Here is a 57,671-nt window from a genome sequence, read left to right as displayed (position 1 = left end):
GTACGTGCTGACGGAGGAGGACAACGGCGCCCTGCTGCGCATCGAGCCCGCCCGCGCCATCACCGAGGCGCCCGGCACCGTCGTGCCGGCGGTGCGGTTGACCGATGCGCGCGTGCCGCCGCTGGCGGAAGCGGACCGGACCGCCGAGCAGCGCGCGAGCGTCGAGAAACACTCGGCCGACGGACACTCCGCCAACGTCGTGCGCACGCTGGCCCGGGTGCCCGCCCTGGCCGACCGCGTGCTGCCGTTCACCAACTACATCGCCAACGAATCGACGCTGTCGCCGCGCCACCGCGCCATCCTCATCCTGCGCACCGCGTGGCTCACCCAGAGCGCCAACATCTGGGCGGCAGAGGCGAGCCGCGCGGCCGAGGCGGGCCTGACCGCGGCTGAGGTCATGCTCGTGGCCCAGGGTCCGGGCGACGACTGGGACCCGTTCGAGGCGATCCTCATCGGCTTCGCGGACCAGTTGTTCCGCCACGCGGCGGTCACCGACCGGACGTGGGAGGCGCTGGCGGAGCAGTTCGACACCCACAACCTGATCGACGCGGTAATGACCGTGGGCTGGACCACCACCAACGCGATCCTCTTCAACTCGCTCGGCATCCAGCCGGACGACGGCGTCCCGGCCGAGGCCCTGATGCCGGTGGACGACGTCGGCTATCGCGTGGTGGTCCCGGACCAGGAGCCGCCGCTGACGACGCCGCGCGTCGAGCCGGTCGAAGGCGACGGCCTGCGGGTCTCGCGAACGTTCCTGCAGCACCCGACGATGGTGGAGGCGCGCAACCTGAACCCGCGCTACGTGCTCGATCCGGAGCGGTCGCGACTGACGCCGCACGACCGCGAGCTGCTCATCCTGCGCATGGGCTGGAACTCCGGCGCGGTCTACGAGTGGGCCAAGCACGTCGGCAGCGTCGGCCGGGCCCGCGACCACGGCCTGAATCCGGTCTGGATCGCGCAGGGCCGCGATCAGTCGGGCTGGGGCGCCAACGAGCTCGCCCTCATCGACGCCGCCAACGAGATGTTCCGCGACTCGATGATCGCCGACGAGACCTGGGCGGACCTGTCGTCGCGCTACGACACGCACCAGATGATGAGCATCACCCTGAGCGCGGCGCGCTACCGGATGGTGTCGATGGCGCTCAACGCACTTGACGTGCAACCGCTTCCGGACGACGAACGGTTCCCGGTCCTGGAGGGATACTAGAAACGGCAGGCTCGCCACGACGGCAACTACGGAGCGGAAACCTGCTGCGCTGGACGCGCGTGCAGGGAGACTTTCCAGGGGGCCTTCCGGCCCCCCTCGGTACGCCGACGCGCGGCGAGAATGCGCTGAACAAGGAGTGCGGGAGGGTAGGTCTCCGTTTCAAGCAGATAACCCTCGCGCTTCGGCTCAGCGCGCCCTTCGGCTCGCGGCAACGACGACCCTGGCAGGTCTCACTCGGTACGGGGACCGAGAACCCGCCCTCTCACGCGGCAACGCCTCCGACGAACTCTCGAATCACGTTCGGTGCGGCGGTGTCGAACCCGACCACGTCCAGCATGCCGGCATCCTCGGGATCGGCGATGCTGCATTCGGTGGCCGTCATCCCCACCACCACCAGCCTGGCCGGAATGCCGGTCCTGCGCCGGTACTGGCGCAGGGCCTCGCTCGGGTGCATCCGCCCCGCCCACGTCTCGTTGTCGGTAAGCACGATGAAGACGTCGGCCTCGATTCCCCGTTCCAGGGCATCCAGCATCGGCAGTGCGCAGTCCGTACCGCCGAACGGCAAGTCGGTGGTCGCCTCGACCGCCTCGCGGAGCGTGCTGGAACCCGTAATCGGCAACGCCTGCATGGCGGTCCGGTGCGCCCATCCACCGCTGGAAGGACCTCCACCGCCGGCCGCCGAAAAACCCTTGATGACGTGCCGATCGGCGTGTCGGGCGATGACCATCGCCATGGCCGCGGCGGCCTCCCGCGCCGTCAGGTTCGACAGCCCGGCAACGTGCGACCAGCCCATCGATCCGGACACGTCGACCGCGAGATAGACGCGCCCGGCCATCGGCTCCAGGTGATCGAACGCCAGTACGCAGGCCTGCTCCAGCGCCTCCGCGACTGCGGGCGTCGGCGTCCACGTACTCGACCCGCGCTCCGAACGGCCCTGGCCATAGGTACGCGAGGCGACCAGCAAAGCCAGGGGATGCACGCGGGCCGCGCGCAGCGCCTCCGGATCGGTCAATCGCGCCGTCACCGCACGCGTTGCGTCCGCCAGCGGCCGCAGGGCGTCGAGCCGCGTCATCACCGGCAGGTTCCGCACGAGCGCGGTCATCGGCAGATTGGGGAGCAGCGCCTCCCAGACGGCCTTCTGCGCCAGATGTTCGGTCGGCACCATCTCGCGCGACAGCCACGCGTGTTCCTTCAACAGCCCGGCGGTTTCCGAGACGGTCTCCGCCCGCTGTAGCCGCTGAAATGCGTCCACCAGCGGCAACTGCTTCGGATCGACCTGCGTCGTGTCCGGATGTGTGACCCACCTCATGAGATCGTTCAGCCGCTGCCCGGAGGCGCACTTCGGGTGGGTCAGTCGCAACACGTCACGATGGCTCCAACCGTCGCGCTGACGATACTTGAGCACCTGGCGGGTCAGCCGGTCCAGTTCCTGATCCGTATACCAGCGCCCGACGGCGCGCTTGATCGACCGTCCCCAACCGCGCATGTCGTTCACGAAGGAGACGAAGTGCAGCAGGTGCGTCCCGATGCGAGCGACCCGGGGCAGCGCCTCGCCGGCAGCCCGACGGTCCTTCGGATCGCCGAAGCTCGCCGCCATCGCCAGCGCGAACAGCGCCGGGTCGTTCGACGGGGCCCGACCCCGGACGCTGATCTCCACGATGGTCTCCACCGTGCGTGACCCGTCCGCTTCCAGGCAACGGCGTACGACAGCGGCGTTCCCCAGGGTAAGCGTGCGCGCGTCGGTGTAGTAGGTGCCGCCTTCGGTTCCGAGGATCAGGAACCGTTCGAGGCGGATCCAGTCCGTGACGGGGAAGACGTAACCGCCCGCCGCGTTGCGGACCATCCCGGTCTCGCGGCCCGCGATCGGCTCCGACTGGGGCGCGGGGGCGCCGTGGATGTTCTTGAGAACCCGCATGTCAGTGTGTCCATTCGCGTCATGGCGCACTGAACAAGGGGCTGCGGAAGGGGGGGTTGCGTTGGAAGCAGATAACCCTGCCGCTTCGGCTCAGCGCGAAACGCCTCGAGCAAGGGATCGCAAGAGGGAAAACCCGGCGCTCTCGTCCTGGATTGAGCTGTCCGCCGCCTGAGCGACGGAGTGGGACTCGAACCCACAACCTCCGTGGTCCCTGATAACCCTCGATGCTCCGGCTCGAAGCAGAATCATTATAGCGCAAAACTTTGCATCTGCCAAGAATTTCGCCCTCGACGCGTGCGAGCGCCCCTGCCGCCCTGTGCTTCGCCGGGCGGTAGTCGCCGGACGGGGTGAGACGGGGTAAACTGCCCCACTCGGCACGACTGGCCGAAGGAGGCACCATGTTCACTCACGCTCTGCGACCCGGCGTCGTCCCGGTTCTCGTGGCGCTGCTGATCGGTGCGGCCGCCGTCACCGTCGACTCCCAGACGCGCCCCGCAATGACCACCGAGGCAGAGTTCCTGCACGCGATGGAAGAGCTCTCGAACTGGGGCCGCTGGGGTCCCGACGACGGGCTGGGCGCCGCCAACCTCATCACGCCGGACAAGCGGAAGGCCGCCGCCGCGCTGGTGACCGAGGGCCGCAGCGTATCGCTGGCCCACGACATCATCCAGGCGCCGACGCTCGAGGGCCAGTGGTATCTCGACCGGCAGGTGGTCAACGTCAGCGAGACCGGCGCCTCCGACCGCTACCAGTACACCGGCACCTACCACGGCGTCATCCACAGCCACCTCGATTCGGTCGCCTGCCACGTGATGTTCGACGGCAAGGGCTACAACGGGGTGACGGTCGAGCAGGTCAGGGCGGCGGAGGGTTGCCCGCAGGGAAGCATCCACGCGCTGCGGGAAGGCATCTTCACGCGCGGCATCCTGTTCGATGCGACGCTGCTGCCTGGGAAGGACTCCGGAGAGGGATGGGTGGAACCGGGCACGGCGATTCGCGCGGCGGATCTCGAAGAGCTCGAGCGCATCCAGGGCGTGCGGGTCGAGCCGGGGGACGTCATCCTGCTGCACACCGGCCGGTGGAAGCGGCGGGCGACGCTCGGGCCCTGGAACCCGTCCGAGGAGGGCGTGGCCGGCTACCATGCCGACGTGGCGTACTACCTGAAGGAACGGGGCGTCTCCTTCATCGGCCACGACATGTGGAACGACGCGTTTCCGCACGAGTTCTCCGACGACGTCCGATTGCCGATCCACCGGCTGGCCCTCGTCGCGCTCGGCGTCGGCATCTTCGACAACCTCGACTTCGACGACCTCGCGGCGACGGCGCGCGAGCTGGGCCGCTACGAGTTCCTCTTCGTGGCCGCACCGCTCCGCATCGAGAAGGGCATGGGATCGCCGCTCAACCCTATCGCCACCTTCTAGGCAAGACGATGAAAAGACAGGCGCGAACGCTTCCGACGCTCATCCTCGCCGCACTTCTGGGCATCGCGCTGGCGGCCCCGGCCACGGGCCAGTGGCACAGCGGCGGAAGGCCGCTCCCCGACGAGTCCTGGCGCAAGCTGCAGAACGGCTTCGGCGCCATGCTGGTGCTGTCGAACCGCCCGGACGAGTTCCTCGAGGCCTGGGTGCAGCGCACCCCCGGGGTCTCCATCAGCACGACCCGCATCGGCCGGCGCGGACAGCCGCTCGCGCCGTTCATCTTCTTCATCGGCTGCGCCGAGAACCGCGTCGGCCTGTGCGACACGGCGTTCGACCTGGAGGTGATCCGCCCGGACGGCACCTCGCTCTTCCAGGCCCCCGGCCTGGAGCTGTGGCGGGCCAAGCCCGCGCCGGTGGCCGGCACCATCGGCCTGTCCGTCGGCTACGCGGGAATCGATCTCACCGACGCCGATGCGCTCGGCCGCTACTTGGTGCGCGCCGAGGTGCGCGACGCGAACGCCGGCACGGCGATCACGCTGGAGCAGACCTTCCAGGTCTTCGGCGAGGTGTCCACGATCATCGGCGACGGCGAGCCGGGCCTGTCGGACATGCAGGTCAACAACCCCTACGGGGTGGTGATCGGACCCGACGGCGCGCTCTACTTCTGCGACCTCGACAACCAGATGATCCGGCGCCTGAACCTGGCGACGGGGAGGACGACGACGATTGCCGGCAACGGCGAGCGGGGTTACGGCGGCGACGGCGGGCAGGCGACGGACGCCATGCTGAACATGCCGCACGAGATCCAGTTCGATGCGCGGGGAGACCTCTACATCGTCGAGCGCGACAACCACGCGGTCCGCAAGGTCGACATGCAGACGGGAATCATCTCCACGGTGGCCGGCACCGGCGAGGCCGGGTTCTCCGGCGACGGCGGGCCGGCGGCCGAGGCGCAGCTCCGCGCCCCGCACAGCATCGTCTTCGCGCCGGACGGGCGCCTGCTGATCTGCGACATCGGCAATCACCGGATGCGGCGCGTAGACCTCGAGACCGGACTCATCGAGACCTTCGCCGGCACCGGCGAGCGCGAGCCGACGCCCGACGGCGCGCCGCTGGCGGGAACGCCGCTGAATGGACCGCGCGCGATGGCGCTGGATCCGGACGGCAACCTCTATCTCGCGTTGCGGGAGGGAAACGCCATCTACCGCATCGACCTCGCGAACGAGACCATCCACCACGTGGCGGGCACCGGCGAGCAGGGCTACACCGGCGACGGCGGCCCGGCCCGCGAGGCGACCCTGGCCGGTCCTAAGGGGCTCGCCTACGCTGCCGACGGCACGCTCTACGTCGCCGACACGGAGAACCACGTGATCCGGCGCATCAACGTCGCGACCGGCATCATCACGACGGCCCTCGGGACCGGCGAGCGGGGCGACGGGCCGGAGCCCGAGCCGCGGCGCTGCAGGATGAACCGGCCGCACGGGATCTGGGTGGACGAGGCCGGCGCACTCTACGTAGGAGACAGCGAGGCGCACCGTATCCGCGTTCTCAGGTAGGGTTCGGGCCGCGTCGAAGGCCGACCAGGCCGCAACGGAACCGGCGTCTGCGGACTCGCCGGATCCGGGACCCGGCGGATCCGGGACCCGCCGGAAATCCGCGGTCACACGTCGGAAGCTGCGCCCGCCCGCGGCACCGGCCAGTGATTCCTCACTCGTCGCGCCTCCTGCGCGCCGGGCCACGGCGGCATCGTCGCGATGACGAAGTGGAGGTCCTCGTCGCCCGTATTGCGGAACTGGAAATGCGTCCCGCACTCGATGGTCAGCGCCACGCCGGCCTCGACGTCGACCACCGACTCGGCTCCGTCCTGATTGCGCCAGACCTGACCCGCCCCGGCCAGGAAGTACCACGCCTCGTCGACCGTGGCGTGAACGACCGCGCTGGAAGCCGCGCCCTTCGGCAGCGTGCAATGCACCATGCTGCCGCGCGCGACGGTGACCAGCTCGCGAATCCGCGAGCCGTCGGGCGCAACAACCGCTCCGGAGGCCGCGAGCCGCCTCGTCTGCATCACGCCCCTTCCGGCGGAATCACATGGAGCGCCGCGGGTCCGCCGGAAATCAGCGTTGCCGGCACGGCTTCGTCCAGCGTGGCGAACCGGACGCCATGCCGCAAGGCAACGGCGAGCAGGTAGAGATCCGCCAGTTGCTTCGGAGTGACGCCGCGGAGGTCTCCGAATGTCGGCGCGTGCGCCACGGTGAGGTCGGCAGGCAAGAACCGATGAGAGGGAAAAGCAAGGAGGTAGCGGAGCTCGACCAGTGCCTCGCCCGGCGAACCGGGACCGCCGGGATATCTGGGATGACCATAGATGCGAAGGAAACCGTTCTCGGTCAACGGACAGGTACACAGAGCGGCGGCGGCATGTGCGTTTTCCCAACGACGGCAACGCGCATGATGTTCGTGGCGAGAGTCCGCCCGTGCGATCAGCACGTTGACGTCCAGCAGGAAGTCCACGCTCAAACGCCCTCGAGCTCACGCAGCCGGTTCACCAGCTCGTCCGTGACGACCGTGGTGTCCCCGGGGGCTCGCTTGAGCACCGGCCAGCCCCGCTCATCGACCTCGAACCGCTGCCGGCGTGGGAGTGTCTCGGCGTTCGAGGCCTGACGAACGAGCGACTCGGCGAGAGAATTCACCAGGAGCGCGCGCAAAGTCGTGCCCTCCTCGGCGGCCCGGATCTTCGCTTGACGATAGAGCGCGTCGGGGATGTCGACGGTTGTCTTCACGGAAAACTGGTTCCCCGTATTTCCATAATGATATCATGCAGTACCTGCACGAGCGGCAGGCAATCCCGTCCCATCACCGGCCTCCCCCGCCGCCGGCTGCCAACCATCACCCCACCGTGCCTTGCGCGCGGCCCGGTACCGTTCACCCTCGCGGCGGGTCACCAGTTCCTGCCGCAACCCTTCGGATGTGCAGAGGCGCAGCGATACCCGGCGGGCTTGGGCGACCGGACGGCGCAGCACCCGCGCCGCGCACCGGTCGGCGGCTCCTCGGGTCACCACCACGTAGGCGTACTTCTCGTCTTCGTAGCCCAGCGATCCGCCCTTGAGGCGGCGCTGAACGCTCGATCTGTCGACACGCGCGGCGAAGTGGCACCAGTCGTCCGACGCCAGCGGGCACGCGCCGGCGTGAGGGCAGGGCGCCGCAACGTTGCCGCTCTGGTCGATCAAGCGCGCCCGCGCCCGAATCACACGGGCGGCGCCCGCCGGCGTACCCGGCTCGACGATGACGAGCGCCGCGGCGGTGACGTTCCACGCCGCGTCGACGAGCTCGTCCCCGGCCGACACCGGCAACTCACCGAGCACGTAGCCGACGAGCACGAGATCGTGCGCACCGAGCTCACGCGCCCGTGCGACGTCACGCAGCAACCACGTCGACTCGACCCGTGCATCGAAGTGCCCCGCCTTCAGCAGCCGTCGACCCAACTGCGCCATGTCCGCGTCGACCTCGACATGCGTGGCACGGGACAGCTCCGGGAAGAACCGCTCAGCCGCCCAGAGCCCGGGCGCCGGCCCTGCACCGAGCTCCAACAGGCTCTCTGCCCGCACGTGTGGAGCCCGGCCGCGCAACTCGCCCAGAACCGCGCGGGTCGCCTCGAACGTCGACGGCAGTCTCGCCGCCAGGTACGCCAGCCGGTCGTGCGCCGTCCGGATCGACCCGGAGCCGCGCGACGGGCCCGCGCGATAGGCGGCGGAGAGCTGATCCGACGCGCGGCGCAACTCGGCGAACGACACGCCGTCCAGCAGTCCATCGATCGCCGTGCGCAGATCGAGCGCGTTCGACTCGTTCGCAGCGGGCACCGTGAGACACTATACGTGCCTGCTCGCACCCGAGCGGAAGGATGGACGCCACGACTTGCCCGAGACCGATCCCGCGAACACCGCCAGGCCGCGGACGCAACGGCCCCGCGGCGCCGACGACCTGGCCATTCTCTTGCCCGGCGGCGGCGCCCGCGGCGCCTACCAGGTCGGCTTCCTGCGCTGGGTATCGAGAAACATCCCCGACGCCCACTTTCCCATCGTGACCGGCGTGTCGGCCGGCGCCATCAACGCCGCGTTCCTCGCGTCGTACCGCGGCGCCCAGACGGAGGCGGTGGACCGGCTGTTCGACCTCTGGAGCAACCTGACCGCCGAACGCGTCTTCCGCACCGACGGCCCCTCGCTCGGCGGTCTGGTCGTCCGGTGGGGCCTGCGCCTGATCGCGGGCGGCGCCCGGCTGGCGCCGGCCGTTCAGGGCCTGGTCGATACGTCGCCCTTGCGCCGGACGCTGGCGGACGTCTTCGAGTCGCGCGACGGAAACATCGCCGGCATCGCCGAGAACATCGCGGAGGGGCGCCTGTGGGCGCTCGCCCTGCTGACCAGCCACTACGGGACCGGACAATCGGTCGTATGGACGCAGGGTCGAGATCTGCGCGAATGGGCGCGGCCCGACAGACGCAGCCGGAACACCGCGCTGACGCTCGACCACGTGCTCGCCTCGTCGGCACTCCCTCTTTTCTTCCCCGCCGTGCACCTGACGGACGGCTGGCACGGCGACGGCGGCATCCGCCTGACGGCGCCCTTCTCGCCGGCCCTGCACCTCGGCGCGAATCGGATCCTCGCCGTGTCGACGCGTTTCGGGGCGAGCGGGACCATCGACGATGCGAACACGCGGCGCCACCCTCCCCCGATGCAGATCGCCGGGCAGCTTCTCGATGCCGTCTTCCTCGACGACCTCGACCGCGATGCGCTGGAGCTGGAGCGAATCAACCGGCTCCTCCGCGAAGTGGCGCCCGAAAAGCGGCGCGGGATGCGACCGATCGAGCTCCTCGTCATCCGCCCGTCGGTGGACATCTCTCGCCTTGCGGCCGAGTACGAGGCGCAACTGCCCCGCGCTTTTCGCCACCTGGTCCGAGGACTCGGATCACGGGAGGTCAAGTCGCCCGACTTGCTGAGCCTGCTGGCCTTCGAGCCCGCCTACCTGACCCGCCTGATGGAACTGGGCGAGAGCGACGCGGCGGCGAACGCCGACCGGATACGCGTTCTGCTGCGGAGCAGGCCGCGTCCGCGCGGGAAGGCCTGACCAACCGGGCGCCGCCTCCGGTCCTACGGCCCTCTCCGGCCCCGGACCGGCCCGACCTGACCCTCGAATAGCGTATTCACTCGACATCGATCCGGACGCTGTCGCCGAGCTGCAGGTCGTCCAGAATCTGCCGCAGGTCCGCCAGAAGTGGATCGGCACCAGCGCCGTCCGCGGTCAACTCGAACGTGACGCCCACCTTCAGATCCTGGCCCGAGCGGAGCTTCGGCAGAAGCCTCGTTCCCAGCCGGTTCCAGATCTCCGGCGGGATGTCTCCATGAATACGAAAGGACTTCTGCGCCGATGGCGCGGGCGGCTCCGGAGGCTGCGGATCGACCACAACATCCGGCCCCGGCCCAGGACCGGTTGAACCGCCGACCGAATCATCCGAGACGTCCTCGCCGTCCGCGGGCGTCTGGGTGTCGGGTGCTGTCGGTGCCTTCAACTGCTCGGCCAAGGCTCGGGTCAGCAGGTACACGTCCGACTCGAACATGACGTCCTCGGGCGCGACGGTCTCCCCAAACGACACGCGCTCGAATCGGCCGTCCGCTCCCCTTCCGGAGCCGAGCCCGAAGTCGCCCTTGCCGACGAACTCCACGATCTTCCGGCACAGCACGGCGTCGGGATCGACGAGGCGCGTCAGCGAACCGTCGAGGAAACTCTGGCGCAGGCTGACCAGCGGCCAGGCCCCGCTCTCCTTCAAGGCCGGCGGCCAGTTGCGTTCCAGGTACGCGGCGCCGACCGATTCGTTGAGCAGCGCGCTCGACTTGAGCGCGGAGATCACCCGCCCGCATAAGCTCTCGCTGCTGCTGGAATGCCCGGCGCCGAGGTCGATACTCGCCAGTCCGTCCGGCGCCGAGGCGTCGGCGAGCACCACGAAGCGGTAGTCACCCCACACCTCCTCACGAGCCGCGTCACCGGCTTCCCGCACCTTGGTGCGGATATCCGCGAGCTCGGTGCTGTCGAGCTCGCTTCCCAGGGTGCCCGCCGAGATCTCGCTGGCGACACGCTTCCAGGCAAGCCACTGCTCCACCTTGTCCCGCAGTTCTCGGCCCGGCTTCTTGACGGCCCAAACCAGCGCGCCCGGATACAGCCTGGGCGAGGCACCGCGGGCTCGGGTCCACTGGGCGATCCGCTTGCGCACGTCTTCGCCCGCCGCGCCGGTCCACTCCACATCGGGATCCGCCACCACGAGCGTCAGCTTCGGCGTGTCCGGAATCGACGCGGCGTCGGCCGGGAAGCAGACCCGCGGAAGGGTCGCCCCCCGGTCGAAATCGTCCTTGACCAGCTTGCGGATGGCCGGCTGAATCTCGCCTTCCTCGTCCAGCGACGCGCGCCGGTCGTTCACCACCTTCTTGATGGTCGGCCGGTAGCTGATCCGATAGCCGTCCGTTCCGACCCGCCGCAGGAAGTAGGAGCGTTCCTCGAGCGCCATCGCCGCGGTGTCGACCGAGGTCGTGTCGATCGACGGCTCCCCGAGCGCGAAGCGCAGTTCCGGCAGATGCGCGACCCGCTCGACCTGGCCGCCCGACGACTCGAACAGCATCGTCGTTCCCACGCGGCGGTGGATGTCACGGACGGGGCCTTTGCTGTCGGCATCCAGCGCCCGCGCGTGCGCCTGTACGCCAGCGATGTCGGCGTCGATGGCGGTCGACAAACGCGATTCGCCGAGCTGTCCGAGCACGACGCTGGCGAAGTCGGAAATGTCGAGAGGCGCAGATCCCAGGGTGATCAATGGCTCCGTGCGGGCTTTGGTGAAGCCGTCCCGGTGCGCCCAGGAGATCCACTGCGCCAGCATCGCCAGCGTGCCGCGCGTCTGCTGGAACTGCGGCAGCGCGCTCCACTTGCGCTGGAACACCGACAACGTGGCCGGATGGAACGGATAACAGGCCTCGAAGCGCACCCGCAGATGCTCGCGCGCCTTCGCCTCGGTGGCGGCGCTGTCCACCAGGGTCCACTGCGGCGGCAGACGCTCGCGCCGCTCGAAGCACCAGTCGGCATAGACCCTGGACACCTTCTTGCGGAACCGCTCCTCGCCGATAGCGTCGAACAGCCGCCGCCGGACGACCTCGCTCACCTCCGTCTCGTCGTTCGCCAACAGGTCCTTGGCGACGCGCCGGACGACCTTCGTGATCTTGTCTTGCCACGCCATATCGAAATCGGACATCTCGACCTGGCTGCGCGGCAGGCTGATGACCGCGGCCCCGTGCGTGGTCCCTGTCATCGCGACTGTCAGGTTCTGGATGAAGGCATGGAACGGATCGGCCATCTGCCGGTAGCGATTGACGAAGTTGAGCACCTCGTCGAACAGCACCAGCGCGGGCGCGCCCGCCGCGGCGAACACACGTCCGAGCGCCTCGGTGCCCGGTGGGGTCGTCGCTGCGCTCGCGCCGAGCAACTCGACACCGCGCTCACCGGCGAGTTGACGGGCGACGTCGATCCATGGCGCCTCTCGTCCCTCCCGCGGATCCCACGCGTTGCCGACGAAGACCGCCACCCGGGCCTCGGGAGCGGCGGACAGCCCCGCGTCGTGCAGGAGATCCGTGACCCCTTCCAGGCCGTCCATGGACTGGCCTGCCGTCACGAGGTGATACAGCGCGGTCAGTGTGTGGGTCTTGCCCCCGCCGAACTGCGTCACCAGCGTCATCACCGGCGACGTATTCGCCGTCTTCCCCGCCAGACGCCGCAGCACCATTCCTGCGTGCTCGCGCAATGCGCGCGTGAAGCAGGTGCGGGCGAAGAACGCCTCGGGATCGCGGTAGTCGGCCGGGGCCGTGCCGCCGACGACCTGCTCGAGGGCGATGGCGAACTCGTCCGGATTGAACGAACGGCCTTCGCGGACCTCTTCGCGCGGAAGCGCGACCTTGTACCAGGGATCAAGCGCCATTACGTGCCTGTCTCCTCACGCGCTCCTCGACCGGCTCGCCAAGCCGCGCCGCACGGAGCAGTTCCCACAACCCTCTGGGCGTCACGATCCGTAAACCCGCCGCCGGCCGCGCATCGAGCAGATCCCTGTCGCCAGTCACAAGAACGTCCACCGCCCCGACGATCGCAGCCGCGGCTATCCATCGATCGGCCGGATCGGTATCGGGCCATGTCGCTGGCGCGACCGGCGTCACGATGTCCGCCTGATCACGAACGAATCCGACGACCTCGCGGACACGCGTGGCCGGCAGGCGGAGCTTCTCCCGGAGAATCCGTTCGAGTTCTTCGACAATCGTCTCGCCGACGACCAGCCGGTGCTCGGCGAGCACGAGTTGCAGAATGTCCAGGCAGAATCCGCGGGTCGCGAAGGCGGCGACCAGGACGTCGGTGTCGAGCAGGATCCTCACGAAACTTCGTCGAAGACATCCTCGTCGGTCAACCAGCCCTGCGCCTCGGCGAACGGCGCCACGCGGCGCCGCAGCTCTTCGAGTCGTGCGATCGCGAGTTGCCGGCGCACGGCTTCGCGCACGAATGCGCTCTTGCCGGTACCGGTTCGCGCCGCCATATCCCGCAGTTCCGCGGCCAGCTTTTGGTCGATGCGGATCGTCAAGGTCGCCATGTGCTACAAAGTACTACGATTGGTGAGCCCGATTTCAGCCTCCGTCCATTGAAAGGACGAGCGGACCTCGCGGACCCTTCCCCAAACGCGCGGTGGACGCGTATGGGTCTTGCTGAGCTGACGCGGCGGGCTGACGAAGACCATCCGCAGACTGGTAACGGAGCGGCGTCAAACCGGCTCATTGGGCGCCCCCCACTCCTTCTCGACGCCGAATCTCGCGGAAACGTCCACGAAGATCGCCCACGAAAGCTCTCAATGACGAGTCCCTTCTGCCGGCCCGGTAGAGATTCATCGCCTCCACCAGCTCAGCCGCGAACTCGATCCCGCTGAGCGTCGCCGGCTGCTGCCCGCGGCGAACCGCGTCCGCCAGAATCCGCTTGTAGTGTTCCCGCTCGCACTTCTCGGGACCGACCACCGGCTGATAGCCGACCACGTTGTGGAACGAATCAGGATCCGCCAGAAACCAGCGCTCGACGTGCGGGTTCGGGCAACCCGTGACAACCCGGTCCAGAAGCGCCGGCCTCGTCACCCTCCGGATCTCCTCCCTCTTCTTACGAGGCGTGGCGCAGTTGCCGTCGATGACGACGACCACCAGATCCGGTGTGCGCTTCGTGAGCGCCCCCTTCTCGACCAACACCTGATACGTCCCGAACTCCTCCAACGCGCGCGGGTGACCGCCACGCGCCGACCGAGCCTGGAGGCTCAACGCGACATCTTCTTCTCGGGCGATCCGGTCGACCAGCGCCCCGACGAACACCTCATGAGCGAGGTCCTCGACGAAGAGATCCACAGCGAGGGAATCACTCATCGATCAGGCCTCGCAGCAGCAGGTTCTCGAACAGACCGTCCTCGGCATTGCTCGTGAGTGCTGCCGCGATTTCGCTGTCCTTGAACAACGGCCCGGTTGGGTCGAAAGGGTCGATGCTCGTGGCCTGCCCGACACGACGAACGTTGAAGAGACCGACGTCTCCCTGCAGGGAGGACGCGTGCTTCAGCACGGCGTCGCAGAACAGCGGCGAGTGGGTCGTCACGATGACCTGACGCCCCCCGTCCGATGCCAACGAGATCAGGAGGCGGGCAATGAGATCGAGCCGCCGCGGGTGGACGCCGTTCTCCGGCTCTTCGAACGCGACCAGAGAGCCTCCCCACGGATTCACGGCGATGGCGCACAAGGCGAGCACGCGAAGGGTGCCCTCGGAAACGATGCGAGTCGAGTACTCCACGCCCCCCTGACGAATCAGAATGTCCAGCGTGCCGCGGCGCTCGTCCAGATACACGGCCAGCGACTCGACGCTGGGAACGATGGAGCGCAGCGTGCGGGAGACTGCCTCGAAGCGCTTCGGCTCCTCGGCTCGCAACTTGTACAGGAAGGGTCCGATGTATTCCCCGTGAACACCGACATCGAAGACATCGGCCGGGGCCCGCGGGGCGCGCATCGCTAGGCCCGGATCGAGATAGTGCGTGCACCACTCGCCCAGTTCCAGGCGAACAGCTTCCAGCCAGCGGTACTCGTCGCCCGCAAGACTCCGGTCGGAGAGGATCGCGTGATTCATGCCGAGCGGCTCCTGGCGCGGGTGCGCCGGCTTCCCCTTGCGCCGCACGCGGAGACTCGATTCGACCCGCTCGATCGCCGGCGTTCCCTTCGGATTGCGGTTCTTCCCTAGGAGGGCGAGGTATTCGTCGGCCACGCTGAGACGACCTGACCGCAACTCGATGCTCGGCTCGACGCGATACCTGTACAGCTCGGCCTCCACCGCGAGATCGGCTTCCAGCGAGAACCGGGCGGTCTGTTGCTTCAGCAGGGCCGGCAGACCTCCTGCCGGGAACGAGAACGCCTCGAAGGCGTGGCCCCGTACCGGCAGCGGCCGATCCAACACGTCGGAGAGCGTGCGCACGTTGCCGATCCAGGACAGTGCTGCGATGGCATCCAGCAGGTTGCTTTTTCCAGCGGCGTTCGGTCCGAAGAGCACCGCCAGGGACGGAAACTCCACGCTCACGTCCATGAGCGACTTGAAGTTGCGGACCGTCAGCTTCTTCAGCATCGCCTGCTACCTCTGGCATGCCATGCAACTCCTCGTCGGCTGCGTGGACTCGCTCAGCGTCGCACGGATCTTCTCATACGAGCTGCGACAACAGGGTCCGAGCCGGGACCACGAGCGGCGGACCGGGCGCGGCGAAGCAGTCCGCGTCCAAGTAGTCGGCATCTACCACGACGTGGAACGCGAACGGCGCCCCGACCTAGCGCTGAAAGTGTGCGAGCGCCGGACCCGGGCTAGTTTCGCGGTGCTTGACCTTGGCGAGAAACCACGGCTCACCGTCGCGCGCGACCACGAAAGCCACCTCCCGCCTGTCCTTGTCGCGCAGGTACCCCAGCTCGAACCGGCCGAGCCCCATGTCGTTCCAGCCGTCCACCGCCTTGAGCAGATGACACGCGACGAACGTCTCCGATCGAGCGCCGGCGTCCTCGATGTCGGCCCAGTCCCGCAGGTAACCGCTTCGGCTCCTTGCGCAGCGATCGCGAGACGTTGCGGTACCAGGGCCGGACCAGGAAGCCGAGATGGAAGTCGCACAGCGGCGACCCAGCGACGGACGGTGTCGACCGCGACCCGCGTCTCCCGCGCGAGCGTGCTGTACACGAGTTGGCGGCCCGACCGGTGCGACAACAAGCGAACCAGTACCTCCTGTTGGTCGATCTGCTGCACCCGCGTCAGGTCGCGGACGTCCACCCGGACCAGTTGCCGGAGGCGCAACGACCGCCGCGCCGCCTGAAGCGGGCGGCCCGCTTGCGGAACGGTTCCGGGTAGCCGCCGTGCGTCCAGAGCGCATCGAGCTCGGTCGAATCGATCGACCGAGGAGAACGAACGATCCGTTCCGGATCCGGAAGATCACGGCACAACGTCTCCGCAACCGAGAACAGATGGCATCCGATACGCGAAGTACCGCCCCATCAGGCTGTCGCCGCCGCGGCGGTAGACGTCCAGACGGCTGCTCCCGGTGACGATGATGCGCAGCCGATCCACGTACGTATCGTACAGCCCCTTCAGGAACGGCTTCCAGCGCGGAAACTTGTGCAGCTCGTCGAAGAGGAACAACGGCCTCGTTGCGGACAACCGGGTCGCGCCCAAGCGGGCCGCGAGCCGGGCCGGCCCCGCGAGAACGAGCTCCCCCCGGTCGTCGAGGTTGTCCCAGTTGCAGTACGCGTCCGCGTGACGCCGGCACGTGGTGGTCTTGCCGACCTGCCGCGGCCCGCTGACGAAGACCATCTGCCGGTTGATCGCGAAGTGGTCGGCCAGCAGCGCATCGTATACGCGATCCTGTGCCTGCATGCCGACCATTATCTATAACGTCGTATTCTGGTCGCCACTGTTCTGCGGCAGCCCGTCTTCTGGTCGACCTCTGTCGGATCACTCGTCGATCAGACCCCGCAGCAGCAGGTTCTCGAACAGGTCGTCCTCCGTCCGAGCGTGCCGCGGCGCTCGTCGAGTTGAACGGCCAGCGATTCCACGCTCGGGACGATAGTCCGGAGCGTGCGGGAGGCGGCCGCGAAGCGTTTCGGCTCGTCGGCCCGCTCGGCCCGCAGCTTGTACAGGAAGGGTCCGATGCTCTCTCCATGCAGACCGCATCGAAAAAACGTCGGCCGGGGGCCGTGACGCGCGCATCTCCAGGCCTGAACCGAGAAAATGCGTGCAACAGTCGCCGAGTTCGTCGCGCACGGCTTCCAGCCAGCGTTATTCGTCGCCGGCGAGACTGCGATCCGACAGGATTGCGTGATTCATGCCGACCGGCTCCTGTCGCGGATGCGCCGGCCTCCCCTTGCGTCGCACGTGGAGTTTGGAATCGACGCGTTCGATGGCCGGGATCCCCTTCGGATTGCCCGTACGCCCTACGAGTGCGAGGTACTCGTCAGCCCCGCTGAGCCGTCCCGACCCGAGCTCGATCCTCGGTTCCACGCGACACGGCACCGCTCCTACCCAACGGAGAGGTCGACTTCCAGAAAGAACCGCGCGTCCGGTTGATTCAGAAGCGTCGGCAGACCGCCGGCCGGAAACGAGAACGCCTCGAACGCGTGGCCCCGCACGGGCATCTAACTCGACAGCGACTTCATGGGGCTATCCTGCAAGAACTCCCTGCAAGGAGCTCCCTCTTCTTTCGCGTGAAGGCGCCGCTACGACGCGTGGAATACACCCTTCCAGGCGGATGATTGACCAGATGCCTGTTCTTGAAGTCACGCTGCAGCTTCTTGTCGTTCGAGTACAGTAACCGAGCTCCGCCGACCACGGCCAGAGCGACGACATGTTCATCGTTCGATTGGCATGCCTCCCGCTCGACCAATCGAGTCGTCTCCTCCTCCACCGTGCCGTCGCCCAAGCGTGTCGCCAGTCCTGCGAGCACTGCCTCTCGCCACCAGAACCAGAAGTTCTCGTTCCGTGCAAGCTCTCTGAGCAATCTGCCGCCGCCGATCAGACGCCCACCCCCGACACTGATCCACCTGAAGAACGCCTCGCCCGCTGGCGACCGCCTGTCTCCAAACACCTCGTGCACGACGCTGTTGTCCAGAATGGCGCACATCGTCAGAGCCCCAGTGACCGTCGCGTCTCGTTCATGAAGAAACGCCGATAACTCGGCGGCGCGTCCAGAATGTTACCTTGCCGATCTAGACGGAGCGAGTGGATCCTGACATCCAGATCGCTACGCTCGAAGAAGAGGATCGACACATCCTCGGGCTTCAACCTTGGCCTACCATCACGCACGTCCATGCGCACCCGGTCGAGCAGGTGATCGCTATGCGTCTCGACCACCACCTGCCGGTGCTCTTCGGCGATCCTGCAGAAGAGGCTTCCGAGGGCGGCCTGGGCGCTAGGATGAAGATGCACCTCTGGCTGCTGCAGGAGGAATATGGGTGTTTCGTTGTCCCGGAACAGCTCGGTAACAACTGGCAGTACCTGACTGACGCCGTAGCCGACGTCGATCAGGTTGCGCATCGGCCCCTTGGCTCGTCTTCCGAATTTCCGTACGTGCATCTGAAATGGTTCGCTCCCTCTCTTTCCCAAGGGCCTGACCGAGATCTCGTCGAACAGCCCCGCATCGTGTCCAAACTCCTCAAGCGCGTTCTTTAGTGCCGCCCACGACTTCTTGTCCTCGAAGAACGCCGTGGAAAGATACATTGGAACGTTTTCTCCTTCAGGCTCCCTCGAAGGCCGCGAGGGATCATACGTCCGGCGCGGCTTGGAGCGAACAGGCGCGCTAGCGAAGGGCCGTTGCTCCGTAAGAAAAAAACCGTGGAGGCCAGAGCCAAGAACGAGCCGATTGATTCGTCCTCGGTCCTGTTCGGAGATCGATGGAGAGTCAGCCAACGGCTGGATGTCGGTATTTCCATGAGGCGCTGTTGTCAGGTACCATGACAACGATGTCACGATCTGAAAATCGGCAGGAATGCCCGCCTCGACGTCAGCCGGCACCTTCCGGCGCCATTCGCCGTTCGCTGTTCCGAAGTGAATCCACCGGGACGAGTCCTTGTTGAGACGCTCCTCGATCCATACATCCTCGCAAGCAAGCCGCCACTTGGACGGAATCGGAATGGTCCCTCTTCTCGAAAACGTCACATCGAAGTGATGTAGCCGGCCGGCGGCGTCTTTTTCTCGATCCTGTCCGGAACTCGCAAGGGGAGTCACATCAAACCCCGCCTCGAAACTCACGGCCCGGCCGGTTTTCCCCTTGCGATAATGGGCCATCTCGTCGAAGCTGCCAAGGTCGTAAGGAGGTTCCTTGAAGCCAGGAACGGCACGCCGATGCGCAACGTCCCATAGCGCCCGGATAAGAGCCATGAACGACGTCTTGCCCGTGCTGTTCTCACCTACGAGTAGGGTAAGTGGGGCGAGCCGTGCGGCCTGGGCCTCCCGAAAGCAACGGAAGTTCTTCAACCGAATCTGTTCCATGGCATTACCTCGAGTCACAGTGGCGTCTATTTCGGAACCGCCAGGAGCATCGCGTCGAGCAGGCGCTTCTCCTCGCTGCCACGCGGATACAGCGCGGAAAGGGCGTTCGACAAGCGCAGGAAGTCGGGGCCGCGCTCCTGCTCCGCCTGTACAAGCGCCCGCAACGCGTTGGTGCGCCCGCCGGCTTGGAGCAACATCCCCGTGTGGACCCGGTCGAGCGTCGTCGTGCCGGTACGTTCGTCCGACACGTTGTCGGCATCGCCGTACCGCGGTCGCCGCTCTCTGACGGCGGACCCGATTCTCTCCTGTCGGTCCGGAAACAGCACGCCCTGTAGCGCGTCGGTTCCGGTTGCCTCCTCCTGTTCCAGCCACGCCGCGACGTCCTGCGCCCCGCGCTCGCCGAAAAGCTGCTTCGCCCGCTCAGCCACAGGCAGCAGGCGAACCACACCCTTCTTCGTCTCGATGGTGCGTTTCTCCCACTTCGGGAGATCGATGCCCAGCGGCTGGGCGAAGCGTCGCACGACGTCGAAGACCAGAGAGAAACCCTTCGCCTTGTCGGCGGACCCGCCGTGTTCTGATTCGTCCTCGGCGTCGCCCGGCGCACCGTCGTCATCAGCGGAGTCTTGGGTCCCTTCGTCGGTGGTCGCCTGGAGCGTCCAGAGGAAGAGGGCCGTCAGTCTCGCGTCCTCTTCAAGCGCGCCGGCAAGGCCGTTGCGGGCCTTCGCTTCCGCTGCGCCGAGGACGTTCTCTAGCGCCGTGCGGCCGACGACCTCCCAGACCTTTTCCAGGTACTCCGGCAGCGTCACCTCACTTCCATCCGCGGTCTCGACTCGTGAATAGCGGCTGAAAATCTCCAGTGCCGGTCCGATACAGGCGAATACGAGGTCCGCACCTCGAACACCCTCGTCCTGCAAACGCTCCATCCATTCCCCGACTCGCCGGGGCAGCTCGCGCAGAACTTCCGCCCAGTCACCAGTCCTCGCGTCTTCTGGACGCGGTCGACAGATCAAGTGGATGCTTGTGGCGAGGGCAGCGGAGTCGCGCGCGCGCAGCCTTGAGCCCATCTCCGTGGCTATGGGCCACGATCCGGTGATGGTCCAGCCACCTCGAATCATGCCGGAGAGAAGCGCCTCCCAGCCCTCGGTGGTCTTGTGCGCGAAGACGATGGAGCCTACGCCGTCTTCGCGAAGCAAGCGGCGGCCCTCCGCGAACACGCGGGCCATCGTCTCCTCGAACCACATGCGGTCCTTCGGTCTTCCGTGGACTTCCTTAGTTTCGTCCTGCACTGCCTCGGCTGTCTTCGGCGACAGCGGGTTGCCGGCATCAAACGGATCGCGCAGCAACGGCTGGTCGGGCAGGGCGCGCCGGAGCCAGACGAGGAAGAAGTCCGAGAGATCGGAGTAAGGAATAGCGTCGTAGTAGGGCGGATCGGTAAACCAGACCCCGGCGGTTTCGTCGGGGAGAGGGTGGTTGGTGGCGTCGGCGGCCTGAGTCGAGGTTGCGGCATACTCTGCTTGACCGTTCTCCGCCATCGCTGAAACTGTCCTGACGAGGACGCCCAGTCTGTCACCGAAGCTACCGGTGGAATCACTCAGCGGAACGGCCTCGCCGAAGTCCCATGCCATAGGAAGGGCATGTCTTGTGAACAAGTGTTCGACTTTCTCTTGATCCGCTTGGGGTCGCCACGTGGCCAGCGAAACGTTTCTGTCTGCAACGCCGCTTAGCGACAGTCCGATACACCGCTTTAGGCGCTCGTCATCGGGAATGGAGTCGCACAAACGGGCATGAAGGAACAGTGCCATCTTCTGTCGCGCCGTGAACAGATCCCCCCATCGGAGCATGCCGTAGCGCTGAACGCGAAAGCCGAGCGTGCCTATGGAGGGAAGCGGTTCATCAGGAACCGGGCAAAGACCGCGCCTGTTGCGTTCCCACTCGTCGAGGACCCCGGCCACTCGTGACTGCGCCTTGCCTACTGCCTCGTAGTCCCGCTCGGTCGGCAGTCGGTACTGGCGTCCCGTTTCGTCCTGTTTCAGCGTGACCACGGCAACCAGAAACGCGCCGCCCGTGCGGCGACCCTGCTCGTCTAAGATGACGTCCGCTCCGCCCCGTCGTGCCGCGAGTTGCGCCCGAACGCGCTCCGGCGGCTTCACCGCGCCGCAACACACACAGGTGGCCTTCGCACGCGCCACGGTGCCCGCGCCCACATCCTTGTCCGCACGCGGCTCGAAGATCTCGAACTCGACCCGCGGCAACTCGTCCTCAGCGCGCACGACGTGGGGTCGCAACGCCCGCTTGCGCCGGCCCTTCTTGCACAACCAGAACGACCGCATCAAGGGGATCTCGGCTCCGCAATTCGGCGCCTCGCACCGCACCGTCCGCGCCCAAAGATAGGCTATCGGTGTCGCACCGTCCGGGTCCGCCGGATAAAGGTCGGCCAGTTCCTTTTCCGCCGCGGCCTTGATCTCGCCACCGACACGACGCAACTCATCGGCCAGCTTCGGCCCGTGGCGCGGGATGTCCTCCAGCATGACCTTGAGGATCAGACACGCCACGGGGTTCAGGTCGCTCGCGAACGCCTCGCAGCCGAGCCGGAGCGCCTCCAGCGGAATCGACCCGCCGCCCGCGAACGGATCCACCACCAACGGGGCCTCCTCCCCGTGCGCCGTCCGCACAAGGTTGCGCCCCACTTGCAGGTAGGTCGGATGCGCCGCCATGTCCCAGTTGGCGAACGTTCCGATGAACCACAGAAGCGCCCTCCGCAGCTCCACGTCGTTCGCGGGCGGCTGCCGCACAGCGCTCAGAATCTCCCTCGCCTTCCACTTGAACTCCTCCGGGCAACGGGAATCACACGGGTCCGGCAACAACAGGGCCAATAGCACGGCCCGGCTCGACGCGAGTGGTCGGCGCGCCCACCACAAGTGCAGCGTCGAGGGATGCCCGTGCCGGATGGACTTCTCCCGCGCCGCGTGCTTCGACACCACGGAGATCGGGAAGTCCACCTCCGCGAGGCGCTTGCACTCGCGCGGGATCACGCCGTCTTCCCCCAGTGGCGCCCGACGTACTGGACGGCCTCTTTGACGGGAAGCGGCCGGGTCAGATTGCCGACGCGCAGATAGAGGATTGCTTCGTTCTTGTACTCCACGTAGATCGCATGGTCGCTCGGCTCCACCGTAACCTGGCAGATATCCTGCCCGTCGATCTCGTGGAAGTTCACGGTCAAGAACGACGATGATGCAGCCTCGCCGAGATCGCGGGCGAGGACGTTCTGCAGGTGGAGTTCGAACCCGTCGCGATCCTGCTTATTGAGCGTTGCATAGTCCGCCGCGAGTCCGACGAGTGCACCGCCGTCGTCGACGCCGATGAGGAGCGTGCCGCCCGCCGCGTTCAGGAATCCGGCGAGCGTCTTGACCACCACCCCTTCGAGCGCCTTGTTGACCCGCTCCTCACGATGGTCCCAGCGCAGGCTCGACTTGAACTCCAGCGTCTCACTTTCGCCGACGGCGATCAGCGCGCGCACGTGTTGCTCGGGGTCCGCCTCCTTCTCCGGGAGCCACCCGGCGATGAACTCGTTCATCGCCTCGGCCAGCAGACGCCGGCGGGCCGCCAGGAAATCGAGGAAGCGCTCGGGCTGCCAGAGTGCGCGGTCCATCGGCACCGACTGCGCTCGCAAGGCGCTTGGCTGATGCTCGTCGACCTCCGGGAGATACTCTGCGGGCGACATCCCCTGGTACTCCTTCGGGGCCCGCTGCCCGAGAATGGCCCGGTTGGCCACGGCGTTGATCCGTGTCGTATCGTCGAATCCGGCCTTTTCGAGCACCCGTCTGGGGAAGATGTGGTGTCGCTCTTCGCCCAGGTTCTTGCCGGTCACCGAGTCGTAGATGCGCAAGCCCGTGAACCAGTCCCGAGCGTCTCGATGCCGCGCCACGATCCGGCTCAGGCGCGCGACCGATGAGTCGATGCGGGCGCGCTCCAGGTCCCCTTCCTGCAGGGTGACTCGCCCGCGCTCACGGAGAATCGCCGCTTCCAACTCGTGCGTCGGGTCCAGGTCGCGCCCAGACACCAGCGCCACGTCCTGCTGGAGCTTGGTATCGGTCGAACCCGAATAACGGGCCCATAGCCCGGCGAGGAAGATCCAGCGGAGGAAGCGCCGCCGGATCGCGTCGCTCGGAAACTGGCCGCCCTGGCGCGCCAGGTAGATGGTGGCTGGAATCAGCACGAAATTGGTCGGCAGGTCGTCGAGACCACCGATGAACGCCTCCTGGCGCAGGACACTCACCAAATGCTCGAACGCCGGTTGCATCTTCTCCCAGGCGTCCTGCAACGTCGGCGCAGGAGTCTTCAGAAAGGACCCTTCCAACAGCACCGAGCCGGTCGCGGCGGCCGCCAGACAGCGCACGAGGAAATTCAGGTCGACAGCGAAGCCGCGCTCCGCCATCTTGCCGCTGAAAGTGCGCAACTCTGCCCGGGCCTCCGGCCAAAGGCTGCAAACGTACGCCAGGGCGAGGTCGGCCCTCGTGAGAGGCGTCCCTCTGCTGTTGACCCGGTTGAAGATGTCGACAACCTGCTCGACGCTGTAGTGGTCGCCCGACACCTGATCGACGGTGTAGGTATAGTCGCGGACGCTATTCAAGCGACCCAGCCGAGCTAAGTTCTGCTGGATGACTCTGCGCCGCTCCTCGTCGATCTGTTCCAACCGTTCGAGCAGAGCGGTCAGTCCCTCCTGCAGGAACTCGTGGACGCCGATCCACGCCGGGTTGTTCTCCATGCGCGACTTCTGCCAGAAGCGGAACTCCTCGGTCTGCATGTTGAAGTGCAGATCGAAGAACAGCGACTCACCCTCGTAGAACCGCGGCGCCTCGCCCTTGAACAGCACGTAGAGCGTCGTCAGGCGCTGTTGTCCGTCGAGCAACAACAACGAATGCCCGTCGCGCGCCGCCTCGCCGCCGCGAACCAGCGACGGCTTGTACGTGCGCCAGATCAGCAGATGGCCAGTCGGATGCTTGCGGTAGAGCGACTGCATCAGCCCGCGCACCTGATCGCGGTTCCAGACGTAGCCGCGCTGGAACTCGGGCAGCAGGATCTCGTCGCGGCTGATCTGATTCAGCAGGTCCTGGATCGACTTCACCTCGTGCATCGCACCCTCTCGTGTCAGGCGTCCTCGCTACTCAGCCGTTGCAGACACGCGACAGCGCGCCGCAGGCTGTCCGCACGTAGGACGGCCACGTCCGGCCGCCAGCGGTCGGTAGCGTACTCGATCAGCCGCGACGCGTAGGCCGATCCCTCGGTCCGGCCGCTCCCCTGGCGCGGGACCATGTCCCGGCGAACATCGCGGCGACGCGACAGACGCGCCAGGTTGACCATGGTCTGTTTGGGATGGTCCAACCCCTCGGGGTCCGCGGTCACCCTGCTCCGCGCGACCCCGATGAAGGCCGCCAGCCGCTCCGCGTCCGCCATGAGCCACGCCTCGATCGCTCGTACGACGACTCGAAAGCACATCCGCGGAGCGGGCTGCCGCAACCACGCGTCACGTACTGACGGTGCGCATTCTCCTTCCGTGTCGAGGTCGACGAGCACGACCCACGGAGCGTGATGCGCGGCGTTGTTGTAGCCGCGGATCCGGTCTCTGAGAAACGGCTTGCCGTTCTTGCCGTAGACCGTGCCGGGATGCCCTCCGACGTGACGGATGAGCCGGTCAACGACCGCTTCGTCGAGGCTTCCCTCAACCGCCGCAGAGACGGTCACCGCGGCCGACACCGTCACGCGTCTCCGAACAGCGCGAGCTGGGCGGCGTTCTTCGGTCGCGTCTTCGGTATGGCGATTTCGGCAAGAGACAGGCCCCCTTCCAGCAGCTTGCGCACTTCCTGGTTCGAGCTGGCCGGTACCACTTCGGTACCTTCGGCACTCGTCACCAGCAGCATCGCCTCGTCGAGGCCGATGCCCTCATCACGCAGCAGGTCTGGAGAGTGCGTGCTCACGAACACCTGCCGGCCGCTTCGGCGCTGCACGCGGGCCAGCATCTGCGGCAGCACGCGTACGATTTCGGGATGGAGCGACAGCTCCGGCTCTTCGAGCAGCAACGGACCTCCCTTGTCCATCGCCGCCCAGAGCAAACCCATCAGACGGAGGGTCCCGTCGGAGAACTGCTCCTCGCTCTGCCACGCCCCCCGCGCTCGCCAGTGCTGGTACTTGCCCCGCAGATGCGGCGTGCCGCGCGCGTCGCGCCACAGATCGATCTGCTCGAGTTGCGGCACCGCCACCCGCAGGGCACGCTGTATGCGACCGAGCCGGGCAGTCCGCGTGCGTTCCTGCGTCTTGGCGACCTGCTCCAGAAAATCACCGCCGAAAGGATCGTTGGGGCGACCGACTGACCGATCGGGCTCGCGGACCAACTGCGGCACCAGGTGCAGGTAGCGGATGGAGCTGAAGAACGCAACCAGTTCCCGAAACCGTTGATTGACGTTGACCTGCTCCAGGTAGGTCTGGGTGAGCCGCTCCGGATCTGCGGAATCCTGCTTGTTCGGTCTCTTGACCAGCGCCTTTCCGTCACGACTCACGCGCTCCGTTCGGATGCGCGGGCGCCGCTGCTTGTCCTGGTGAAACGCAATCTCGTACTCCCAGGCGACACCGCCGCCCTCTTCTTCGAGGTGAACCGTCATCTCCACGTCTGGGTACTGACGAGCCGCCAGGCAACGAATGCCGCTGACTCCGCCGCGCCGAGGGTGGAGAACAGCTTCACGGAACCCGCTGCCGGAGAGGGCGATATCCCGGAGAAACCGGAAGGCATCCAGGAAGTTGGACTTCCCCGACGCGTTCGCTCCCACGAGAAACAGGCGGTCCTGAAGGGCAACGTCCACGCGCAGGAAGTTCTTCCAGTTGCGCAGCCGCAGACGCCGGAACCGCAGATCCCTGCTCATCAACTCTCCTGGACGCCCTATGTCTCCGCTCCGTACTCCGGCCGGTCGTCGCGCACCCGCATCGGCCGCGTCATGGCGTCGACCTTCAGATAGTAATGCTGCACCTTCGTCACCTCGTGCCACGGGAACCGGGCCGGGTTCTCGATCGGTTCCTGGAGCACCGGTGTCTCGCTGCAGTTGGTGACGACGTACAGCCAGTAGCAGTCCGGCCGGTCCTCGGCGACGCGGCGTTCGTTGGGAGTCAGCAGTATCGTGCCGGTCGCGGCCGCGAGACCTTTGACCTCGATCAGCCGGAGGTCGCCGGACGCCGGGTCGAGGCTCGTGACGTCGTAGCCGAGGTTCTTCGCGCTCACGTCCTCGACGTGCCGCCCCCGGCCCCGCTCGTGGTCCATGACAACCCGCATCGCCGTCGCCTCGGTCTCCGGTCCGGGCTGGTGACGCGTCACCTCGGCGGCGCCGCGGTCCGGATGCGGCAGAACCAGCAAGCTGGTCATCCGCTCGACTCCCTGCAGCGAGAGCGCTTGCTGCTGTTGGAGTTCCTGACGCCGCCGTTCGCGGCGCGCCAGCAGCTCCGCGTGCCGCACCTCGGCCATGGCGAGTCGCCCTTCTGCGCCCTGGCGACCCTCGTCCACGTCGTCGGCAGCCCGCCCGATCTCCTCGTCGGTCCGCTGCAGAAGCTCCGTGAGCGAGAGCTCGACGTGATCCGCAACGCGCTCGACCTCGGCCAGACGCTCGGCGCGCGTGGCATCGAGGAACGGTACGAGGACGTGCTCCTGGAGCCAGGACACCGGCTCCGGCCGGTGCGCGATCGCCGGCAACGTGTCCGGGACGGGAGCCGGGCTCAGGTCGCCGAGCACACCCGGCTCGCACCGGCACGGCTCGTTGTCACCGGCCAGTTCCACCGCGAAGACCCGTTCATGCACGACGTGGCCGAGTCCGTCGACCACCCGTGCCCGGTAGAAGTCGATCCGCGTCGGCGCGTTGTGTGCGAGCGAATAGAAGGTGGCGCCGCACGCCAGCGGCTCGAGCGCCTGCTCGCGCGCATGGCGGCGCACGGCCTCGAAAAGTGGGTGGCCCGGCGTGACCCATTCGAGCGCGTTCTTCTGGGCGGTGTCGCGATCCGTGCTGCAACGCGGATAACGCATCGCCAGCTCCGGCAGCCTCCAGTCGGGTTCGCGCTCGTAGCGGCGCAGCGATGCCGGCGTGCGCCCCGGCACGAACGTGTGCGCCAACCCACCGATGAAATCGAGCTTCAGCGGCGCCAGCGGCGCGGCGTCCCGCAGAAAGCGTGCGATGGTCTCCGGCACGACCCGGCGCTCGCGGGCGCGGGCGCGCCGCTCGACCAGCATCTCCAGGTTCAGGTTCTTCGTCGCCAGTCCCTCCAGGGCGTTCTGGCAGATGTTGCGGAAGCGGCCCTCGTCGACGTCCCGCAACAGCCGCTCTTCCAGATCCTCGCCACCGAGCCGGCCGGCGTAGTAGTCGCGCAGGACGCGCTCCACATAGGCTGCGGGTAACACCTCGCCGACGACGTTGAACACTGCGTCGTCGTCGAGCGCGTCGCGGATCTCCTGCAGCTTGTCGAGCAGGCGCTGGAGAACATGCCCCTCGATGGTGTTCGTGGCGACGAAGTTGAAGATCAGACAGTCCTTCTCCTGGCCGTAGCGGTGGATGCGCCCCATGCGCTGTTCCAGGCGGTTCGGATTCCACGGGATGTCGTAGTTGAAGAGGATGTTGCAGACCTGCAGGTTGATCCCCTCGCCCGCGGCCTCGGTCGCCACCAGCACCTGGACCGCACCCTCGCGGAACTGCTGCTCGGCGTGGAGCCTGGTCCCTGCCTCGTCCCGCGCGCCCGGCTTCATGCCGCCGTGGATCGTCGCCACCTTGAAGCCCCAGGCTTCGAGCTTCTCGACGAGGTAGTCGAGGGTGTCCTTGAACTCCGTGAAGAGGACCAACCGCTGATCCGGGCGGTCGAAGAACCCCTGGCCGCGCAGAAGGTCTTCGAACTTGGCCAGCTTCGCCTCGACGCCCGCCTGCTCGACGTTCTCTGCCTTGACGGCCAGCGCTCTCAGCTCCGCGATCTCCTGGCGCACCATCTGGGCATTTCCGGCCAGCGTGATCGCGTCGAGCAACCGCTCCAATCGTTCACGGTCGCGCTCCTCCATCTCGTCGAGCTCGTCCATGCTCGGCAGGTCCGGCGGCGCGGTGCGCACGAGATCCTCGGCCTGCGCGAGCCCGCGCTCCAGACGGTCGGCACGGTTTCCGAGGCTGCGCCGCATGGCCCGCGTGCTCGACGCCAGGCGCCGCTGGTAGAGCGCCATCAGGAAGCCCACGGCGCGGGCGCGCGGATCGTTGCCCTCTGCCGCTGCCCGGATACTCTGCCGCTTCACGAACTCCGTCACCTCCCGGTACAGCTCGAACTCCGAGCCGTCGATCTTGAAGTCGACGGTGCTCGGAATACGCTTCGTGAAGATCTTGCGCGCCGCCCACTCCCCGTTCTCGTCCCGCTGCGGAAAGTAGACCATCGCCTCCTTCGTGCGCCGCAAGTAGAACGGCGCGCGCCCAGCGTCCATCGCCTGCCGGATTGAACGCACGTCGGCGTAGGCGTCGCGGTCGAGGAGTTGCAGAAAGAGCGAGAAGTTCTCGGGATCCCCCTTGTGCGGCGTCGCGGTCAGCAGCAGGATGTGGTCGGACGAATCCCGCAGCAGCTCGCCCAACTTGTAGCGCTGGCTCTTGTGCGACTCGTCGCGCGCCGACATCCGGTGCGCCTCGTCCACGACGACCAGATCCCAGTGCACCTGCCGCAAGCCCGGCAGGATCTCCTCGCGCTTGGCAAGATCCAGCGACGTCACCACCTTCGGCTGCTGCATCCACTGGTTCACGCCGAACTGCGCGCGCAACTCGCTTCCCTTCAGCACCACGAACGTCTCGTCGAACTTCTCCTGCAACTCGCGCTGCCACTGGAAGGCGAGGTTCGACGGCGCGACGACCAGGATCCGCTCCGCGAGACCGCGCAACTGGAGTTCGCGGATCAGCAGCCCGGCCATGATCGTCTTCCCGGCGCCGGCATCGTCGGCCAGCAGGAACCGCACGCGCGCCAGCTTCAGCAGGTGGTCGTAGACCGCTTCCAACTGGTGCGGCAGCGGATCCACGCGGGAGACCGACAACCCGAAGTAGGGATCGAACTCCCAAGCAATCCCGAGCGCGTGCGCCTGCAGGCCCAACCGCAGCAGCGCGCCGTCTCCGTCGTACCGGAAACCGCTGTCAAGAACTGTCAGTCCCACCAGCTCGGCCGTCCCGAGGGAGACCTTCCGGAATCGTTCCGACCGCGTGCCGACCAGGCCGAGCGTCCAACTCCCCGGCCCCGTCTCGGCGACGGTCTCCACGCGCATCGGCTCGTTGAAGAGCGGGCCGGTCAGGATCTGTCCTTCCGTCGGCGTCGTCGGGGTGTTCATCGGTGACGATGGTGCACCGCGGTCGGCATGCGACCGCCGGCTACCCGAGAGCGTACGCGAAGCCGCGCCATCCGGTCGACTCGCCGGCGTCCTCCTGCCGCCGGCCCGGCAGGCATCGGGTCCGAAAACGGCCAGTACGCACTGCGTCCCGGCGCTATAGTCCGAAGCGTGCTGGACGCCGACGTCTGCGAGCGCGCCCGCCTGTCGCGCGACGCGCGCTTCGACGGCCGCTTCTTCATCGGCGTCGTGACAACCGGCATCTACTGCCGGCCGGTCTGCCCGGTCCAGCCGCCGAGGGGCGCCAACGTCCGCTTCTACGACTCCGCGGCCGCCGCGGATCGCGCAGGCTTTCGCCCCTGCCTGCGGTGCCGGCCCGAGACGGCGCCGGGCACGCCGGCATGGAACGGATCCCCGGCCATGGTGCGGCGGGCGCTACGCCTGATCGACGACGGGGCCCTCGACGTTGCCGGCGCCGACGAACTGTCCCAGCGACTCGGCGTCAGCGCACGGCATCTGCGCCGACTCTTCGACCGCCACGTCGGCGCGTCGCCGGTACAGGTCGCTTCGACGTGCCGCCTCCACCGGGCAAAGCGGCTGATCGACGCCACCGACCTGCCGTTCACCGCGGTCGCGCAGGTCGCCGGATTCGGAAGCGTCCGCCGCTTCAACGACGTGCTGCACCGGGTATACGGCCGCACGCCGCGCGAGCTGCGCCGTCGACGCCGGCCGGCGCCGGCGGGCCTCGGTCAACTCGATGAAGCGCTGCGCCTGCGCTTGAACTACCGCGCTCCGTACGACGCCACGGCACTGCTGGAGTTTCTGGCGCCGCGCGCGGTGCCCGGCGTGGAGGTCGTCGATATCCCCCGGAGAACCTACCGGCGCACGTTTCGCCTGGCGGGAGAAAAGCCCCGAAACGGCGGGCGGCGCCAATCGCGGTCGGAAAGGAACGTCGCTGCCGGCATCGTGCGCGTCGAGGCGGGTGGCGACGGGTACCTGGATGTGGAGATCGATCCTCCGAACGCCCGCGTGCTGCTGGACGTGGCAGGCCGGCTGCGGCGCCTTTTCGACCTGGACGCCGATCCCCTGTCGTTCGGCCCGCATCTGTCCGGCGCGCACGGCCTGTCCGCCCGGATGGATGCGCTGCCCGGCATTCGCATTCCCGGCGCCTGGGACGGCTTCGAGCTGGCGGTGCGCGCGATCCTGGGCCAGCAGGTAACGGTGAAGGGCGCGACGACGCTGGCCGGAAGGCTGGTCGACAAGCTGGGAGAAGCGCTCCCGGACCACCTGAGCGGATCGGGCCTCGCGCGGACCTTTCCATCGCCGGGCGCGGTCGCAGCATTCGACCTGCGCACCATCGGGGTACCCGCCGCCCGCGCCGCGGCCCTGCGCGCCCTGGCCGAGTCCGTGGCGACCGGCACGCTGAATCTCGGCCCGGCCGCCGACCCGGACACGACTCGCGGACGACTGACCGCCATCCCGGGCGTCGGTCCCTGGACCGCGGAGTACGTCGCCATGCGAGCACTACACGATCCCGACGCTTTCCCCGCCGGCGATCTGGGCCTGCGCAAGGCCGTCTCGAGCGGCGCCCCGGTCAACTCCCGGGAACTCCGGACGATGGCGGAGGCGTGGCGCCCGTGGCGCGCCTATGCCGCCATGCTGCTCTGGCAGGACGGCGCTGCGCAACAACCGGGGTAGAAGGAGGTAGAGATGCCCAGGTCGTACCATGACTTCGACACGCCCATCGGTACTCTGCGGCTGGTTGGCGACGAGCGACACCTCGAACGCGTCGACCTGCCGAACACGGCGGTTCGTCAACCGGATGCGGGATGGCGCGAGAAACGCAGTGCGCTGCCCGCCGCGCTGCACGCGGCGAAGCGCCAGTTGGTGGAGTACTTCGACGGGACCCGCCGCGATTTCGACCTGCCGCTCGCTCCCGACGGCACCGCGTTCCAGTGCCAGGTATGGGAGGAGCTCCGCCGAATCTCGTACGGCAAGACCATCTCCTATGGCGAGCTGGCTCGCCGCATCGGCAAGCCGACCGCGTCACGCGCGGTGGGCGCGGCGAACGGCAGGAACCCGCTCGCCATCGTCGTGCCCTGCCACCGTGTCGTCGGCGCCGACGGCACGCTCACCGGCTACGGCGGCGGCCTGTCGGTCAAGCAAGCGCTCCTCTCCCTTGAACGCCGCGTAGCCGGCAAGGCTGTGCTTCTGCAGTACTGAGAGATGGCCGATGAGAGGGTCGCTGATGCGAGTCTACCGCTGGAGCTTGGGGTACTCCTCGCATGCCTCTCGTAGCGAAGGCGGAGCACCTTCGTCGAGCCTCTGCACCTCGTGACACATCCTGAACAGGGCGTCCGCCTGAGCGACGCAGTCTCCCTCGCGCTTCAGCTTCCGGTACTTCGTGTCCTCATCGACCGTCATTCCGCCGAGAAACGCCAGCCACGTCTCGATGTTCCTCCGCGGCACAATCACGAGAACCGGCTCATTGTCGTCTCTTCTCCGAGTCTCCTTCTCGTCGCACGCCGCGTCCAACTGCGCACGTCGAACCGCTGTCGAATGGGTGTCCGCGTCCGTTACAACTATCAGGTAGACGCCCTGCCTTCTGCGAATTGCTCGCAGTTCCGTCGGATAGCGTTCGCGAACCCATTGCTCGCCCGACTGGCGACCGCCGGGAAGGGGGAGCGTACGGATGTCCCGGCCGCGGAAGTTGCGGTGCCTCAGGAACCGGCGCACGAACGCATCCGTCTGCAAGTCCTCGCAGAGGAGTGTGATGCTGACTCCGCTCACTCTCGGTCCCAGCCTCGTGCGACTGTCTCCGACAGCGAGATGCCATCGCCCGTTGTTTGCGGCTCGTTGCCGACCCGCACCGGGCCGTTCCCGTCCCGGTAGAACCACCTGCCCTTCGCGCCGGCCATGTAATCTATCGTTACGGGATGATGAGAGGCTACCACTGCCTGATCAAGCACACTTCCACAACGCCCAACGACCTCGGCGAGCCATGGTTGAACCTCTCGAAGGGCGAGATAGTTGTCCGGTTCGTCGAGGAACAGTGACACGCGGCGGTTCGTCGACAAGAAGACGAGACAATACAACGCGATGAGCATCCGTTGACCGTCGGAAAGCTGACCGAAACCGTAGCGGTCCACCCCGCGTTCGTCAGTCGGTCTACGAAACGCCACCTTGAGCGCACGGGTATTCTCTCCCGATTCGGCCAAGTCCATGGATTCGAATCCTGGAAGTGCCTCGCCAAGCGCGCCAAATAAGCCTGCAATGGCACCCATGTTCTCCTGCGCGGCGTATCTGTACCAGGCCACGAAGTTCTGCATCAATGGTTCGAGATACTCGTCCTCGCTCGTCGTCTCGGACCTGAAGAGTGGCGGACACGGTCCCGCAATGACAAGACCTGCCATCACCTGCCTGAAGTCATTCAGTCTCCGGGTGCTTGAGCTCGTCCTCACGAGGCCGACGCCGGATCCTCCCAATTCGACAGGAAACGAAGGTGTCTGGGCGCCGTCGTCGTCGTACAGTCGCAGGGTGCCTTCCTGAAACACCAGGATTGGTCTGCCGTTGTGCTCAAGTATCTCCTCGCTAAGCTGCATCCCGCTGCGATCGCCGGCAGGCTGGATGCACAGGGCGTAGCGGTAGGCGCTCCCGGCGATTTGCAAGTCGAGCTCGAAACGCTGCTCGCTACGCTTCTGTAGCAGAGAGAGGTCGCCTACCTGGAAAGCCTCGCGGGTTCTGACTCCCCGCGCAACGAGATCCCGGATTCGGCGCAGGACATCCAGGACCGAGGTCTTCCCGCTACCGTTGGGCCCAAGAAGAATGTTCGTCTCGTCGAGCTTCAACTCGAAGTTGACCAGGCACCGGAAATTGTCGACATAGAGTCTCGTCACCATGGCGGCGGCCCCGAAAAGAAAGCCGGCGACACCACTGGCGCCGCCGGCGTCACTCTACATGATCCCGACGATCCGATTCAGACCTGCCCGCGCTAGGGCAGGCTGAGCGCGACCCACTGGCCGGGCACCTCGCGGCCCCCGATCGGCACGACGATGTACTGCTTGCCCTCGTGCAGGTAGGTCATCGGAACGCCGGTCGTCCCCGCCTCGAGCTCCATCTCCCAGACGACGTCGCCGGTCGCCTTGTCGTAGGCGCGGAACCAGGGCTCGCCGTAGTTGGTCACGATGTTGAGCGGCATCCCGTCCATAACGCGGCCGCCCGCCCGGATGCCGACGTCCGACCCCTCGCCGATGAAGAGCAGCGTCTTCGTCAGCAGCGGCCCCGGGCGGCCCGGGGATCCGAGACGGCCGAGGTTCAGGTGGGCGATGGCCGGGTGGTCGGTCGGCCCGTGGCCGTTCGGCACCATCCACACCTCTTCGCCGGTGTTCATGTCGAAGGCGGTGATGCGCCCGTAGGGCGGCTTGAACAGCGGCAGCCCGCGGGGCCCGCCGATCCACTGCCGCGTGCCCTTGATGTAGGCCAGATTGGTGCGGTCGGGGTTGCCCTCGAGGATGTCGGCGACGAACGGCGAGGTGATCGACGGAATGTAGAGGTAGTTCGTCTCCGGATCGAACGCGGCGCCCTGAACGTCCGCGCCGCCCTGCGAACCGGGAAGCTGGATGGTCCCCTGGTTGTCGTTGGGCCCGGCGCCGCGCACCGACGGCGGCGTGAACATCGGGCCGATGGTGTAGCGCTCGACGATCTCCAGCGCCTCTTCGCGCAGCTCCGGCGTGAAGTCGATCAGGTTCTCGACGGTCGCGCCCTGGCGATCGAACGCCGGCGGCTTCGTCGGAAACGGCTGCGTCGGGGAGGTGACCTCGCCCGGCGTGTTCGACTGCGGCACGGGACGCTCCTCGATCGGCCAGATCGGTTCGCCGGTCACGCGGTCGAACGCGAAGGCGAACGCCTGCTTCGTTATCTGGATCACGGCCTTGACGTCGCGCCCGTCGACAGTGAGGTCGGCCAGGATCGGTGCGGCCGGGATGTCGTAGTCCCACAGGCCGTGGTGCACGAGCTGGTAGTGCCAGACGCGCTCGCCCGTCTCGACGTCGACACAGACGATCGACTGCGAGAACAGGTTGTCGCCCGGCCGGTGCCCGCCGTACATGTCGTTGGTCGCCGAGGAGGTCGGCATGTAGACGTATCCGAGCTCTTCGTCGGCCGCGAAGAGCGACCAGACCGGCGCGTGGCCGCTGTACTCCCACGAGCCGTCGCCCCAGGTCTGGGTCCCGTACTCGCCCGCCTGCGGGATGGTGTGGAAGACCCACTTCAAATCGCCGGTGCGGACATCGAACGCGCGCACGTCGCCGCGGATGTCCTCCTTCGTGAAGAACGTGTCGCCCATCGACTGGCCCATCACGACCGTGTCGCGGACGACGGTCGGCGCGCCGCCCCAGCGGTAGCGCGCCCCCTCGGCCAGGCCGGTCTTCAAATCGACCCGTCCGTTGTCGCCGAAGTCGCGATACGGCTCGCCGGTCGCCGGGTCGAGCGCGTACAGCCACTCGCCACGGTGGGCGATGATGCGCCGCTGGGTCCCGTCGGTCCAGAAGGCGATGCCGCGGTGGCCCGCTCCTCGGAAGCCCGCCGGCCCCTCCTCGAAGGGCTGCTGCACCCAGATCGTCTCGCCGGTCGCCGGATCCCAGGCCTCGACCAGGCCGACCGCGTTCGGCGCGTAGGCGACGCCGTCGACCATCAGCGGCGTCGAGCGGTTGGCGTTGTTGTAGCCGAGATTCGGAACCACGTCGAGGATCGACTGGTCGACCGTCGGGCGCGTCCAGGCGATCTGCAACTGATCCACGTTGCCGGCACCGATCTGGTCCAGCGGCGAGTACTTCGTTGCGCCGTTGTCGGCGGCGTAGGCGCGCCACTGCCCGTCGACCGCCCCCTGCTGGGCGAGCGCGGACGTGACGGCGCAGGACAGGACGAGAACGAACGCACAGGCCACGGCGCCGACAGAAACATTGCGATCGCGCATCATCGTTTCCTCCAATTGCAGAGCGGTCAGATGCGAATTATAGGTCGCTGCGCGCATCGTCCGCATCGAGCGCCCGCCCGCGGCGCGAACCGCTGTCCGGCGTCGTCCGCGCCAGGTTCTCCGGTTGCGTCACGGACTCAGCCCGCGGCCGGCGGACGGCCGCCCGGAATCCGCTTGACGATGGCGCTGTAGTTCATGAGAACCCGGTCGCCGGTAGAGATCTGCCCGCGCACGAAAGTCAGCGAGCGCGTCCGGCGCACCACCTCGCCGGCCGCCTCGATCAACTGGCCCGGCTCGCTCGCGGCCACGAATTCGCAGTTGCAGGACACCGTGACGCATTTTTCCCCCGGCTGATCCCAGACCGCGGTCAGGCACAGCGCGAAGTCGGCGAAGGTCATCAGCATGCCGCCGTGCAGCGTGCCGCTGGTGTTGGCGTGCCGGCCGTCCGCCTGGAATGCGAACGAGATCCGGTTTCCCTCGATCTTGTAGCCCAGGGGCCCGACGTGGTCCTCGAAGGGATCCTCGTAGGCGTAGGGCTCGTAGCCGGGGGGCAGCGCGGGACTCACCGTCGAGTGCGACTCCATGCCCGGAATGGTATCGAAGTCGGCGGACGTGGTGCAGCCTCGCCCCTGTCAGGCGCACGGCTTCCGACAGTCGACATGACGACGAGATCGGCGAGCGCCGTCACCGTGCAAGCGCGGCGATGCGGGTCGGCTCGGCAAGCCAGTGATGCGGCAACGCCTGCGCCAGCGCCTCGCGCGGGAACGGCCCCCAGAGGGCGGCCGCGGTCTGCACCCCGGCGGCACGCCCGGCCTCGATATCGTGGGGCGAATCGCCGATGAAGATCGCGTCGGCCGGATCGGCCGAGAGTCGGCCCAATGCCGCCAGCACCGGCGCGGGGTGCGGCTTGTGCTCCCGCACGTCGTCGGCGCCGATCAGTACGCCGAAGAACTCCTCCAGCCCGCAGCGCGCCAGACCGCGGCGGGCCAGCGCGTGCGTCTTGCTGGTGACGACGGCCAGTTGCGCGCCCGCGCCGCGGAGTGCGCCGAGCGCACCCTCTATGCCCGCGTAGGACTTCAGGAGCCGATCGTGATGCGCGTCGGTATAGGCGCGGTAGGTATCGACCATTCGCGAGGCATGCTCGTCGTCCCGCGCGAACTTGCGAAGCTGCGGCCGGAGCGGCGTGCCGAAGCCGGCCCGCCAGGCCGTGTCGTCCGGCACGGCCCCCAGGTGCGTCCGCATCGTGTGGCGGAACGACGCCATGATGAGCGGGATCGAATCGATGAGCGTCCCGTCGAGGTCGAAGAGGAAGGTACGAAAGTGTCGCGCGGCGGCCACGGCGGATTATAGCGCCGCGATTGGAGCGGTTCGGGGAAGCCCGATCCGATTGGCCGCCCGGCGGACCCGGACCACCTCAGAAGCCGAGCCCGGCGCCGGCGTGGATCCGCACCGAGCCGCGGAAATCGTGCCCGGCGTCGAGGTGCAGGCTGCCGAAAGGTACGGTCAGGAAGACGCCGGCGCCGGCCCCCTTCACGAACCGCTGGTCGCTCAGGGACCGCCCGGCGTCGTACACGGCGGCCGTGTCGTAGAAGAAGCGCACCCCGGCGTTCCCCATGGAAATCGGCGAGCCCAGCGGCAACCGGAGCTCGATCGAGGCCGCCGCGAGGCGATCTCCCACCTTTGCGCCCACCCGCCACCCGCGCAGGTTGCCGCCGCCGCCCAGCAGGGCCTTCTCGTAGGGCGGCAATGCCGCGGAGGCCCCCTCGAACAGGAAGCGCGCAGCCAGAACCGCCTGTCCTCCCACCCCCTTGAACGCCTGCGCGTCGATGCGCGGCCGGATGACGGCGCCCGATCGTCCCGCGATTCCCATCCGCTCGACCGCGGCGCGCAGCTTCACGTCGTCGCGCGGGAACGCGCCGGCCGAGACGCCGTCGAAATCCAGACCGACGGTCAGCCGCGTGAGCCGGTCGGCCGGACCGACGAACCCGACATCTTCCCACGCCGCCTCCGCGCCCGCGCGCAGTCCGTTCCCCAGATCGCGATCGAAGCCGACCCAGGCCCGCGTCCGCCGATCCTCGACCCCGAAGTACGGATGCGTCCGGCGTCCGTGCGACCCGCCGGCCCGCACGCGGTCGGACCCGCGGGACAGCGGTCTCTCCACCTCCATCGTCACGCGCTTGTCGCCTCCCCAGGTCGCCGGCACCGACACCCGGCTCCCTTCCCCCAACACATCCACGAGGCTGAAACGCGCGCCGTAGGAGACCCCGTACCCTTCGTCGTAGCGCAGGACGGGCAACCACATCGACTGCCCGGCAAGGCGGGCGAGCGATCGCACCACCGGGTTCCGAATCGATGCCCGCGGCCGCTCCCGCACCACGATGATCAGCGCGATGCGGTCCGTCGCGGTGAGCGAGCGGTATCGCTTGCGCACCTCGACCTCCTGGAAGCGCCCGCTGGCTTCGAGGCGCTCGGTGATGGCATCGACGGCGACCTGGTCGACGACGTCCCCGACCGCGACACCGGCGAGCGCCAGCACCTCGGCGTCCGGCATGGTGTGGTTGCCATGGATCCGGAGATCGACGACCGTCTCCGGCGGCGGCGCCTGAGCAAGAAGGCCGGGTGGGAGAGGCGTGAGAATGGGCGCAAGAGCGACCGCCGCTGTGAGGAACGCGCCGGGCATGCGGTTCGGACAGCGACGTCGAGTCATCGCGGCACGCCCGGTTCGACCGTTCGCACGCGACCACCCGTCTCCGCTTCGCGGTAGTTCGCGTACGTGCGCGTGGCCGTCGCCTCGTACGTCCCCGTCGCCAGCGACAACGCGGCCCGCATGTCGATGCGCGCCGGCAGCCAGACTCCCGGAAAGGGCTGGCGCATCGTCATCGACGCGGTCAGATCGTCCAGGCGGAACAGCCAGCGCCCCGGCAGAAAATCGAAGCCGAGGTTGTCGAAGGTGTAGCGCACGATCTGGTATTGCTCCGGCTCTATCCAGAGGGTGACGAGGCTGGTCTTCTCCATCGCCGCCGCCTCGCGATCGCCGCCGCCAACCGAAACCGATCTCCTCTCCGAACCCTGGGCTTCGGAGTTGGCGTCGCGTGCCCGCTCCCCGTCTCCGTCGGGCTCGCCCTCGTCGGGCCTGGTGAAGAGCCGCTCCGGGTAGTACTCGATGCGCAGGACCTCGTGCCCGTCCAGCGTTTCGCGACCGACCAGGTAGTAGTTGCCGGGTTCGAAATCGAAGTCCAGGAAGTACGCGTCGGAGACGAAGCGGGGCTCGATATTGCTCCACACGGGGTCCCCGGACCCCGGCGCCCGAATCTCGTCCCCTCCCGCCGCCGCACCGGCCAACGCCGACAGCGCGGCGCGGCGCTCGGCGAGGGCGGCGGCGCGGACCCTGGCCACCTCGGGATCCGCGTGCGCTTCGGCCGGCGTCGTGTCCACCGCCGCCAGCGGCAGCTCGAACCGCACGGCCAGGTCGAACAGCTCGAGAAACCCGGCGAACTCCTGCTCCGTCGCGGATGGCGCGGCCGGTGCGATCGACGCGACGGCACGGCCCAACACACCCGCCACCTCGTCGGGGAGCAGGCGGCCGGTCTCCAGCATCGCGAACCCGTCGCGCGTCCGCTGCACGGCGCGTTCGAACCCTACCGCCGATACGCCTCCCGCCGCCTCGAGAATCCGGGCGGCGGCCGCCGTGATCGCGGCGTGGTCGTCGCCCCACGTCCGAGCCTGCTCCGTGATGCCGTCGAGCAACAGCTCGTCGTCGATGCGGGCGCCCCACAGGCGCTCGATGGCCAGCTCCACGTTGTCGCGCGTCGACCGTTGCGAAACACGCGTCGGCGACCCGCGCTCTTCCCGGCGCCGCACGCGGCGCCGCTGCTCCCGCTCGAGCCATCGCGCCTCGTAATCGCGCCGGCGCGAATCGTCTATCGTCACGCCGTCGACGCGGACCGGACTCCGCACGAAGAAACCGTCGCGCTCGTACCAGGTGTACTCGCCGCGGAAACCCCACAGGACCGCGCCTCCCGGTCCCGAGAGCCGAAACTGCGACCGCTCGTCGAGCACGTACTGCAGCCGGACTGCCGCGTTCCGCTCGCGCTGCTCCAGCACGCGCTCCATGAAGCGGTCGAGCTCGTTGTCGTCGTCCTGCGCGCCAAGCGCCGTCGGATCGGCCGCTAGCACGACAAGGATGGCCAGGGCGTGCCACGTGGTCCTGCGGAGCCGCTGCATCACGTAGCCTCCGAACCCTCGCTCATCATTCGCCGAACGTCCACGCAAGTTGCGCCATCGGGAACACCGGCATCCTCGTTCCGGGTTCTGGGGAAGCAAGACGCGTACCGGGCGATGGTCGCGGCGCGCCGCACCGGAGCACCGACGGGATGACGCGTACCGAACATGCCGTGTCCTCCGCCGGTCACCGGATGTCCACCGGCGGTGACACGCAACGAAGCTCCGCTGTGCCTCCGGCGGCGGAGCGCGATCGGTCCGCCATCTTCCCGCATCCCTGTTTTGGCGCGACTCCAAGGCATGACGATACTCCACGGCCCGCTGTTCCCGGTGGCTCGATGATGACTTCCGCTCACCCTGGGATATCCTGATCGGGAGCGACACCGTTGCCTCTGCCAATCACTCAGGTCGATGCCTTCACCAGCGAGCCGTTCAAGGGCAACCCGGCGGCAGTCTGCTTGCTGCCCCGCCCGACCGACGCTTCCTGGATGCAGCGCGTTGCGCGCGAGATGAACCTGTCGGAGACCGCTTTCCTGGTGCGCCGCGACGATGGCGGATTCGACCTTCGCTGGTTCACGCCGGCAGTCGAGGTCGACCTGTGCGGCCACGCGACCCTGGCGAGCGCCCACGTGCTGTGGGAAGAAAACCACCTTGCCCCGGACACGCCGGCCGTCTTCCACACCCGGTCCGGCCGCTTGTCGGCGGTCCTGCGCGGCGGTTGGATCGAGATGGACTTCCCGGCGGAACCGGACGAGCCGGCGGCCATTCCGGACGGTCTGGCCGATGCTCTCGGGACCGAGCCGACCTACGTCGGGCGCAACCGCTTCGACTACCTCGTCCAGGTCGACGCAGAGGCGACGGTGCGCCGTCTGGCCCCGGACTTCAGGCGCCTCCGGGAGATCGACGCCCGCGGCGTCATCGTGACGGCGCGGGCCGAGACGGACCGCTTCGATTTCGTGTCGCGCTACTTCGCCCCGCACGCCGGCATCGACGAGGATCCAGTGACCGGGTCGACCCACTGTTGCCTGGGCCCCTACTGGCAACGCCGGCTCGGCCGGAATACGTTCACGGCGTGGCAGGCCTCCGAGCGCGGTGGTCTCGTCCGGGTCCGCGTGCACGACGAACGGGTCGCGCTGTCCGGTCAGGCGGTGACCGTCCTGCGCGGCGAGCTGCTGGCCGGACACGAGGCCTGACGTCAAGGATTCGCCGCGTCCGCGGGTTCGACGACACCGCCACCGTGCCGGGGTCCGATTACGCCTGCCGTCACCCATCGGGTAAGCTGACTCTCATGCAGGGAAGCGGACTCGCCCGCAAGCGGGCATTCCGCGCCGTCCTCAACATGTGCACTGTCCGTCATCCCCGGCTGGCGCGAAGGAGAGGGCGATGAACGGCGCCGGCACCGCGGCCCGGCGCGACAAGTCCGAAGCGCCCGCGCGAGCCACCTACCAGGACGTGCTCGACGCCCCCGCGCATCGAGTGGCCGAAATCGTCGATGGGACCCTGCACACCCAACCGCGGCCCGCCATGCCGCATGCGCTTGCGAGCTCCCGTCTGGGCGGCGAGCTCACGGGACCCTTCGACAGGGGCCGCGGCGGTCCGGGCGGGTGGTGGATCATCGACGAGCCCGAGCTGCATTTTGGCGAGGACGTCCTGGTGCCGGACCTGGCAGGGTGGCGCCGGAAGCGGATGCCCGACTATCCCGACGCGGCCTACGTCGCCTTGGCCCCGGATTGGGTGTGCGAAGTGCTCTCCGCTTCGACGCGCAAACTCGACCTGCATGGCAAGCGTCCGATCTATGCCCGCGAAGGAGTGGGACACCTATGGCTCGTGGACCCGGCGGACCGCACCCTAGAGGCGTTCGAGATGCGTGAAGGGCACTGGGTGCTGATCGCGACGGCCAAGGACGCCGATCCGGTGTGCATCCGCCCCTTCGATGCGATCACCTTCAGCCTCGGCGACCTGTGGCCCTGAGAGGACGCCAGTGCCGCGACAGTCGCCACGGAGCACTGCCGGTGCCCTGCCGAACGTCAGCACGCTCCGCAACATGTACGTCGCCGGGGCGCGCCCGTCTCTATGTCGCAGGCCGCTCCTGCGCCAAGGCCCTCAGAAATCGACGTACGCCATCGAACGCCTCGTGGTCGAAGTCCCAGTAGTCCTTCTGCGCCGCCACGCCCACCGATACGTGCGGGTCCTGTCTGGTCGCCAGCCAGGCGTGCGCTCTCGACTTGTCGCGCCGGTGAATGGGACTGCCTGACTCTTCGGCACATTGCAGAAAGACATCGACGCAACGCTCCATCTCGGTACCGGCGAAGGTCCTGCACAGCAGCGTCTCGAGCATTCCATTCTCTCCGTCGCCAGGCAATATCAACGCGCTTACAGAAGGTCCCGCACCGGCACGTTGCTTTGGACGATCCGGCACCGGGAATTCCACGCCTGACCACGTCCGGACGACCCGATTGGCATTCCTCAACGAGGTCTGGATGCTCTGGAATGCAGCTACAGCCGACTCGTCCGCGTCACGAACGATGCCGATGCTCTTCACCGTTCGAAAACCGGTGGCCCCTGCAAGCGTATCGAGAGACTCCCGTAGTCGATCCTTGCCGTCGAGGACCTGAAGCTGAACGTCGGCGATCTGCAAGTGCTCGAGGAGCGCCTCGAAGAAATTCCGCTCGTCCCTGCCTTCCACGAGGAGCTGAATCTCCCGTTCGATACGCTCGGTCGCCATGGTCAGCGGATTTCCATGTTGTGGCGAATCACCCCGCTGATCGCAGACGGACTCAACGTCACGCAGCGGTTCTCGCCATCGATGACTTCGAGGCGATGCAGTCGAAAGCCCTCCGATCCGAGAGCCTCGTGTGCTGCTTCGATGCACTCGAAACTGTGCGTCGTCCCGAATACCTGTACGTTGAACTGCTCTGCAGCCTTCGCGACCACGCGCCATACGTCCGGCAGCACGGAGTGGTGCAGTCCGTTCTCGATTTCATCGACAAGCACCACGCCGCCCGGCGTGGACGCGATCACCAGAAAGATACGGGCGACATGCGTCATGCCCGCTCCCAGGATCGACAACGGCACGAGTTCCCGCAACCCAATGTCGACCCAGATCATGGGTTCGCCACTGGACGAATTGTCCTCGATGCCCTGCAACCTGGAATCGACGACGCGGAGGGCGTCCACGAGCAGATCTCCGCGCTTCTGCTTTCTCAAATGGCCCAGCAGCATGGCGTCGGCGTACGGGTGCCCGCTTCCCGGCAGGAGCATTCTTCGGGGAAATGGAACGTACGGGTCCTGTCGAACGACGGTCACCTTTCTTCCCGCCTCCCGTGCCTCACTTTCGATCGCGCCGGCTACCGGATCGACGTACCTGAATCGGAGTGAACGTCCGCCGGAAGAGGTCGCCGCCAATGCGCCGTCGTGCTTGCCGGGAAAGACCTCCGTCGAGATCGGTCTCTCCCATGTGATTCTCTGCTCGATGTGCCCGACGACCGAGTGGTCGCCGGAAATCACGAGTGCCCTGCCCGTGTCTAGATCGGAGAACAGCGGCTTCCAGAACGTCTCCGACCTCCGAACTTCGTCCGCATCGATGCCACGGAGCAGGTCGGGGTTGACCGCCATGTGCCCGTCAGCCGCTCCGCCGAGCAGAAAAACCGCCTCCAGCAGAGTGGTCTTGCCCGCGTTGTTTCGGCCGGCAACGAGATTGATCCGGCCCAGTTCGTCGATCCGAAGCTCACCGAAGCCGCGGAGATTACGTACGTGCAGTCGTTCCAGCATGCCGGTCGCCCTCTGCTGATGCTAGCGCATGCGGGAACCGAACCCGATCCGGCCGCGGTCCCACCTTCACGAGAGCGCCGGCACCGACACGAGGCCGATCATGTAGAGCACGTAGAGCATCAGCAGGCCGATGCCCGCCGCGCGCCGCACGACACCGTTCTTCAGGACCACGCCGACGATGGTCAGGAAGAAGATGCCGAGCCAGGGGAAGCCGTACCACTGGCTGAAGCGATCGAGGACCAGCGGCTGGATCGTCCCGGACAGGCCGACGATGAGGAGCAGGTTCAGCACGTTCGCCCCGATGATGTTCCCCAGCGACAGGTCCGGCACCCCCTTGCGCGCCGCGGTCACGCCGGTCACCAGCTCCGGCAGCGACGTTCCGATGGCGATGACCGAGAAGCCGATGATGGACGACGGCACACCCAGCGCGCGCGCTAACCCTTGGCCCGACTCGACGAGCAGGTAGCTGCCCGCCAGAACGCAGGCGCCGCCGACGGCGAACCAACCGACCGCCTTCGGCAACCCGCTGGCGGCGTCCCCGTCCTGCGTCTCCTCCCCGGACTCGCGCCGCGACCGCAGAATGCCCAGCAGATCCCAGCCCAGGTAGGCGACGGCCAGGGCCAGCAGCAGGCCGCCGTACATCCGGTCCATCGACAGGTCCCAGGAAAACCCGACGACGAGCAGGCCGCCGCCGACCATCCAGCCGGCCCGCCGGATGAAGTCCGGCCTGTCGACCTGCACCGGCATGATCAGCGCCACGGTCCCCACGATCAGCCCGATGTTGCAGATGCAGGAACCCACCGCGTTGCCGAGCGCGATGCCGGAATCGCCCATCGTCGCAGCGGTGGCCGACACGACCAGCTCCGGCCCGGTGGTGGCCAGGCTCACCAGCGTCCCGCCGATGACGAAGCGGGGAATCCGGAGCGCACGGCCGATGCTGACGCTGGAGTCCACGAACAGATCGCCCCCCTTGGCGACCAGGGCGAATCCGATCGTGATCAGGAGGATGTCGTAGAGCATGGTCGGGTCCGGATCAGCGGGTTTCCTACAGCCCGAGGAAGAGCACCGCGGCACCGCTCGCCGCCACGACGAGCCCCGCCGCGACGTCCGCGTGCCGGCCGATGCGGCCGGCACCCAGCAACGTGACGCCGCGCCACGCCGCGGCCACCGCCGCCAGCATCACCGCGACCGTCAACAGCCCGAACACGCCGACCACGGCCGCGACAGCGAGCCAGTCGCGCGCGATGGCCGGGACCACCATCAGCGGGATGAGCGGCTCGCACGGCCCTAGCACGAACACGATGAAGAGCGCCCACGGCGTGACGCGGTCGGCGCCGGCCGATCCGCCATGCAGGCATGCCGCGTCCGGCCCGCGAAGCCCCCTCCACACGGCCCATGCCGCGTAGGCGAGACCGAAACCGATCAGCAGCGCCGCCGCCAGCTCGCCACGCGCGGACTCGAGCCACAGCAGCGCGTCGGTCGCGATGCCGAGACCGACCCCGACCGCACCAATGACGACGGAGGAAGCGACGTGCCCGCCGCCGCACAGCGCCGTCACCAGCAGCGTGCGCCGGAGCGCCCAGCCCCGGGCGCGGCCGAGGGCGACGAACGGGAGCGAATGGTCGATCCCGAGCAGGGTATGGACTACCGCCAGCGAGGCGGCGGTCCCGAGCAACAGCGTCGTGGTCTGGATCGGATCGGGCATCGGGGTGACGGGAAGCCGGCGACGCGTGCGGCCGGGCGCGTAACGCTACACTAACGGCGACCGGTGATTATGACGCCATGAAGACCCTGGACGCCAAGATCGTCCTTCTCCGCCGGCAGCTTGCCGACCTCGACCGCGTGGTCGTGTGCTTCTCCGGCGGCGTCGACTCCGGCTATCTGCTGGCCGAGGCGGTCAGCGTCCTCGATGATCGCGCCGTCGCGCTGACCGCGGTCTCCCCGAGTCTCGTCCCCGAGGAGGGTGCCGCCGCTCGCCGGCTCGCGGAGCAACTCGGCGCCCGCCATCTGCTCGTCGACACCGCCGAGGTCGACGATCCGCGCTATGCAGCCAACCCGGCCAACCGCTGCTACTTCTGCAAGGTGGAGGTCTACGGCCGGGCGGTTCGCGAGGCGGCGCGGCTCGGAACCCACCACGTCGTGGACGGCTTCAACGTGGACGACCGCGGCGACCACCGGCCGGGACGACAAGCCGCGAAGGAACATGGCGTGCGCTCGCCCCTCGACGACGCCGGGTTCACCAAGGCCGATATCCGGGAGGCGGCGCGCCGGCTCGAACTGCCGGTCTGGAACAAGCCCGCGCTCGCCTGCCTGTCGAGCCGCTTCCCGTACGGAACCGCCATCACCCCCGAACGGCTGACACGGGTGGCCGCCTGCGAGCGGGTGCTGCGCGAGCACGGCTTCTCGATCTGCAGGGTCCGCTACTTCGACGAACGGGCCCGCATCGAGGTGGCGCCCGCTGAGGTCGCCCGCTTCCACGACGCGGCGCTGCTGGCCGACGTCACCGCCCGCTTCCGCGCGGCCGGCTTCCGGGAGATCGAGGTCGATCCCGCCGGGTACCGGCAGGGCGCGCTGAACGAGCCGACGCGCCTGTCTACTACGGCGGACTTCGTACGACGTTATTCGTAGCGGCCTACCCTTGCCCCGCCTCGACGGCCCGGAACATCTCCTCCACCGGGACGACCCGCACGCGGTCCGGATTGATCGCCAGATCGAAGCCCTCGATCAACGCATCCTCCGCCCGAATCTCCTCCGTCACCGCCGTGTTGTAGGTCGCCGGAGAGGGCTCGCCGGCCAGCAGCGCGTCGCGAAACGCCTCGGCGTCGCGGGTGACGACGGCGATGGCCAGGTCGTCGTACTGCAGGTGGCGGCGGATCGCCGCGTTGACGTCGTCGACGGTCAGCGCCGTCAGGCGCCGCTGGATCTCGTCGATGAAGTACTCCCCGCCGTAGAAGGCCGAGTCCATGTGGTAGCCGAGCCGGCGGCTGGTCGTCTGCACGTAGAGCTTCGAGTAGTTGAGCAGGAACTCGCGCGTCGCCTCGAAGTCCTCCACCGACAGCCCCTCGTCGACCAGGACGTGCAGCTCGCGCACCGCCTGCCGCAGCGCGAAGTGCGCGTTGTGGTGCGGCACGGGCCGGATCCAGATGCTGAAGAACTGCCGGCTGCGCGGGATGTTGGGGATCGGCAGGCGGGACCCGCCGTCCTGGATGAAGTTCTCGATATAGGAGTAATCGCCGTAGTTGAGGCCGCGCTGCCCCCGCATCTTGTTCATCAGCAGGCCGTTGAACGTGCGGTGCTCGCCGAAGTAGGAGTTGGCCACCAGCAGGGCGTAGAAGTCGTCGCCGGCGCGGGTCAGATCGATCGGGAAACCGATGGAGATGGCCGTGGCGATGGCGTCCTTGTCGACCACCAGCAGCTCGCGGCCGTCGAGCGCCCGCGGCGCCGGCAGCGGGGCGCGCTCCGCTCCGCCCGCCGGCAGCCGGTAGAGAATCTCCTGCTCGATACGCTCGACGAAGCCGTCGGGATAGCCGCCCGACACGCCGACGAGCGCCCGCGCGCGCGTGTAGTGGTCGCGGTGGAACGCCCGCACGTCGTCCAGGGTCAGGGCGGCCAGACCTTCTTCGGTCCCGACGGTGGGCGCCGCGTACGGATGCCCGGCGTACAGCATCGCGTTCAGGGCCTCCTTGCCCAACTCCTCGTCGTCGCTGCCGCGCAGCGTGGAGACGACGGTGTTGGTCAGGAAGTCCCGGTTCCGAACGAAGTCCGACTCGTCGAACCGCGGCGCCACCACCAAATCGCGCACGATGGCGAAGAACGGCTCCAGGTGATCGCGGTGCACCTCGCCGACCAGCACCGTCATCTCCTTGTCGGACTGCGCGCGAATCGACGCGGACCAGGGATAGAGCGCCTCGGTGATCTCCTGAAATCTCAGCGCCTCGGTGCCGCCCCGCCCCATCATCATTGCGGTCAGGGCGTTCAGGCCGTTCTTCCCTGCCGGATCGTCGACCGAGCCGGTGCGGAAACCGATGCGCAGGGTCACCAGCGGCGAGTTCGGGGTCGGCAATGCGATGATGCCGGCATCTTCGGCGCTCGATCCCGCCGCGCCGCAGCCGGCCACGGCGGCCCCGGCGAGCACGGCGAGCACGAGGCCGAGCGCGGCGGCCGCCCCGAAGCCGCCACCCGCCGCGAACCGCCGCGTCGAAACCGCCGGCGTGCTTGCCCGTCCTGCTGCCAGCGCGGTCATCGTGCTTCCTCCTGGGTCAGGATCACCACGGTCCGGTTGGTGTCCGCGAAATAGGCGTTCGCCACCGTCATGACGTCTTCCGGGGTAACGGCGTCGTACAGCTCGTAGACCCGGTTCACCGTCGCCGGATCCTCCGTAAGCTGCAGATAGTGGCCCAGCGTCCGGGCGATGCCGCCCGGGTTGTCGAGCCCCATCGCGAAGCCGTAGCGCATGTGGGACTTGGTCGCCGCGAGCACGGCCTCGTCGACCGGCTCGGTCTTCATGCGCTCGATCTCGTCGATGACGGCGTCGCGCACGTACTCGATCCGGGTCGGGTCGGTGATGCGCGCGATGATCGTGAACAGCGGCGCGTCGCGGCTGTCGAGCGCGCCTCCCTGCAGCGCGTCGACCACCTGCTCCTCCAGGTAGAGCTTGCGGAACAGCGGCGAGGTCTCGGAGAAGAGAAGCTGCGACAGCACGTCGAGGGCCGGCATGTCGATCCGCTCGTCGGAGAACGCGGGCGCGTGATAGCCCATCATCAGGAACGGCAGCGTCGGGTTGGGCCAGGTTATGCGAGCCGAGCGCGCCTCGGTCTGCGGCGGCTCCTGCGGAATCTCGGGCTCGAAGCTCCCGCGCTCCCATCCGCCGTAGTACTCCGCCGCCAGCCGCGCCAGCTCGGCCTGGTCGAAGTCGCCCACCACGACGACGATGCAGTTCTCGGGCCGGTAATAGCGATCGTAGAACTGCAGGCTGTAGTCGTAGTGGTTCGGCATGTCCCGAATGTCTTCCAGGAACCCGATCGTCGTGTGCTTGTACGGATGCGTCGTGTAGGCGAGGTCGTGCAGCTTCTCGATCAGCAGCGACACCGGGTTCGAAAAGTTCAGGTTGTACTCGCCCAGGATGGCGCCCGCCTCGGTGCGGAAGTCGTCCTCGCTGTACTGCAGATTCCGGAAGCGATCCGATTCGAGGTCCATGATCGTCTCGAGCGCGTCCGAGCTGGCCACGATGTAGTAGGTCGTCCAGTCGCTGGTCGTGAAGGCGTTCGAGTCGGCCCCGATGCGCTTGACGACCGCGTTGTAGGCCTCGGTCGGGTACTTGTCGGTGCCGCGGAACATCATGTGCTCGAAGAAGTGGGCGTAGCCGGAGAATCCCGGCTCCACCTCGTTCCGCGACCCCGTCCGCACCACCGTGTAGTAGGCGACGATGCCGGGGCTGTCGTAGTCGACGCCCACCACCTTCAGCCCGTTGTCGAGCTCGAACGTGGTGATCGGAAACGGAAAGACCTCACGGTCCGCCTGCCCCGCGGCAACGGCCGCAGCGGCCAGCACGAGAGCCGCGGCAACGACGATTGGCTGCTTCCACCTCATGGCGACGTCTCCTGCCGGCGGGCTGAATCGTGACGGAGCCGCATGCCCGGCCCGGCGCCTGAGTATACCGGCGGATACGGCCCGGGACGGCTACCGCCGCGGCCTGCTCTCACCTGCGGCGCGACTCGCCCGCCGGCTCCCGCGGAAGTCCGCCCGCCGGCCCGTCGAGCTCGCCTCCCATTGGAAAACGACGGAGCGCCGGTTGACACCCGTTCGCACAGGCGTCGAAGATGAAATCGGATGCAGAGGGCGCTACCCGCGGCGGGGCCGGGAGCGGCGCACGTCCGGGTCACCGTCGAGAGGACGGGTGGGACGCGTCGCGGTGCGCTTGCCGCCCACGCGGCGGCCGGACTAGACTGGATTCGCCCAGCCGCCAGCGCCTGCCTCGAACGGGGCCGGACAGGGATACGAAAGCCAGCGACACCCGTTGCCCGCGTTGCCTCGATCGGTCAGGCCGTATCGACCCTGCACTTCTCGAAGGCCTGCCGACTTGGGAAGAAGGCGGGTCTCCGCGAGCACGCCGGGCGTCCGTGCAATCCTCCGACGCAAGCGGAGCTGCACGATTGGGTTGGTCGACGTGAACACCTTGACAAGAGGAACCCGTAGATGACGCATGCACATACACGACCGTACATGCCGCTGATTGCCTGGCTGGCGGCCGCCGGCGCAACGCTGGCCGGCGCGGCGCCGACCCACGCGCAGGCGCCCGCGGGAGACGCGCGGGTGTTCGTCAACGTCAACGGCGGCCTGCAGACGCAGACCCGCGGCTTTTCGGAGGACATCGCCTTCCCCGAAACCGGCGGGGTGTACCGCGAAATCGTGTCGGGGGCCGCGGCGCAGGAGCAGGCCCGCTTCGAGAGCGACTATCGCTTCGAGAACCCCACGCTCCTCGACGTGAGCGGCGGGGTGCGCGTCGCGCCGTACTTCGCCCTCGGGGTCGGTGTGTCGCGCTTCCTGATCGAGGAAACGGCCAGCGTGTCGGCACAGGTCCCGCATCCGATCTTCTTCGACCGGGATCGCTCCATCTCCGGCACGTCGCCGCCTCTCACCCGCGAAGAAACGGCCATCCATCTGCAGGCGCTCGTCGTGCTGCCGGTCACCCGCTCGTTCACGGTGACCGGGTTCGGCGGACCCACGTTCTTCGAGGTGAAGCAGCAACTGGTCACCGACGTGAACTTCACCCACGCCTATCCCTACGACACCGCCGAGTTCTCGAGTGCGGTCACCGGCCAGGAGTCTTCCGACGCTGCCGGCTTCAACGTGGGAGTCGACGTCGCCTTCTATTTCACCGGCAACGTCGGTGTCGGTTGGCTCACCCGCTACAGCCGCGCGATGGTCGAGGTCCCGTCGGTCAGCGGCGAAACGCTCGACATCGAGGTGGGCGGACTGCATACCGCGGTGGGCCTGCGCCTGCGGTTCTGAACGCGGCGACGCACGGTGAACCCATGCCTGGCAAGCCTGACTGCAGGGGAGATCGACACGCAATGAGAACCGCCACACGACTCGCAATCGCCTCGGCCCTCGTCGGGGTCGGGCTCATGGCCGCGGAACAGGACGCCGCGTCCCAGGAATCCGCCGTACTTTCCGTCTCCGCCGGACACGCGGCGGGCGTCGACGAGCTGCGGCAGTGGGACGCGTCGATCGACGGCATGGCGCGGACCGGCGAGCTCGTCGTCATGTCGCACCTGAGCGACGCCTCCCTGGAGGGACGCACGCACGAATACCTGGCACAGTACCATGCCGGCATTCCCGTGTTCGGCGGCGGGGTCTCCCGGCAACTCGACCCGGCCGGCGTCACCGTGTCGCTCTTCGGCACGCTGCACCAGGGGATCGACGTGAACTTCGCGCCGGCGCTGTCGGGAGCGGAGGTCGCCGCGCGGCTCGAGGAGATGCACGGCGGAGAGGTCGTCGGCGGCGGGCAGCCGGCGCTCGGCATCCTGCCGCTGCCGGACGGCTCGTTCGCGCTGGCCTACGCCGTCGCCATGAGCGACGGGTACTTCTACTTCGCCGACGCTGGCGACGGCAGCCTCCTGCACCGCCTCAACGCGGTGAAGAATCAGCAGGCTGCGGTCGGCGCCGGCACCGGCTCGCAGGGCAACCAACGGAAGCTGAGCACGACAGAGGAGGACGGCCGCTTCCAGGCCCACGACCGGATGCGGCCGGCGGAGATCGTCACTCTCGATGTCCGGTTCAACTTCCTGCGCGCCAACCGCCTGATGACCGACCACCTCATCGAGGGCCTGCCGCCGGGCGAAGCGGTCTGGACGGCGGACGACTACGCGATCGACGCCGACAACGAGTGGGACGACCCGACCGTTGTCGAAGCCCACGCCTACACCGGCTGGTTCTACGACTACTTCTCCGCGCGGCACGGCTGGGAGGGCGTCGACGGCGCGAACGGGCGCACCATCAGCTTGGTCAACCTCGGCTTCGCGAATGCCTTCTTCGCATCTCCGCCATTCGGCCCGGAGGGCAACGGCGCGTTCGGGTACGGGCGGCGGATCGACGAGACGAACGAGGAGCCGTACACGCTGTTCGACGTCGTCGGGCACGAGCTGATGCACGGCGTGACGCACTTCTCGGTCAGCAATCGCACCGGCAGCCCCCTCGGTCTCTTCAACGTCCGCCCCCTCGGGGCCAGACTCGGCCCGCGGAGCTTCACGGACAGATTCGGACAGACGCACACGTGCGACACCGCGCGGTTCCCGGGCCTGGTCGAGACGCCGGAGGGGCTCGATGATGGGCTGGTGCCGGCCTTGTGCCACGACGGCCGGTTCGTCCTGGCCCACTCGGGCGACGGAGCCATCCACGAGGGCTACTCCGACATCTTCGGCGAGTCCCTGGGGTTCTACTATGAAGACGAAGGCGTCTCGGCGGACTATCTCGTCGGCGGCGACTTCAAGGAAGGCGCCATTCGTTCCATGATCGACCCCAAGTCGCTACGAGACGGCTTCTATCCGGATGCATATGCCGACCGCTACGACTTCGCTCTCACTCTGCGTGACGGCAGGTTCTGGAACTTCTCCGGGCACATCTTCGTCCGCGGCGAGTACTTCGGCACCCTGCGCAACGACGATTTCGGCTACGGCGGCGACCACTGGAACTCGCTGATCCTGAGCCACGCCTTCTACCTGGCCATCGAGGGTGGAACGCACCGTACCAGCGGCATGACGGTCGAGGGCGCCGGCGATGCCAACCGGGGAGAGATCGAACGGATCTTCTTCCGCGCGATGCGGGACCTGATGCCGGCGATGGCGACGCTGCCGATCACCGCTGCGCTCATCCGCCAGTCCGCGGCCGACCTCGCCCCCGGCAGCGACGCGCAACGGGCGATCGACGAGGCGCTCCGCGCTGTGGGACTGGGGCCGGGCGTGCTCTGAGGCGGGATGCTGGCCGGGCCGGCCGCCTCCGAGGACGACCGGCCCGGCGCGATGCCTACCGGGGCGTCGGCCGCCCCATGATCGTCGGCTTCTGCTCCGAGAGGCTGTCGACCACCGCCTGCGTCACCACGTTCGAGAAGAGCGGTCGGATGCTCAGGTGGTTGTAGGGCCGGATCTGGATCATCAGGATCCCGATGAGGTCCTCCACCGGATCCGCCCAGTAGAGCGTCCCATAGGCGCCGCCCCAGGTGTAGCTGCCGATCGAAAGGGCGTCGGGGGCCTGGGCGGAGTTGGTCAGCACCCCGAAGCCGAGCCCGAAGCCGTAGCCGCCGCCGCGGATGTAGACCGGCCGGTCGGCGCCGATGTGGTTGCTGATCATGTTGTCGACGGTCATCCGCCCGAGCAGCCGCGTCCCGTTCAGCTCACCCCCGTTGGCGATCATCTGGGCGAACTGGAGGTAGTCGGCCGCGGTGCCCGCCAGGCCGGCGATGCCGCGGAACATGCGGGTCGGCTCGACGTAGGTCGGCGACACCATCAGCTCGATCTTGCCGTTCTCGTCCGGCCGGTAGACCGAGGCCATCCGCTCCACCTTCTCTTGCGGCACGTAGTAGTAGGTGTCGGTCATGCCGAGCGGCTCGAAGATGCGCTCGCGCAGGAAGTCGTCGATCGACTGGCCGGAGATCTTCTCCACCAGGACCGCCACGTAGTCGGTGGAATCGCCGTACTGCCACTCGTCGCCGGGGTGGAACGCGCCCGGTATCACGGCGGCGTTGGCCACCCGCTCGGCCAGCGTCGGCCAGCCCTTGCCGTCGTTGGTGACGTGGTCGATCTGCGCCTGGCTCAGCCCCCTGCCCTGCGGATTCAGCGTCAGGCCCGACGTGTGCGTCAGCACGTGGCGCACCGTGACCGGGCGCGCCTCCGGCACGGTGAGCGGCCGCACGCCGTCGCGGTTGAGGCGCACCGTGTGGTTCTCGTACTCCGGAATCCACTTCGAGATCGGGTCGTCGAGCAGGAACCGCCCCTCCTCGAACAGCATCATCAACGCCGTCGAGACTATCGGCTTGGTCATCGACATCAGGACGAAGATGGTGTCCTCGGTCATCGGGACGCCGTTCTCCTTGTCGCGCCAGCCCTGCGCCTCGAAGTGCACCACCTTCCCCTTGCGGGCGACCAGGGTGACCGCGCCGGCGATGCGGTCGGCGTCGATGTACTCCTGGATGAAGCTGTCGATGCGCTTCAGGCGCTCCGACGACATGCCCACCGACTCGGGCTTCGCGACGACCACGTCCTCGGCCGCCCGCAACGACGGGGCCGCCAGCAGCACCGCGGCCAACAGCGCGGCTATCGTCCCCGCCGCCCAACCGTTACCGCTCTTGCTTGCATTTCTCATGTCGTTACCTCTCCCCCTGAACCGGCAAGCCGGTCGCAGATCAACCATGCAGGTCCCGGACCCGCGTTATCCCGCAACGATCCGTTGAGTATAGTGAAGAGAGGGATGCCCGCCTTGCCCGGATCGGACCCGGCGACGCCGCCTGCACGGGACAATCGGAAGGCCGAGTCCGTTGCGCGGCCGCGCATCCTCCCAACGGTCTGGCGAGGCGTGCGACGGCGCTGTCCCCACTGCGGGCGCGGACCGCTCTTCGTCCGCTGGATTACGCTCCACCGGCAGTGCCCCGACTGCGGCCTGGTGTATCTCCGCAATCAGGGAGATATCTGGTTCTTCTGGATCGTGATGGACCGCATCCCGATCCTGCTCGGCATCGCGGCCATCTTCTTCGGCTTCCGCATCACCACGTGGCTGAACGGCGTGGGTTTCTTCCTGGCCGTCGCCGGCCCTCTCGTGGCGACGATGCCGCAACGACAGGGTGCGGCGGTGGCCCTCAGCTACCTGTCGCGGGTCTATTTCCGGGACCCCTCCGACGTCCTGCCCGCCCCGCTCGACGACTGCATCGGCGCCATCGACCGTGCACCGGAAACGCACTCCGGCGATCCGCGGCACGCGCCGACGGTCCCTGGAGCGGGGCCTTCGCCGCGGGCTCCTAGTAGTCCGCGGCGGCCAGCGAGACCCGGATGATCTCTTCGTCGTTGCGCGTCACGAGGTGCCGGTTCGCATAGGCCGGCTGCGTCCAGTTGACGGCGCGGTCCTCGAAGCGGCGCGGCCCGTAGCCGGCGCGCGACGTCGGCTCGATCAGCCGGGTGCGGTCGAGCTCCACGTAGCCCGCCGGCGTAAACTGCGCGATGATCAGGTCGCCGGCGTCGTTGTTGACGAAGTAGCGGTCGCCGTGGCGCACCAGGAACGCGGCGCCCCAGCGGCGCTGCACGGTCATCCGGTCGCTCACCCACAGGCGTTCGCCGGTCGTGGCGTCGAGGCCGCGCAGCTCGCCGTAGCTGCCGACCCCGTACAGGTAGTCACCCTCGATGATCGGGGTGGTGATGAGCGCATGCAGCCCCGCCGTCTGGTCCGGCATCTCGCCGGTGCCCGCCACCTGCCAGAGCACGTCGGCGTCGGGCCGGTCGGTGTCGAGACGGAGCATCAGCGAGCCACCGTAGAACTGACTGAAGAAGAGGTAATTGTCGCTGCGGACGGGGGTCGCGACGGTGATGGCCGAGCGCGCCTCCCACGCCTGCTCCCAGTAGATCTCGCCGGTCTGGGGATTGAGCGAGCTGACGCCGCTCGGGTGCCAGACGATGAGCTGCCGCACGCCGCCCGCCTCGTAGATCACCGGCTGCGCGTAGCCCATCTCCGTCACCACGTCGATGGCCCGCCATACCTCCTCGCCGGTGCGCTTGTCGAAGGCGACGACCAGCGCATCCGGCTCGCCGCCCACGACGGCGATGAGAAGGTCGCCGTCGACCAGCGGCGAGCTCGACGTCCCCCAGACCGGGACCGTCGTGTCGTACTCGGCCACGGTGTCGTGCTGCCAGACCACGGCGCCGGTCTCCACTTCGAGGCACAGGAGCATGCCGGCTCCACCGGCGACGTAGACGCGATCCCCGTCCACCGTCGGAGTGGCGCGCGGTCCGGTCGCGTACGAGAACTGCAGATTGCGGTAGGCCGCCGGCCACTCGTGCGTCCAGAGCACCTCCCCCGTCTGCTCGTCTAGCGCCAGGACCCGCTCGGTCCCGTCCATCACGCGCGTCCTGAGGAGAAACTCGAAGTCGGTGACGAAGACGCGCCCGTCGGCGACGACCGGACCGGCGAAGCCTCCCTTGACCGGCGTCCGCCAGACCACCTTCAGGCCCTCGGACGGAAAGCGCTCGAGGATGCCGTCCTCCGTCCAGACCGCCGTGCGGCCGGCGCCCCGCCACTCGGGCCAGTCCGCGGCAAAAAGCGAGGTTCCCACCAGCGCGGCGCACAGCACCGCGGTCATGCATACCGGCCGCAACGTTCGCATCGTCGTGTTCCCTTCAGATCGTGTCGGGGACCCGCGCCGCATCCTCCGCCGGGCCCGCAAGTGAACCGGGGCCGCCGTAACGGCCCCGGACCGTCGTCACTCGTAGTCGCTGGCCGCGAGCGACACGCGGATGATCTCGCTGTGGTTCCGGTGCACGATGTGCCGGTTGGCGTAGGCCGGATGGGTCCAGTTGACCGGTCGATCCCACCGCAGGCGCGGGCCGGACCCGATGCCGGAGCGGCTGTCCGCCTCGATGAGCCGCGTGCGGTCGAGCTCCACGTAACCCTCCGGGGTGAACTGCGCGATCATCAGATAGCCGTCGTCGTTGTTGACGAAGTAACGGTCGCCGTGCCGCACGAAGAACGCGGCCCCCCAGCGCGCCTGCGCGGTCATCTCGTCGCTCATCCAAACGCGTTCGCCCGTCCGCGCGTCCAGGCCGCGCAGCTCGCCGTAGCTGCCCACGCCGTAGATGTAGTCGCCGATGATGAGCGGCGTGGTGATCAGGGCGTGCAGGCCGTCGGTCTGGTCCGGCATCTCGCTGCGGCTGCTCCCCTGCCACAGCATCGAGGCGGCGGGCCGGTCCTGGTTGAGCCGCATCATCATCGAGCCGTTGTAGAACTGCGACACCAGCAGGTAGTCGCCGCTGCGCACGGGGGTGGCGACCGACATGCCGGCGCCGACCTCCCACTCCTGCTCCCAGTAGACCTCGCCGGTCTCCGGATCGAGCGAGACGAGGGCCGCCGCGTGCCAGACGATGAGCTGCCGCACGCCGCCCGCCTCGTAGATGACCGGCTGGCCGTAGCCCATCTCGCCCACGACGTCGACCGCGCGCCAGATCTCCTCGCCCGTGCGCTTGTCGAAGGCCACGACCAACGCATCCGGCTCGCCCCCGACGACGGCGATCAGCTTGTCGCCGTCGACGAGCGGTGCGCTCGCGGTGCCCCAGGTCGGGATGCTGGTGTCGTACTCCTCGACGTAGTTCTTGCTCCAGATGACCTCGCCGGTCTCGACGTCGAGGCAGAACAGGCGTCCGGTGGCGCCGGAAACGTAGACGCGATCGCCATCCACCGTCGGCGTGGCGCGCGGGCCCTTCGCGTAGGAGACCATCAGCATCCGGTAGGTGGTCTGCCATTCGTGGGTCCAGAGCACCTCGCCGGTCTCTTCGTCGAGCGCCACGACGCGCTCGGTGCCGTCGAGAGTCCGCGACTCGGGATCCTCCAGCCAGTCGAGCACGAACACGCGGCCACCGGCGACGGCCGGCCCGGAATAGCCGGACCGGAGCGGCGTCCGCCACTTGACCGTCAGACCGCCCTCCGGGAACGACTCGATGATGCCGTCCTCATGCCAGATTCCCAGCCGATCGACGCCGCGCCACTGCTGCCAGTCGTCCGCCCCCAGCGAAACCGTGAGCAACCCGCACGCGACCAGCGCCAGCGCCAAGTTCCGTACGACCGTCATGAGCCACCTCTCGCTTTCCATGTCATAGCGTGCCTGCCGCCTCAGCCCTCCGGCCGCCGGACGGTACCTGTCGCGCCGCGGGCCGTCCTATTGTGAACCAAACCGTGAACCGGACGAAACCTCGGCGACGACCGCGTGCAGCCGAAAGCGGACACCGGCCTGCCCGTTGCGGTGGACAGGCGCCCGGAGCTCGGGCGCTTTTCACGCGGTGAACAACGGGCGCCGATTCTGGCACGGTCCCTGCTACACTCCGTACCGCCAGCCTGCCGGAGGAGATTCGCGATGTTGCGTACCGCTTCCTGCCTCGTGGCGGTTTCTCTCGTGCTGTCGCTCGTTGCGCCCGCGCTTGCGGCCGACGACGGACAGCAGGCCCGGCGCCGCGACGGAG

The 57,671-nt window shown here is 67.8% G+C and carries 44 protein-coding genes and 2 pseudogenes (1 of these 46 running past the window's edge); 12 read left to right on the top strand and 34 right to left on the bottom strand.

The features are described 5' to 3' along the window. Nucleotides 1-52: pseudogene (locus F4X11_04385) on the top strand (PQQ-dependent sugar dehydrogenase); it begins 1,193 nt to the left of the window's first position. Nucleotides 53-1,469: 1,417 nt separating this feature from the next. Here the strand turns inward: F4X11_04385 and F4X11_04380 are convergent. After that, a complete protein-coding gene (locus F4X11_04380; protein MYN64251.1) occupies nucleotides 1,470-3,122 on the bottom strand; it encodes a TROVE domain-containing protein in 1,653 nt (550 codons plus the stop codon). 398 nt (nucleotides 3,123-3,520) lie between these two features. On the opposite strand from F4X11_04380, the gene F4X11_04375 reads away from it, so the two are divergent. Together F4X11_04375 and F4X11_04370 are read left to right on the top strand one after the other, a co-directional pair. Next, a complete protein-coding gene (locus F4X11_04375; protein ID MYN64250.1) occupies nucleotides 3,521-4,543 on the top strand; it encodes a cyclase family protein in 1,023 nt (340 codons plus the stop codon). Between the two features lie 605 nt (nucleotides 4,544-5,148). Continuing rightward, nucleotides 5,149-6,096 (top strand): hypothetical protein, encoded by a 948-nt coding sequence (locus F4X11_04370; GenBank protein ID MYN64249.1) that lies wholly within the window; start codon nucleotides 5,149-5,151, stop codon nucleotides 6,094-6,096. 104 nt (nucleotides 6,097-6,200) lie between these two features. Here F4X11_04370 and F4X11_04365 read toward each other — a convergent pair whose 3' ends face one another. Genes F4X11_04365 through F4X11_04350 form a run of 4 tightly spaced genes read right to left on the bottom strand, consistent with a single transcriptional unit; the run spans nucleotide 6,201 to nucleotide 8,394 of the window. Further along, on the bottom strand, nucleotides 6,201-6,605 hold the full coding sequence (locus F4X11_04365) for a cupin domain-containing protein (protein MYN64248.1): 405 nt from the start codon (nucleotides 6,603-6,605) through the stop codon (nucleotides 6,201-6,203). Continuing rightward, nucleotides 6,605-7,054, bottom strand: coding sequence for a PIN domain-containing protein (locus F4X11_04360; protein MYN64247.1), 450 nt, complete (start codon nucleotides 7,052-7,054; stop codon nucleotides 6,605-6,607). Before F4X11_04360 ends, F4X11_04365 begins: the two co-directional genes overlap by 1 nt. Then, the gene (locus tag F4X11_04355) at nucleotides 7,051-7,317 is read right to left on the bottom strand and encodes an antitoxin (GenBank protein ID MYN64246.1); all 267 of its coding nucleotides are present in this window, start codon (nucleotides 7,315-7,317) and stop codon (nucleotides 7,051-7,053) included. The genes F4X11_04360 and F4X11_04355 overlap by 4 nt, the downstream gene beginning before the upstream one ends. Before the next feature lie 33 nt (nucleotides 7,318-7,350). Next, the gene (locus tag F4X11_04350; protein ID MYN64245.1) at nucleotides 7,351-8,394 is read right to left on the bottom strand and encodes an rRNA methyltransferase; all 1,044 of its coding nucleotides are present in this window, start codon (nucleotides 8,392-8,394) and stop codon (nucleotides 7,351-7,353) included. Between the two features lie 55 nt (nucleotides 8,395-8,449). Between F4X11_04350 and F4X11_04345 the strand changes: the two genes are divergently transcribed. Continuing rightward, on the top strand, nucleotides 8,450-9,655 hold the full coding sequence (locus F4X11_04345) for a patatin (GenBank protein ID MYN64244.1): 1,206 nt from the start codon (nucleotides 8,450-8,452) through the stop codon (nucleotides 9,653-9,655). A gap of 76 nt (nucleotides 9,656-9,731) precedes the next feature. Here F4X11_04345 and F4X11_04340 read toward each other — a convergent pair whose 3' ends face one another. From F4X11_04340 to F4X11_04280, 13 genes and pseudogenes are all read right to left on the bottom strand, one after another. Next, on the bottom strand, nucleotides 9,732-12,539 hold the full coding sequence (locus F4X11_04340) for an ATP-binding protein (protein ID MYN64243.1): 2,808 nt from the start codon (nucleotides 12,537-12,539) through the stop codon (nucleotides 9,732-9,734). Continuing rightward, on the bottom strand, nucleotides 12,529-12,984 hold the full coding sequence (locus F4X11_04335) for a putative toxin-antitoxin system toxin component, PIN family (protein MYN64242.1): 456 nt from the start codon (nucleotides 12,982-12,984) through the stop codon (nucleotides 12,529-12,531). The genes F4X11_04340 and F4X11_04335 overlap by 11 nt, the downstream gene beginning before the upstream one ends. Beyond that, nucleotides 12,981-13,196, bottom strand: a complete 216-nt coding sequence (locus tag F4X11_04330; GenBank protein ID MYN64241.1) for a CopG family transcriptional regulator — start codon at nucleotides 13,194-13,196, stop codon at nucleotides 12,981-12,983. The genes F4X11_04335 and F4X11_04330 overlap by 4 nt, the downstream gene beginning before the upstream one ends. A 178-nt stretch (nucleotides 13,197-13,374) precedes the next feature. Then, on the bottom strand, nucleotides 13,375-14,004 hold the full coding sequence (locus F4X11_04325) for a hypothetical protein (GenBank protein MYN64240.1): 630 nt from the start codon (nucleotides 14,002-14,004) through the stop codon (nucleotides 13,375-13,377). Further along, complete coding sequence (locus F4X11_04320; GenBank protein MYN64239.1) at nucleotides 13,997-15,238, bottom strand: AAA family ATPase; 1,242 nt, start codon at nucleotides 15,236-15,238, stop codon at nucleotides 13,997-13,999. The genes F4X11_04325 and F4X11_04320 overlap by 8 nt, the downstream gene beginning before the upstream one ends. A gap of 73 nt (nucleotides 15,239-15,311) precedes the next feature. Next, nucleotides 15,312-16,459: pseudogene (locus F4X11_04315) on the bottom strand (ATP-binding protein). Between the two features lie 838 nt (nucleotides 16,460-17,297). Further along, nucleotides 17,298-17,765: a hypothetical protein gene (locus tag F4X11_04310; GenBank protein MYN64238.1), complete on the bottom strand. Its 468-nt coding sequence runs from the start codon at nucleotides 17,763-17,765 to the stop codon at nucleotides 17,298-17,300. Nucleotides 17,766-17,767: 2 nt separating this feature from the next. Continuing rightward, nucleotides 17,768-19,132 (bottom strand): AAA family ATPase, encoded by a 1,365-nt coding sequence (locus F4X11_04305; GenBank protein MYN64237.1) that lies wholly within the window; start codon nucleotides 19,130-19,132, stop codon nucleotides 17,768-17,770. Between the two features lie 26 nt (nucleotides 19,133-19,158). Beyond that, a complete protein-coding gene (locus F4X11_04300; protein ID MYN64236.1) occupies nucleotides 19,159-22,164 on the bottom strand; it encodes a DUF1156 domain-containing protein in 3,006 nt (1,001 codons plus the stop codon). Next, entirely contained in the window at nucleotides 22,161-24,266 is a 2,106-nt protein-coding gene (locus F4X11_04295) for a DUF262 domain-containing protein (GenBank protein ID MYN64235.1), read from the bottom strand. The genes F4X11_04300 and F4X11_04295 overlap by 4 nt, the downstream gene beginning before the upstream one ends. A gap of 14 nt (nucleotides 24,267-24,280) precedes the next feature. Beyond that, the gene (locus tag F4X11_04290) at nucleotides 24,281-24,892 is read right to left on the bottom strand and encodes a hypothetical protein (GenBank protein MYN64234.1); all 612 of its coding nucleotides are present in this window, start codon (nucleotides 24,890-24,892) and stop codon (nucleotides 24,281-24,283) included. Further along, nucleotides 24,889-26,046: an ATP-binding protein gene (locus F4X11_04285; protein ID MYN64233.1), complete on the bottom strand. Its 1,158-nt coding sequence runs from the start codon at nucleotides 26,044-26,046 to the stop codon at nucleotides 24,889-24,891. Before F4X11_04285 ends, F4X11_04290 begins: the two co-directional genes overlap by 4 nt. Before the next feature lie 17 nt (nucleotides 26,047-26,063). Next, the gene (locus F4X11_04280) at nucleotides 26,064-29,498 is read right to left on the bottom strand and encodes a DUF3883 domain-containing protein (GenBank protein MYN64232.1); all 3,435 of its coding nucleotides are present in this window, start codon (nucleotides 29,496-29,498) and stop codon (nucleotides 26,064-26,066) included. A gap of 27 nt (nucleotides 29,499-29,525) precedes the next feature. On the opposite strand from F4X11_04280, the gene F4X11_04275 reads away from it, so the two are divergent. Together F4X11_04275 and F4X11_04270 are read left to right on the top strand one after the other, a co-directional pair. After that, nucleotides 29,526-31,193: a DNA-3-methyladenine glycosylase 2 family protein gene (locus F4X11_04275; GenBank protein MYN64231.1), complete on the top strand. Its 1,668-nt coding sequence runs from the start codon at nucleotides 29,526-29,528 to the stop codon at nucleotides 31,191-31,193. A gap of 12 nt (nucleotides 31,194-31,205) precedes the next feature. Next, the gene (locus F4X11_04270) at nucleotides 31,206-31,718 is read left to right on the top strand and encodes a methylated-DNA--[protein]-cysteine S-methyltransferase (GenBank protein ID MYN64230.1); all 513 of its coding nucleotides are present in this window, start codon (nucleotides 31,206-31,208) and stop codon (nucleotides 31,716-31,718) included. Nucleotides 31,719-31,751: 33 nt separating this feature from the next. Here the strand turns inward: F4X11_04270 and F4X11_04265 are convergent, their stop codons facing one another. The 7 genes from F4X11_04265 to F4X11_04235 all read right to left on the bottom strand — a co-directional run bounded on the left by F4X11_04265 (nucleotide 31,752) and on the right by F4X11_04235 (nucleotide 39,693). After that, on the bottom strand, nucleotides 31,752-32,231 hold the full coding sequence (locus F4X11_04265) for a hypothetical protein (protein ID MYN64229.1): 480 nt from the start codon (nucleotides 32,229-32,231) through the stop codon (nucleotides 31,752-31,754). A 50-nt stretch (nucleotides 32,232-32,281) separates the two neighbouring features. Then, complete coding sequence (locus F4X11_04260; protein MYN64228.1) at nucleotides 32,282-33,394, bottom strand: AAA family ATPase; 1,113 nt, start codon at nucleotides 33,392-33,394, stop codon at nucleotides 32,282-32,284. Nucleotides 33,395-33,486: 92 nt separating this feature from the next. After that, the gene (locus F4X11_04255) at nucleotides 33,487-35,535 is read right to left on the bottom strand and encodes a PQQ-binding-like beta-propeller repeat protein (GenBank protein MYN64227.1); all 2,049 of its coding nucleotides are present in this window, start codon (nucleotides 35,533-35,535) and stop codon (nucleotides 33,487-33,489) included. A 71-nt stretch (nucleotides 35,536-35,606) separates the two neighbouring features. Continuing rightward, nucleotides 35,607-36,053 (bottom strand): PaaI family thioesterase, encoded by a 447-nt coding sequence (locus F4X11_04250; GenBank protein MYN64226.1) that lies wholly within the window; start codon nucleotides 36,051-36,053, stop codon nucleotides 35,607-35,609. A gap of 100 nt (nucleotides 36,054-36,153) precedes the next feature. Then, nucleotides 36,154-36,807: an HAD-IA family hydrolase gene (locus tag F4X11_04245; GenBank protein MYN64225.1), complete on the bottom strand. Its 654-nt coding sequence runs from the start codon at nucleotides 36,805-36,807 to the stop codon at nucleotides 36,154-36,156. 76 nt (nucleotides 36,808-36,883) lie between these two features. Continuing rightward, nucleotides 36,884-38,176 (bottom strand): BamA/TamA family outer membrane protein, encoded by a 1,293-nt coding sequence (locus F4X11_04240; protein MYN64224.1) that lies wholly within the window; start codon nucleotides 38,174-38,176, stop codon nucleotides 36,884-36,886. Next, on the bottom strand, nucleotides 38,173-39,693 hold the full coding sequence (locus tag F4X11_04235) for a hypothetical protein (GenBank protein ID MYN64223.1): 1,521 nt from the start codon (nucleotides 39,691-39,693) through the stop codon (nucleotides 38,173-38,175). Before F4X11_04235 ends, F4X11_04240 begins: the two co-directional genes overlap by 4 nt. A gap of 383 nt (nucleotides 39,694-40,076) precedes the next feature. Here F4X11_04235 and F4X11_04230 point away from each other — a divergent pair, with 383 nt between their 5' ends. Continuing rightward, the gene (locus tag F4X11_04230) at nucleotides 40,077-40,883 is read left to right on the top strand and encodes a PhzF family phenazine biosynthesis protein (GenBank protein MYN64222.1); all 807 of its coding nucleotides are present in this window, start codon (nucleotides 40,077-40,079) and stop codon (nucleotides 40,881-40,883) included. 190 nt (nucleotides 40,884-41,073) lie between these two features. Next, entirely contained in the window at nucleotides 41,074-41,661 is a 588-nt protein-coding gene (locus F4X11_04225; protein ID MYN64221.1) for a Uma2 family endonuclease, read from the top strand. Between the two features lie 100 nt (nucleotides 41,662-41,761). On the opposite strand, the gene F4X11_04220 is transcribed toward F4X11_04225, so the two are convergent. From F4X11_04220 to F4X11_04205, 4 genes are all read right to left on the bottom strand, one after another. Next, entirely contained in the window at nucleotides 41,762-42,415 is a 654-nt protein-coding gene (locus F4X11_04220) for a hypothetical protein (GenBank protein ID MYN64220.1), read from the bottom strand. A gap of 2 nt (nucleotides 42,416-42,417) precedes the next feature. After that, a complete protein-coding gene (locus tag F4X11_04215; GenBank protein ID MYN64219.1) occupies nucleotides 42,418-43,461 on the bottom strand; it encodes an AAA family ATPase in 1,044 nt (347 codons plus the stop codon). Nucleotides 43,462-43,527: 66 nt separating this feature from the next. Next, the gene (locus tag F4X11_04210; GenBank protein MYN64218.1) at nucleotides 43,528-44,481 is read right to left on the bottom strand and encodes a calcium/sodium antiporter; all 954 of its coding nucleotides are present in this window, start codon (nucleotides 44,479-44,481) and stop codon (nucleotides 43,528-43,530) included. A 25-nt stretch (nucleotides 44,482-44,506) separates the two neighbouring features. Continuing rightward, nucleotides 44,507-45,166, bottom strand: a complete 660-nt coding sequence (locus tag F4X11_04205) for a hypothetical protein (GenBank protein ID MYN64217.1) — start codon at nucleotides 45,164-45,166, stop codon at nucleotides 44,507-44,509. Between the two features lie 77 nt (nucleotides 45,167-45,243). Here F4X11_04205 and larE point away from each other — a divergent pair, with 77 nt between their 5' ends. Then, nucleotides 45,244-46,089, top strand: a complete 846-nt coding sequence (gene larE / locus F4X11_04200) for an ATP-dependent sacrificial sulfur transferase LarE (GenBank protein ID MYN64216.1) — start codon at nucleotides 45,244-45,246, stop codon at nucleotides 46,087-46,089. 4 nt (nucleotides 46,090-46,093) lie between these two features. Here larE and F4X11_04195 read toward each other — a convergent pair whose 3' ends face one another. Together F4X11_04195 and F4X11_04190 are read right to left on the bottom strand one after the other, a co-directional pair. After that, the gene (locus F4X11_04195; protein MYN64215.1) at nucleotides 46,094-47,704 is read right to left on the bottom strand and encodes an insulinase family protein; all 1,611 of its coding nucleotides are present in this window, start codon (nucleotides 47,702-47,704) and stop codon (nucleotides 46,094-46,096) included. Beyond that, nucleotides 47,701-49,050, bottom strand: coding sequence for an insulinase family protein (locus F4X11_04190; GenBank protein MYN64214.1), 1,350 nt, complete (start codon nucleotides 49,048-49,050; stop codon nucleotides 47,701-47,703). The genes F4X11_04195 and F4X11_04190 overlap by 4 nt, the downstream gene beginning before the upstream one ends. A 606-nt stretch (nucleotides 49,051-49,656) precedes the next feature. Here F4X11_04190 and F4X11_04185 point away from each other — a divergent pair. Both F4X11_04185 and F4X11_04180 read left to right on the top strand, forming a co-directional pair. Further along, nucleotides 49,657-50,472, top strand: coding sequence for a hypothetical protein (locus F4X11_04185; GenBank protein MYN64213.1), 816 nt, complete (start codon nucleotides 49,657-49,659; stop codon nucleotides 50,470-50,472). Nucleotides 50,473-50,495: 23 nt separating this feature from the next. Next, nucleotides 50,496-52,430, top strand: coding sequence for a hypothetical protein (locus F4X11_04180; GenBank protein MYN64212.1), 1,935 nt, complete (start codon nucleotides 50,496-50,498; stop codon nucleotides 52,428-52,430). Nucleotides 52,431-52,485: 55 nt separating this feature from the next. Here the strand turns inward: F4X11_04180 and F4X11_04175 are convergent, their stop codons facing one another. Beyond that, nucleotides 52,486-53,868 carry a beta-lactamase family protein gene (locus F4X11_04175; protein ID MYN64211.1) on the bottom strand — a complete coding sequence of 461 codons (1,383 nt, stop codon included), beginning with the start codon at nucleotides 53,866-53,868 and terminating at the stop codon, nucleotides 52,486-52,488. Nucleotides 53,869-54,030: 162 nt separating this feature from the next. Here F4X11_04175 and F4X11_04170 point away from each other — a divergent pair, with 162 nt between their 5' ends. Next, a complete protein-coding gene (locus tag F4X11_04170) occupies nucleotides 54,031-54,504 on the top strand; it encodes a DUF983 domain-containing protein (protein ID MYN64210.1) in 474 nt (157 codons plus the stop codon). Here the strand turns inward: F4X11_04170 and F4X11_04165 are convergent. Next, on the bottom strand, nucleotides 54,470-55,867 hold the full coding sequence (locus F4X11_04165) for a PQQ-binding-like beta-propeller repeat protein (protein ID MYN64209.1): 1,398 nt from the start codon (nucleotides 55,865-55,867) through the stop codon (nucleotides 54,470-54,472). The genes F4X11_04170 and F4X11_04165 overlap by 35 nt on opposite strands. A gap of 54 nt (nucleotides 55,868-55,921) precedes the next feature. Further along, nucleotides 55,922-57,283 carry a PQQ-binding-like beta-propeller repeat protein gene (locus F4X11_04160; protein MYN64208.1) on the bottom strand — a complete coding sequence of 454 codons (1,362 nt, stop codon included), beginning with the start codon at nucleotides 57,281-57,283 and terminating at the stop codon, nucleotides 55,922-55,924. Nucleotides 57,284-57,671 lie beyond the last annotated feature (388 nt).

The organism is Acidobacteriota bacterium, assembly GCA_009861545.1.
In the GTDB taxonomy this organism is placed as follows: Bacteria; Acidobacteriota; Vicinamibacteria; order Vicinamibacterales; family UBA8438; genus WTFV01.
This window is presented reverse-complemented; position numbering and strand designations above follow the sequence as displayed.

Bases quoted from the DNA above. Each gene is read 5' to 3' on its own strand.
- F4X11_04380 (MYN64251.1), bottom strand. From the start codon at position 3,122: ATGCGGGTTCTCAAGAACATCCACGGCGCCCCCGCGCCCCAGTCGGAG.
- F4X11_04375 (MYN64250.1), top strand. From the start codon at position 3,521: ATGTTCACTCACGCTCTGCGACCCGGCGTCGTCCCGGTTCTCGTGGCG.
- F4X11_04370 (MYN64249.1), top strand. From the start codon at position 5,149: ATGCAGGTCAACAACCCCTACGGGGTGGTGATCGGACCCGACGGCGCG.
- F4X11_04365 (MYN64248.1), bottom strand. From the start codon at position 6,605: ATGCAGACGAGGCGGCTCGCGGCCTCCGGAGCGGTTGTTGCGCCCGAC.
- F4X11_04340 (MYN64243.1), bottom strand. From the start codon at position 12,539: ATGGCGCTTGATCCCTGGTACAAGGTCGCGCTTCCGCGCGAAGAGGTC.
- F4X11_04330 (MYN64241.1), bottom strand. From the start codon at position 13,196: ATGGCGACCTTGACGATCCGCATCGACCAAAAGCTGGCCGCGGAACTG.
- F4X11_04325 (MYN64240.1), bottom strand. From the start codon at position 14,004: ATGAGTGATTCCCTCGCTGTGGATCTCTTCGTCGAGGACCTCGCTCAT.
- F4X11_04320 (MYN64239.1), bottom strand. From the start codon at position 15,238: ATGCTGAAGAAGCTGACGGTCCGCAACTTCAAGTCGCTCATGGACGTG.
- F4X11_04310 (MYN64238.1), bottom strand. From the start codon at position 17,765: ATGTGCGCCATTCTGGACAACAGCGTCGTGCACGAGGTGTTTGGAGAC.
- F4X11_04305 (MYN64237.1), bottom strand. From the start codon at position 19,132: ATGGAACAGATTCGGTTGAAGAACTTCCGTTGCTTTCGGGAGGCCCAG.
- F4X11_04295 (MYN64235.1), bottom strand. From the start codon at position 24,266: ATGCACGAGGTGAAGTCGATCCAGGACCTGCTGAATCAGATCAGCCGC.
- F4X11_04285 (MYN64233.1), bottom strand. From the start codon at position 26,046: ATGAGCAGGGATCTGCGGTTCCGGCGTCTGCGGCTGCGCAACTGGAAG.
- F4X11_04280 (MYN64232.1), bottom strand. From the start codon at position 29,498: ATGAACACCCCGACGACGCCGACGGAAGGACAGATCCTGACCGGCCCG.
- F4X11_04275 (MYN64231.1), top strand. From the start codon at position 29,526: ATGCGACCGCCGGCTACCCGAGAGCGTACGCGAAGCCGCGCCATCCGG.
- F4X11_04270 (MYN64230.1), top strand. From the start codon at position 31,206: ATGCCCAGGTCGTACCATGACTTCGACACGCCCATCGGTACTCTGCGG.
- F4X11_04260 (MYN64228.1), bottom strand. From the start codon at position 33,394: ATGGTGACGAGACTCTATGTCGACAATTTCCGGTGCCTGGTCAACTTC.
- F4X11_04255 (MYN64227.1), bottom strand. From the start codon at position 35,535: ATGCGGACGATGCGCGCAGCGACCTATAATTCGCATCTGACCGCTCTG.
- F4X11_04250 (MYN64226.1), bottom strand. From the start codon at position 36,053: ATGGAGTCGCACTCGACGGTGAGTCCCGCGCTGCCCCCCGGCTACGAG.
- F4X11_04240 (MYN64224.1), bottom strand. From the start codon at position 38,176: ATGACTCGACGTCGCTGTCCGAACCGCATGCCCGGCGCGTTCCTCACA.
- F4X11_04235 (MYN64223.1), bottom strand. From the start codon at position 39,693: ATGCAGCGGCTCCGCAGGACCACGTGGCACGCCCTGGCCATCCTTGTC.
- F4X11_04225 (MYN64221.1), top strand. From the start codon at position 41,074: ATGAACGGCGCCGGCACCGCGGCCCGGCGCGACAAGTCCGAAGCGCCC.
- F4X11_04220 (MYN64220.1), bottom strand. From the start codon at position 42,415: ATGGCGACCGAGCGTATCGAACGGGAGATTCAGCTCCTCGTGGAAGGC.
- F4X11_04215 (MYN64219.1), bottom strand. From the start codon at position 43,461: ATGCTGGAACGACTGCACGTACGTAATCTCCGCGGCTTCGGTGAGCTT.
- F4X11_04210 (MYN64218.1), bottom strand. From the start codon at position 44,481: ATGCTCTACGACATCCTCCTGATCACGATCGGATTCGCCCTGGTCGCC.
- F4X11_04205 (MYN64217.1), bottom strand. From the start codon at position 45,166: ATGCCCGATCCGATCCAGACCACGACGCTGTTGCTCGGGACCGCCGCC.
- larE (MYN64216.1), top strand. From the start codon at position 45,244: ATGAAGACCCTGGACGCCAAGATCGTCCTTCTCCGCCGGCAGCTTGCC.
- F4X11_04195 (MYN64215.1), bottom strand. From the start codon at position 47,704: ATGACCGCGCTGGCAGCAGGACGGGCAAGCACGCCGGCGGTTTCGACG.
- F4X11_04190 (MYN64214.1), bottom strand. From the start codon at position 49,050: ATGAGGTGGAAGCAGCCAATCGTCGTTGCCGCGGCTCTCGTGCTGGCC.
- F4X11_04185 (MYN64213.1), top strand. From the start codon at position 49,657: ATGACGCATGCACATACACGACCGTACATGCCGCTGATTGCCTGGCTG.
- F4X11_04180 (MYN64212.1), top strand. From the start codon at position 50,496: ATGCCTGGCAAGCCTGACTGCAGGGGAGATCGACACGCAATGAGAACC.
- F4X11_04175 (MYN64211.1), bottom strand. From the start codon at position 53,868: ATGGTTGATCTGCGACCGGCTTGCCGGTTCAGGGGGAGAGGTAACGAC.
- F4X11_04165 (MYN64209.1), bottom strand. From the start codon at position 55,867: ATGCGGCGCGGGTCCCCGACACGATCTGAAGGGAACACGACGATGCGA.
- F4X11_04160 (MYN64208.1), bottom strand. From the start codon at position 57,283: ATGACGGTCGTACGGAACTTGGCGCTGGCGCTGGTCGCGTGCGGGTTG.